The organism is Rhodanobacter sp. 7MK24, assembly GCF_014842995.1.
GTDB lineage: Bacteria > Pseudomonadota > Gammaproteobacteria > Xanthomonadales > Rhodanobacteraceae > Rhodanobacter_A.
The window spans coordinates 1-57,671 of sequence record NZ_JACYXL010000001.1; the positions used below are offsets into that span (position 1 = coordinate 1).

General features: G+C 65.9%; 46 protein-coding genes, 1 tRNA gene and 1 pseudogene (1 of these 48 running past the window's edge). 29 read left to right on the forward strand and 19 right to left on the reverse strand.

Annotation, left to right across the window (positions count from 1 at the left end):
- Positions 1-61 precede the first annotated feature (61 nt).
- Both IHE49_RS00005 and IHE49_RS00010 read left to right on the forward strand, forming a co-directional pair.
- Positions 62-1,158, forward strand: a protein-coding gene (locus IHE49_RS00005; protein WP_192153729.1) for an IS3 family transposase whose coding sequence is annotated in 2 segments (ribosomal slippage) — positions 62-323 and positions 323-1,158 — 1,098 coding nt in all. Because the reading frame shifts where the segments join, the coding sequence is not laid out codon by codon here.
- Positions 1,159-1,182: 24 nt separating this feature from the next.
- Positions 1,183-1,365 (forward strand): annotated as a pseudogene (locus IHE49_RS00010) (transposase); the annotation flags it as partial.
- Positions 1,366-1,972: 607 nt separating this feature from the next.
- Here the strand turns inward: IHE49_RS00010 and IHE49_RS00020 are convergent.
- The 10 genes from IHE49_RS00020 to pgmB form a co-directional block, all read right to left on the reverse strand.
- Entirely contained in the window at positions 1,973-2,191 is a 219-nt protein-coding gene (locus IHE49_RS00020) for a hypothetical protein (protein ID WP_192153733.1), read from the reverse strand.
- A gap of 66 nt (positions 2,192-2,257) precedes the next feature.
- Positions 2,258-2,569 carry a hypothetical protein gene (locus IHE49_RS00025; RefSeq protein ID WP_192153735.1) on the reverse strand — a complete coding sequence of 104 codons (312 nt, stop codon included), beginning with the start codon at positions 2,567-2,569 and terminating at the stop codon, positions 2,258-2,260.
- A gap of 819 nt (positions 2,570-3,388) precedes the next feature.
- Positions 3,389-4,795, reverse strand: a complete 1,407-nt coding sequence (locus tag IHE49_RS00030) for a sigma-54 dependent transcriptional regulator (RefSeq protein WP_192153737.1) — start codon at positions 4,793-4,795, stop codon at positions 3,389-3,391.
- 72 nt (positions 4,796-4,867) lie between these two features.
- Entirely contained in the window at positions 4,868-5,983 is a 1,116-nt protein-coding gene (locus IHE49_RS00035; protein ID WP_192153739.1) for an alpha/beta hydrolase fold domain-containing protein, read from the reverse strand.
- Positions 5,983-7,677, reverse strand: coding sequence for a trehalase family glycosidase (locus tag IHE49_RS00040; protein WP_192153741.1), 1,695 nt, complete (start codon positions 7,675-7,677; stop codon positions 5,983-5,985). Before IHE49_RS00040 ends, IHE49_RS00035 begins: the two co-directional genes overlap by 1 nt.
- Positions 7,678-7,791: 114 nt before the next feature.
- Complete coding sequence (locus IHE49_RS00045; RefSeq protein ID WP_192153743.1) at positions 7,792-9,609, reverse strand: tetratricopeptide repeat protein; 1,818 nt, start codon at positions 9,607-9,609, stop codon at positions 7,792-7,794.
- A 159-nt stretch (positions 9,610-9,768) separates the two neighbouring features.
- On the reverse strand, positions 9,769-12,003 hold the full coding sequence (locus IHE49_RS00050) for a glycoside hydrolase family 65 protein (RefSeq protein ID WP_192153744.1): 2,235 nt from the start codon (positions 12,001-12,003) through the stop codon (positions 9,769-9,771).
- A 23-nt stretch (positions 12,004-12,026) separates the two neighbouring features.
- On the reverse strand, positions 12,027-13,286 hold the full coding sequence (locus IHE49_RS00055; protein WP_225578085.1) for an MFS transporter: 1,260 nt from the start codon (positions 13,284-13,286) through the stop codon (positions 12,027-12,029).
- A 162-nt stretch (positions 13,287-13,448) separates the two neighbouring features.
- Positions 13,449-16,016, reverse strand: coding sequence for a TonB-dependent receptor (locus tag IHE49_RS00060; protein WP_192153746.1), 2,568 nt, complete (start codon positions 16,014-16,016; stop codon positions 13,449-13,451).
- Between the two features lie 15 nt (positions 16,017-16,031).
- Entirely contained in the window at positions 16,032-19,124 is a 3,093-nt protein-coding gene (gene pgmB, locus IHE49_RS00065) for a beta-phosphoglucomutase (RefSeq protein ID WP_343227511.1), read from the reverse strand.
- Positions 19,125-19,398: 274 nt separating this feature from the next.
- Between pgmB and IHE49_RS00070 the strand changes: the two genes are divergently transcribed.
- Positions 19,399-20,358, forward strand: coding sequence for a LacI family DNA-binding transcriptional regulator (locus IHE49_RS00070; RefSeq protein ID WP_192155333.1), 960 nt, complete (start codon positions 19,399-19,401; stop codon positions 20,356-20,358).
- A gap of 22 nt (positions 20,359-20,380) precedes the next feature.
- Here the strand turns inward: IHE49_RS00070 and IHE49_RS00075 are convergent, their stop codons facing one another.
- The gene (locus IHE49_RS00075; RefSeq protein WP_343227512.1) at positions 20,381-22,030 is read right to left on the reverse strand and encodes an ATP-binding protein; all 1,650 of its coding nucleotides are present in this window, start codon (positions 22,028-22,030) and stop codon (positions 20,381-20,383) included.
- 521 nt (positions 22,031-22,551) lie between these two features.
- On the opposite strand from IHE49_RS00075, the gene sucC reads away from it, so the two are divergent.
- Together sucC and sucD are read left to right on the forward strand one after the other, a co-directional pair.
- On the forward strand, positions 22,552-23,712 hold the full coding sequence (gene sucC, locus IHE49_RS00080) for an ADP-forming succinate--CoA ligase subunit beta (protein ID WP_192153752.1): 1,161 nt from the start codon (positions 22,552-22,554) through the stop codon (positions 23,710-23,712).
- Positions 23,713-23,726: 14 nt separating this feature from the next.
- The gene (gene sucD / locus IHE49_RS00085) at positions 23,727-24,602 is read left to right on the forward strand and encodes a succinate--CoA ligase subunit alpha (protein WP_192153754.1); all 876 of its coding nucleotides are present in this window, start codon (positions 23,727-23,729) and stop codon (positions 24,600-24,602) included.
- Between the two features lie 64 nt (positions 24,603-24,666).
- On the opposite strand, the gene IHE49_RS00090 is transcribed toward sucD, so the two are convergent.
- Positions 24,667-25,575 carry a LysR family transcriptional regulator ArgP gene (locus tag IHE49_RS00090; RefSeq protein WP_192153756.1) on the reverse strand — a complete coding sequence of 303 codons (909 nt, stop codon included), beginning with the start codon at positions 25,573-25,575 and terminating at the stop codon, positions 24,667-24,669.
- Positions 25,576-25,675: 100 nt separating this feature from the next.
- Between IHE49_RS00090 and IHE49_RS00095 the strand changes: the two genes are divergently transcribed.
- The gene (locus IHE49_RS00095) at positions 25,676-26,293 is read left to right on the forward strand and encodes a LysE/ArgO family amino acid transporter (RefSeq protein WP_192153758.1); all 618 of its coding nucleotides are present in this window, start codon (positions 25,676-25,678) and stop codon (positions 26,291-26,293) included.
- A gap of 118 nt (positions 26,294-26,411) precedes the next feature.
- Entirely contained in the window at positions 26,412-28,034 is a 1,623-nt protein-coding gene (locus IHE49_RS00100) for an NAD+ synthase (protein ID WP_192153760.1), read from the forward strand.
- A gap of 421 nt (positions 28,035-28,455) precedes the next feature.
- On the opposite strand, the gene IHE49_RS00105 is transcribed toward IHE49_RS00100, so the two are convergent.
- Positions 28,456-29,322 (reverse strand): outer membrane protein assembly factor BamD, encoded by an 867-nt coding sequence (locus IHE49_RS00105; protein WP_192153762.1) that lies wholly within the window; start codon positions 29,320-29,322, stop codon positions 28,456-28,458.
- Between the two features lie 90 nt (positions 29,323-29,412).
- On the opposite strand from IHE49_RS00105, the gene rluD reads away from it, so the two are divergent.
- From rluD to clpB, 3 genes are all read left to right on the forward strand, one after another.
- Positions 29,413-30,384 (forward strand): 23S rRNA pseudouridine(1911/1915/1917) synthase RluD, encoded by a 972-nt coding sequence (gene rluD / locus IHE49_RS00110; protein WP_192153764.1) that lies wholly within the window; start codon positions 29,413-29,415, stop codon positions 30,382-30,384.
- 4 nt (positions 30,385-30,388) lie between these two features.
- A complete protein-coding gene (pgeF, locus tag IHE49_RS00115) occupies positions 30,389-31,138 on the forward strand; it encodes a peptidoglycan editing factor PgeF (protein ID WP_192153766.1) in 750 nt (249 codons plus the stop codon).
- A gap of 187 nt (positions 31,139-31,325) precedes the next feature.
- A complete protein-coding gene (gene clpB / locus IHE49_RS00120; RefSeq protein WP_192153767.1) occupies positions 31,326-33,908 on the forward strand; it encodes an ATP-dependent chaperone ClpB in 2,583 nt (860 codons plus the stop codon).
- Between the two features lie 86 nt (positions 33,909-33,994).
- On the opposite strand, the gene ggt is transcribed toward clpB, so the two are convergent.
- A complete protein-coding gene (ggt, locus tag IHE49_RS00125) occupies positions 33,995-35,767 on the reverse strand; it encodes a gamma-glutamyltransferase (protein ID WP_192153769.1) in 1,773 nt (590 codons plus the stop codon).
- Positions 35,768-35,902: 135 nt separating this feature from the next.
- Positions 35,903-38,395, reverse strand: coding sequence for a TonB-dependent receptor (locus IHE49_RS00130; protein WP_192153771.1), 2,493 nt, complete (start codon positions 38,393-38,395; stop codon positions 35,903-35,905).
- 264 nt (positions 38,396-38,659) lie between these two features.
- Here IHE49_RS00130 and IHE49_RS00135 point away from each other — a divergent pair, with 264 nt between their 5' ends.
- The 19 genes from IHE49_RS00135 (at position 38,660) to IHE49_RS00225 (ending at position 54,243) form a co-directional block, all read left to right on the forward strand.
- Complete coding sequence (locus tag IHE49_RS00135) at positions 38,660-38,959, forward strand: zinc ribbon domain-containing protein (protein WP_192153773.1); 300 nt, start codon at positions 38,660-38,662, stop codon at positions 38,957-38,959.
- A gap of 71 nt (positions 38,960-39,030) precedes the next feature.
- The gene (locus IHE49_RS00140) at positions 39,031-39,555 is read left to right on the forward strand and encodes a DUF3011 domain-containing protein (protein ID WP_192153775.1); all 525 of its coding nucleotides are present in this window, start codon (positions 39,031-39,033) and stop codon (positions 39,553-39,555) included.
- 99 nt (positions 39,556-39,654) lie between these two features.
- A complete protein-coding gene (gene aspS / locus IHE49_RS00145) occupies positions 39,655-41,418 on the forward strand; it encodes an aspartate--tRNA ligase (RefSeq protein ID WP_192153777.1) in 1,764 nt (587 codons plus the stop codon).
- Between the two features lie 141 nt (positions 41,419-41,559).
- Positions 41,560-42,192 (forward strand): alpha/beta hydrolase, encoded by a 633-nt coding sequence (locus IHE49_RS00150; RefSeq protein ID WP_192153779.1) that lies wholly within the window; start codon positions 41,560-41,562, stop codon positions 42,190-42,192.
- 80 nt (positions 42,193-42,272) lie between these two features.
- Positions 42,273-43,001: a YebC/PmpR family DNA-binding transcriptional regulator gene (locus IHE49_RS00155; RefSeq protein ID WP_192153781.1), complete on the forward strand. Its 729-nt coding sequence runs from the start codon at positions 42,273-42,275 to the stop codon at positions 42,999-43,001.
- Positions 43,002-43,032: 31 nt separating this feature from the next.
- Complete coding sequence (ruvC, locus tag IHE49_RS00160) at positions 43,033-43,554, forward strand: crossover junction endodeoxyribonuclease RuvC (protein WP_192153783.1); 522 nt, start codon at positions 43,033-43,035, stop codon at positions 43,552-43,554.
- The gene (ruvA, locus tag IHE49_RS00165) at positions 43,551-44,144 is read left to right on the forward strand and encodes a Holliday junction branch migration protein RuvA (RefSeq protein ID WP_192153785.1); all 594 of its coding nucleotides are present in this window, start codon (positions 43,551-43,553) and stop codon (positions 44,142-44,144) included. Before ruvC ends, ruvA begins: the two co-directional genes overlap by 4 nt.
- A 26-nt stretch (positions 44,145-44,170) precedes the next feature.
- Positions 44,171-46,048 (forward strand): potassium transporter Kup, encoded by a 1,878-nt coding sequence (locus IHE49_RS00170; protein WP_192155335.1) that lies wholly within the window; start codon positions 44,171-44,173, stop codon positions 46,046-46,048.
- A 17-nt stretch (positions 46,049-46,065) separates the two neighbouring features.
- Positions 46,066-47,115: a Holliday junction branch migration DNA helicase RuvB gene (gene ruvB / locus IHE49_RS00175; protein WP_192153787.1), complete on the forward strand. Its 1,050-nt coding sequence runs from the start codon at positions 46,066-46,068 to the stop codon at positions 47,113-47,115.
- A complete protein-coding gene (gene ybgC / locus IHE49_RS00180) occupies positions 47,108-47,521 on the forward strand; it encodes a tol-pal system-associated acyl-CoA thioesterase (RefSeq protein WP_192153789.1) in 414 nt (137 codons plus the stop codon). The genes ruvB and ybgC overlap by 8 nt, the downstream gene beginning before the upstream one ends.
- A gap of 31 nt (positions 47,522-47,552) precedes the next feature.
- Positions 47,553-48,236 (forward strand): protein TolQ, encoded by a 684-nt coding sequence (tolQ, locus tag IHE49_RS00185; protein ID WP_192153791.1) that lies wholly within the window; start codon positions 47,553-47,555, stop codon positions 48,234-48,236.
- Positions 48,237-48,249: 13 nt separating this feature from the next.
- Complete coding sequence (tolR, locus tag IHE49_RS00190; RefSeq protein ID WP_192153793.1) at positions 48,250-48,711, forward strand: protein TolR; 462 nt, start codon at positions 48,250-48,252, stop codon at positions 48,709-48,711.
- Positions 48,698-49,636, forward strand: a complete 939-nt coding sequence (locus IHE49_RS00195) for a cell envelope integrity protein TolA (protein WP_192153795.1) — start codon at positions 48,698-48,700, stop codon at positions 49,634-49,636. The genes tolR and IHE49_RS00195 overlap by 14 nt, the downstream gene beginning before the upstream one ends.
- 8 nt (positions 49,637-49,644) lie before the next feature.
- Positions 49,645-50,970, forward strand: a complete 1,326-nt coding sequence (gene tolB / locus IHE49_RS00200) for a Tol-Pal system beta propeller repeat protein TolB (RefSeq protein WP_192153797.1) — start codon at positions 49,645-49,647, stop codon at positions 50,968-50,970.
- A 240-nt stretch (positions 50,971-51,210) separates the two neighbouring features.
- Complete coding sequence (gene pal, locus IHE49_RS00205) at positions 51,211-51,720, forward strand: peptidoglycan-associated lipoprotein Pal (protein ID WP_192153799.1); 510 nt, start codon at positions 51,211-51,213, stop codon at positions 51,718-51,720.
- A gap of 42 nt (positions 51,721-51,762) precedes the next feature.
- On the forward strand, positions 51,763-52,593 hold the full coding sequence (ybgF, locus tag IHE49_RS00210) for a tol-pal system protein YbgF (RefSeq protein ID WP_192153801.1): 831 nt from the start codon (positions 51,763-51,765) through the stop codon (positions 52,591-52,593).
- Positions 52,594-52,645: 52 nt separating this feature from the next.
- A complete protein-coding gene (queE, locus tag IHE49_RS00215; RefSeq protein WP_192155337.1) occupies positions 52,646-53,293 on the forward strand; it encodes a 7-carboxy-7-deazaguanine synthase QueE in 648 nt (215 codons plus the stop codon).
- A gap of 116 nt (positions 53,294-53,409) precedes the next feature.
- Positions 53,410-54,105 (forward strand): 7-cyano-7-deazaguanine synthase QueC, encoded by a 696-nt coding sequence (gene queC, locus IHE49_RS00220; protein ID WP_192153803.1) that lies wholly within the window; start codon positions 53,410-53,412, stop codon positions 54,103-54,105.
- A gap of 62 nt (positions 54,106-54,167) precedes the next feature.
- Positions 54,168-54,243 (forward strand) — tRNA-Lys (locus tag IHE49_RS00225).
- Between the two features lie 99 nt (positions 54,244-54,342).
- Here the strand turns inward: IHE49_RS00225 and IHE49_RS00230 are convergent.
- From IHE49_RS00230 to IHE49_RS00245, 4 genes are all read right to left on the reverse strand, one after another.
- The gene (locus IHE49_RS00230; protein ID WP_192153805.1) at positions 54,343-55,332 is read right to left on the reverse strand and encodes a YncE family protein; all 990 of its coding nucleotides are present in this window, start codon (positions 55,330-55,332) and stop codon (positions 54,343-54,345) included.
- Between the two features lie 70 nt (positions 55,333-55,402).
- Positions 55,403-56,122: a VTT domain-containing protein gene (locus tag IHE49_RS00235; RefSeq protein WP_192153807.1), complete on the reverse strand. Its 720-nt coding sequence runs from the start codon at positions 56,120-56,122 to the stop codon at positions 55,403-55,405.
- Positions 56,119-56,667: a nucleoside deaminase gene (locus IHE49_RS00240; protein WP_225578086.1), complete on the reverse strand. Its 549-nt coding sequence runs from the start codon at positions 56,665-56,667 to the stop codon at positions 56,119-56,121. Before IHE49_RS00240 ends, IHE49_RS00235 begins: the two co-directional genes overlap by 4 nt.
- Positions 56,668-56,687: 20 nt before the next feature.
- On the reverse strand, positions 56,688-57,671 hold the 3' portion of the coding sequence (locus tag IHE49_RS00245) for a glutamine--tRNA ligase/YqeY domain fusion protein (protein ID WP_192153811.1). 765 nt of this gene lie beyond the right edge of the window; the window shows 984 of its 1,749 coding nt (coding positions 766-1,749); its start codon lies beyond the right edge, outside the window; its stop codon occupies positions 56,688-56,690.

The window sequence follows — 57,671 nt, forward strand, 5'->3', positions numbered from 1 at the left end:
TGAAGCGTCCTCGTTGATTCGAGCCAGTCGGAAGTAGAGTTTCCCCACCAAGGAGCTCTGCATGAAGAAGTCGAAGTTCAGCGAGGAACAGATCGTCCGGATCCTCAAGGAGGTCGAGGCCGGCGCGAAGGTGGCTGAGACGTGTCGCAAGCACGGCATCAGCGAGCCGACGTACTACGTTTGGAAGAACAAGTACGCTGGCATGGAGGTGTCGCAGCTGCGCCATCTGAAGGACGTCGAGGGCGAGCTGGCCCGGCTCAAGCGCATGTACGCCGACCTGGCGTTGGAACACCACGCATTGAAGGACGTCCTGTCGCGAAAAGGCTGAGCCAGACGCGGCGGCTGGAGCTGAGTCTGGCGATGCAAACCGGTCATGGCCTGAGCGCCCGGCGTGCCGATCGCACGCTGGACCTGTCGCGCTCGGCGCGGCACTACGTCCCGCACCGGCGGGACGACTCGGCGCTGATCGAAGCGATCGAGGCTCACCTGAAGGACAATCCCGGGCACGGCTTCGGCCTGCTGTTCGATCAGGCACTGCAGCCGAGAGGGTTCGGCAAGACCCGCAGTTGGCGGATCTACGTGACCATGAAGCTCAACCTGCCGCGCCGGGGCAAGCGGCGCCTGCCGGACCGGATTCGTGAACCCTTGGCGATTCCCGATCAGGCCAACCACACCTGGTCGGCCGACTTCATGGCGGATGCGCTGTGGTCCGGGCGGCGCTTCCGTACCTTCAACGTCAACGACGATTTCAACCGCGAGTCGCTGCGGATCGAGATCGACACCAGCCTGCCGTCTCTGCGGGTGATCCGGGCGTTGGACGAGCTGGTGGAACTACGCGGGGCACCGCAACGCCTGCGCCTGGACAACGGCCCGGAGTTCATCAGCGCCGCGCTGCGGCAGTGGGCCCAGCGCCACGGCATCGAACTGCTGCACATCCAGCCGGGCAAGCCGACCCAGAACGCCTACATCGAACGCTTCAACCGGACGTATCGCACCGAAGTCCTGGATCGCTACGTCTTCACCAGCCTGCACGAGGTCCGCCGCATGACCGAGGACTGGCGCCACCGCTACAACCATCAACGTCCCCATCGCTCACTCGGCGGACTCTCGCCCGTCGCGTTTGCCATGGCATCATCAACTACCTCTATTTCCGGGTGACTCGGGAAAACGAGGACGCTTCANTTCAACCGGACGTATCGCACCGAAGTCCTGGATCGCTACGTCTTCACCAGCCTGCACGAGGTCCGCCGCATGACCGAGGACTGGCGCCACCGCTACAACCATCAACGTCCCCATCGCTCACTCGGCGGACTCTCGCCCGTCGCGTTTGCCATGGCATCATCAACTACCTCTATTTCCGGGTGACTCGGGAAAACGAGGACGCTTCAGAGCGACCAATGTCCCGTACGTTTTTCACGGCGCCTTGGATCTAAGTCGCCTTTGAGCCAGGCCTGTGTTGGCGCGACCCCAAGCTCGGCAGTCAGGGCCGACGGATCTATATCGTCGCCATAGACTGAGAAGTATGCGTAGCAGTTATTGGGTTCTGTCATTGAGCGCTAACGCTAGAGTTAAGCGGCGGCGAAGCCGTCCGCCTTGAACGAAATGTTAGGCATGCGAGGTGCATGCCCGACGAACTAGGTTGCTGAGCATTGCTGCCTTTTCGAGGACAGGACCAGCAACGACCCCGTCATAATCTAGAGCGCGCGTGATAGATGCCTCTGGGATGTCGTGGCCAGAGGCAACTGACGCGTGCATGTCTTGGAAGACGCGAAGCCACTTAGCTTGAACAACCTCGGTCCAGCCATCCGCGCGAGCCGCACCTGTGAGTGGCGCAGAAAGCGCGACCGTGAGCTGGTCGAGGAGTTGGCAGATGTGGTGGCGAGGACCTTCCATGTTTGCTGCCTAACGCTAGAGTTAAGCGGCGGCGAAGCCGTCCGCCTTGAACGAGTTGTTAGGCCAGCCGCGACCTAGCCTACCTAGGAACATTGGTGATCTCGTCTGGATACATTGCGGCAAGCCAGATTGTGTAGCCGTTGCTGGAGTCGGAACACTCGACCTCAAAGGCATCGGCATAGACTTCTAAGATAGTCCCTACGTCTCCTATGGCCGGCGCTCTTTGCCAGTCGGCTGCCACCTCCTTAAAGCGATCGTCACGGAGCGAGGTAACTCTGATGACGTCAAACTGCTTCATGCATGTGCTCTTGAGGCATAACGCTGGAGTTAAGCGGCGGCGAAGCCGTCCGCCTTGAACGAAATGTTAGGCCTCGGTGGGATGGGTCGCCGCGTCATCTGCGAGCTTCTTTGTAAGAGCATTTGCAGCTTCGAGTGCGGCATTTTCCAACGAACCACACATCTTGATGACCGCGGACTGGCTCGACCAGTCAGATATAGACCACTGCTCAGATTCTGGATAGATGTAGATCATGTGGCGAAACGCAGTGATGCTCGAACCAAGGTTGGAAATTGGTCCGGCTCCGACACAAACCGTTTTGCCGAGACTCCAATCCCTTGCGGCTGCATGAAATCCTTTTTTGCGGAGCCACTCGATTGCTTCTTCTCGGGTATGCATCGCTGATGCCATCGTTGAAAGGCCTAACGCTGGAGTTAAGCGGCGGCGAAGCCGTCCGCCTTGAACGAATTGTTATGCGGCACTACCAGAGCCGCCACCATGGCTTTTTGCTCGTAGGAACGGATGCTTTAGCTGGACTTTGAGGTGGTGCCACGACGTCTGTGATTTGGATACTTTTGGAGTATGTGGAGTCTCGCTGCTTCGTCTTTAGCAGGCCAGCGCTTTGAAGCGCATGGAGAACCGGAACAAGCTCGCCCAGCCCACAAACCTCGATCACGTTGTCTTTGAACTGCTGTTGGGTAGACCAAAGCAAATTGTGAAGTCGGTTCTCGGTGAGCTGACCTTTAAACTCGGCTCTGTCGATAGAGAGCGTCCCCGGATACGCGCCGTTAAAACCAGCATCTAACTTGCACCAGTAGTCGTGGTACCACCACTCGTCACCACGATGCGTCTCCCAACGCCCAGCCATGGCGTACCTCACATGTGTTTTGCCGCATAACGCTTAGTAGACCCCGGATCGGGGCATATGCACGCCATGCTCCATCGTCGATGTGGGCCCGTCAAGCGAATGAATGGCAGCAGTTTCAAGAACTTGCTCTACCTTCCTGCGTGTTGCCAGATGATCGCTTGCTTTGCGTATCACGCTAAACGGGGCTTTTGTGGTTTATCGCCTCGAAAAGATGGATACGCACGATATCTCGTTGGAGATGGCATCCCAGTGGTCTGCTTTTGGCGTGCAGGAGGAAGTTGCCTCCGATGGGGTGGCGAGGATGGTTCCTTGCCCGGGCCATGCCCTCGTGGGGCGTGCCGCGAGCAACCTCAGTCGATACCCAGCTTCTTCAGCTTGTAGCGCAGCGCCCGGAAGGTGATGCCGAGTTTCTTCGCGGCGGCGGTCTTGTTGTAGCGGGACTCTTCCAGCGCTTTCATGATCGCGCTGCGTTCCAGGTTGCTGATGTAGTCGTCCAGACCGCCGGCAGCGGCCGAGGATACGGGTGGCGTGGTCGCCGGAGCGGCAGCGCCGTTGCCGGACGGAGGTTGGACGGCAGCGGACTCAAGGCGCTGCAGGCGTTGCGGCAGCATCAGGTCGTCGGCAGCGATAGTGTCGCCGTCGCACATCGCGGTAGCGCGTTCGAGGATGTTCTCCAGCTCGCGCACGTTGCCGGGGAAGTCGTAGCTTTCCAGCGCCTGCTGCGCCTCAGCCAGCAGGCGGCGCGGGGCGCTGCCGTCCTTGCGGGCAAGGCCCTGCAGGATGTGGTTGGACAGCAGCGACACGTCGCCGCGGCGCTCGCGCAGCGGCGGCACGCGTAGTTCGATCACGTTGATGCGGTAGAACAGGTCCTGGCGGAACTGGCCCTGCTCGACCAGCGCGGCGAGGTTCTTGTGGGTGGCGGAGAGGATGCGCACGTCCACCGGCACTTCCTCGCGCGCGCCGATCGGGCGCACGGCCTTTTCCTGGATCGCGCGCAGCAGTTTCACCTGCATGTGCAACGGCAGCTCGGCCACCTCGTCGAGGAACAGCGTGCCGCCGTGCGCAGCCTGGAACAGGCCTTCCTTGTCGGTATGCGCGCCGGTGAAGCTGCCCTTCCTGTGTCCGAAGAACTCGCTTTCCATCAGCTCGGAGGGGATGGCGCCGCAGTTCACGGGGATGAACGGGCCGCTCGCGCGGGGGCCCTGTTCGTGGATGAGGCGGGCGACCAGCTCCTTGCCCACGCCGGATTCGCCGGCGATGTACACCGGCGCCTGGTTGCGCGCGAGCTTGGCGATGGTGGAGCGCACCTGCTGCATCGCCGACGAGTCGCCGACCAGCCGCTCGCCGGCACCGCCGGCCTTGGCGGCGGACTTGCCGCTGCGCTTTTCTTCGGCCAGCCGCAGCGCGGTGCGCACCAGCTGGCGCAGCATCTGGATGTCCACCGGCTTGGAGACGAAGTCGAACGCACCGGCCTTCAGCGCGTTCACCGCGGCATCCACATTGCCATAGGCGGTAATCATCGCCACCGGCATATCCGGGTGGTTGGCGCTGATGTGCTCCACGATCTCGTGTCCGGTGCCGTCGGGCAGGCGCATGTCGGTGAAGCAGAGGTCGTAGCTGCGTTCGCCCAGCGCTCGGCGCGCCTCGGTGACGGTGCCCACGGCGTCGACTTGCAGATCCATTCGACCCAGCGTGATGGTGAGCAGTTCGCGGATATCGCGCTCGTCGTCGATGACCAGGACGGTCTGTTGGCTCATGGTTGGTGCTGTCTTGGCGGGGAGTACCAGCGAGGATACTCGGGGCGCCGGCGGGGGCAAAGCTTGCCCCTTTCAGCGGGCCAGTCGCCGGTCGAAGAAGCCGACGATCGCGGCATAGGCCTGCTTCGACTCGGGCAATTGCGGGTCCGAGAAGAACGAGTGCCACATGCCGTCCCATACGCGCAGTTCGGCGGGTACGCCTGCCTGGTGCAGCAGTTCGCCGCTGTGCACGACCGAGCTCATCGCGAAGTCGCGCGTGCCGGTGATCAGCAGGGTGGGCGGGAACCTTGCCAGCAGCGCGGGCGACAGGCCGGGCTGCACCAGCGGATCGTCCGGGTCGGCTCCGCGGAAGTAGGGCAGCGTGGCGAGGCCGAGCGGAGGCGTGGTCGGCACGCCTTGTCCGTTGAGCATGGGCGCCACGTAGGACGAATCGCCGCCGAGGTCGACCAGCGCACCGCAGAACATGCCGATCGCGCCGGGCACCGGCAGCCTGTCGTGGATGAAGCGCGCCACCGCTTCGCCGGTGAGGATGCCGCCGGCCGAGCAGCCATAGATGCCGATTTCGCCCGGCTTGTGGGTTTTCAGCAGCTCGCGGTAGACGTTTTCCACGTCCACACTGGCGGCGGGGAAGACATGCTCCGGGCCCATCCGGTAGTCCACGCCGATCACCTCAATGCGGCCGAGACTGGCGACGGGAATCGATTCGACCAGCGCCCCGCTGTGCGCGCCCCACAGGAAAGCGCCGCCGTGCAGGTTGAGCAGCACGCGGCGGCGGTTCTCCGGCGATACGCCTTGGGCCGGCAGCACCACGTCGACGCCGACCCCGGCGATGGTGTCGCGCTTGAGCTTCACGGGATAGAGCTTTTCCATGAGCTCCGCCCGGCCGCGGTTCTGGCCGTCATAGAAGTCGCGGCTTGCGGCAATGGGGCCGCCGATCGGGGGTGCCTTGGCGCCGAAGGCGAGCATGCCCGGGAAGAATGCGCGCGCCTGCGGCGAGGCGAATGCAGAGTAAGGCACGCTGGCGGCCGGTGCGGTGACGGTGGCGTCGGCGCGTACGCCAGGTTTGGCGTCCTGCGCTATGGCGGGGGCGGCAAGCAGGGCGCCGCAGAGCGACAGCGCAGCAGCCAGCCGCGTGGGCAGCGCATGACGCGCGACCGTTCTCCATGTGCCGCTCGTGCCTGCGCGCATCACGTTCCGGGCCGCACTGCGGGCGAGGGTCGCGGCGTCGCGGCCGGTGGCGGTGCGGCTTGTCCGGCAGGGCCGTCGAGCAACTGGTGCAGCTTGAGATACACGCCATTCGTCCAGCCGAAGCCGACCACGTTCTGCGTGTAGCCGGCCGTGATTTTCACGTCGGCGTTGCCGCTCGCCATGTTGTATTTCTCGCGGATGGTGCGGTCATGGGCGAAGCCGTTGTCCACGGTGGCCATGAACTTCGCGCCGAGGCGCCGCGCGTCGGCGTCGAAGCCATAGTCCGCCAGCCCCTTGATGGCGAGCCAGTTGGTCGGCGCCCAGCCGAACGGCGCGTCCCATTGTGCGCCGGTGGCGCGCGTGCTCATGGCCAGGCCGCCGCGCTGCTCGAACAAGCCCAGCCTGCCACGCAGTGCCTGCGCTTGTGCGGGGGATGCGGCGCCGGCCCACAGCGGATAGAACATGCTGAGGTAGGGATCGCTGGAGGGCTTGCCGGCGACGAAGTCGTAGTCCATGTACCTGCCCTGCGTGGGTTGCCACAGGTATTTGTCCATCGCCGCCTTGCGTGCCGCGGCCGCTTGTTGCCAGCGCTCGGCGTCGGCGGTCTTGCCGAGAACGGCTGCGAAGTCGTGCAGGTCGCGTTCGTAGCGGTAGAGCAGGCTGTTCAACCCGACCGGAGCGTAGTGGTGGGTGGAGCCGGCGAACGGGCCGAAGTGGAAGTCGGTGTCGAAGCCCGATTCGCGCATGGCGCGGTCGCCGAGGTAGTAGTCGGCGGTGAGGCGATAGCCGCCGACCCATGCATCGGCGCAGGCCTTCGAAGCCGCGGTGTCGCAGCTCGCGGTTTTCAGCTGTTCCGCTTCGGCGTCGTCGGGGTGTTGCGGCGCCTTGACGAGATAGCCCGGATCTTCCGCGCGATGCGCCAGCAGCCAGCGGATCACGCCCTGGTAATAGCTGGCGTCATGCGCTTCCAGCACCGGGCCGTGGCCATAGTCGAAGTAACGCGACAGGCCGGTATCGCCTGCGCGGTGCCCGGTGCGCATCCACAGGTCGTGGTTGCGCACCGCCAGCGGATAGGCCTGCGCCAGCCAAGCACGCCTGTCGGCCTCGTCGCGGAAACTCGCGGGGTCGGCCAGCAGCGCCGCCATCATCGCGCCGAGGAAGGGCGGCTGCGAGCGGCTGAGGTAGTAGCTGCGATTGGCGTTGAGCACGCCGCCGTAGTGCTGCACCTCGAACAGTGCGTTGTCCACCATGTCGCGCGCCAGCGTTTCCTGGTGATCGGCAAGCAGGCCCAGCTCGATGAAGTAACTGTCCCAGCCGTACATCTCGTTGAAGAAGCCGCCGGGCACCACGTAGGGATGCGGCAGGTAGAGCAGACCCTGCACCGGCAGCGTGGCGGGATCGAACTCGCCGAGCTCGCGTATCGATTGCGGCAGCCGGCGTACTTCCACATGGCAGGTCTTCGCGATGCGCGGAAGCTCCTGCGGCATCGGCAACTGATGCGGCAGGTAGATCGCCAGCTGCGTATCGCCCGGCCCCTTGCCGAAGGCGGAACAGTCTTCAATCCGGCGTGTGAGCGTTGGCCACGCGTGATGGATGTAGGCCAGCGTTTTCGCGGCATCGGGCGTGGCCGCGGAGGCCAGTGGCGTGGACAGCAGCGCGGACAGCAGGATGGCGAGGCGTGTGCGGGATTTCATGGCGAAGTGTTCCCGGTGGAAGGGCGGGCGGTCATCGACAAGGCAGACTTGCCCTTGGCGAGGGCACACGGTCATGGTGCTGGCATGCGTGACCGTCGGCGGTACAAGAACGCTTCATGCCGACAATCCCGGTACAGCATCGAAAGCGACCGTCAGGCGCGCGCGGTCGCCGCGGAACGGCACGGTGCCGTGCCAGATGTAGGACGGAAAGAGCGCCAGCATGCCGGTCGCGGGACGCACCACGTGCTGCGCGTGCAACGGCGGCGCCGTGACGATGCCGGGCTCGCCGAAGGCGAGGCAGCCATCCGTCGTCTCCGCCTCGGCGATGCCGTCGGGCAGGTCGATGTAGCAGGCCGAGGAGATCCAGCCGCGTGGATGCACGTGATTGGCGTGGAAGCCCGCGCTGCGCAGTCGCACCGACCAGCTGCCGTTGAAGCGGTAGTTGTCGCGGTTGCGCCGGCGCAACGGGTCGTCGCCGTGGCCGATGTGTTCGAGATAGTCGCGGATCGGCGCGTCGAAGGTCGTGAACAGGGCGCGTATCGCCGGGTCGTCGTGGCGCGCGAGATCCTCGGTGGTCTCGGTGCCATGGCGCAGCGACTGGAACAGCAGCGGGTGGCCGTGCGGATCGTGCAGGCGCTCCAGGCTGCGCTTCAGGTCGGCGAGGAAGGCCGCGAGGTCCGGCCAGCCTTCCGGTGTCTGCAGACGGTAGCGCTTCACCAGTTGTGCGTAGTCGCAATATGCCTCGTGGCGTGCGTCGCCTAGCAGTCGCCACGCGGTGGTCTGCAGCGCGATCAGGTACTGGTCGTCGGGCGCGTCGGCGAGCAGGGCCTCGCAGTGGACCAGGGCCTGCTGCGCATCGCCGGTGCCGAGCAGGGCGGCGGCGAGCAGGTTGCGTGCGGCGGCAGTGGGCGAGCGCTGCAGCGCTCGCTCCGCCAGCGCGCGTGCGCCGGCCGGGTCGAACTCCAGTGCGGCCAGCCCTGCGCGTACCAGCAGGGCCGGCGAGGCCCGCGTGCGCGCGGCCGGTTCGGCGAGGCAGGCCCAGGCGCCGCGCGCGTCGCCCGCGCCTTGCAGGATCGCGGCCTTGGCGGCGAGCAGCGGCTCGTCGTGCGGGAAGCGGCGCATGGCCTCGTCGAGCGTCGCCGTGCTCTGCGCAAGGTCGCCGCTGCGCATCCACACCAGCCGCGCGAGATGGTCGTGCGCTTCGACCTGGCGCGGCTCCAGCCGCAGGCCTTCGCGCAGGGCCGTCTCGGCGCGTGCGAATTCGCCCAGTGCGATCAGGCTGCGTGCCAGCGTGAAGCAGGCGGAGGCGGTCGGCTGGCCGTGCGCCAGTGCGCGTGCAACGTGGCGTTCGGCCGCCGCATGCTGGCCGGACGCCGCGAGTGCGATGGCCAGGGCATGTGCGAGCGCCGGGTTGTCCGGCGCGGCTTCGGCGACGCCGCGATAGAACTGCACGGCCTCGTCTGCTCGCCCCAGTGCCGCCAGTGCCGCCACGTGCTGCGTGGCGACTTCGGCATCGACCAGCCCGGTGGCGCACAGCGGTGCGAGCAGGGCCAGCGCCTCGGCCGGGCGCTGGCGGTCGTTGCAGTGTCGCGCCAGCCTGAGCGCGGCCTGCGGCAGTTTCGTGGCTGCGCGACGCAGTAGCGGCTCGGCCTCGTCGTCGCGGCCGGTGTTGAGCAGCAGTTCGCCCAGCGTGGCGAGCGTGGGTGCCCAGTTTGGATCGAGCGTCAGCGCGCGGCGCAGCAGCGTCTCGGCGCCCTCCGCGTCACCGAAGCCGAGGCGCAGGCCGCCAAGCAGGCGCAGCGCTTCCGCGCTGTCCGGGTGTTCCGCGACGATGGCCTGCAGGCGGTCATGCGCGTTGCGCAAATCGCCAGTCTGCAGCAATGCGCCGATCTGTCGCATGGATTCGAGCAATGAAGGCGGCGTAGTGGACATAAGCTGTTTCCAGCCCATCACGCCGGGGCGCTTTTGGGCTCGTCATTCCAGCACAGGCCGGAATCCGGTAACCGCGGGGCACGGACCAGCCTTATCGCTGCTGGATTCCGGCCTGCGCCGGAATGACGGAATGGAGGCATGGGTTTCATCGGGAACTCTTCACAGCGCCTTTTGCACCAGTTTCGCCTTGCCTTCCGCATCGCGCTCGACGCTGATGTCGTAGCGCTTGCCGCGGAAGTCCACATCCTGGAGCGTGAGCGATTTCCACCCAGGCGGCAGCACCGGCGCGTAGGCAGGATCCAGCCCCTTGCCGTCAATGCGCAGGCCGGTGAGGCCGTAGACCAGGCTCTGGATGTAGCCGGCCGAGGTGGCGAGGATATAGCCGGCGTTGTTGGCCACGGTCTCGGTGCGCACGTTGAACGGCGGCTTGAGGAAGCCCAGAAGGTTGCGCTGCAGCCAGTCGCCGGCGGCCTTGCCGTCGCCCAGTTCCGCTTCGCCCACGGCCAGCATCACCATCATCATCTCGTTCGGATCGTCGCCGTGCGTCTTCAGTTCGTGCAACTGGAAGTCGAAGTCGTTGCGGCGCACGGCGTCGCTCATCGGCAGGTCGAGGTTGGGGTACATCAGCCACGCCAGCGAGGAACCCATCCAGGTGATCTTGTCGTGCGGCACCGACGGATCGAAGTCGTAGTGGCGCTGCGCGGCGTCGTCGAACGGTATGTACATCCGGTCTGCGATGCGCGACCACTGCGGGTCGGGCGTGGCACCCACCAGCTTCGACGCCTCGACGGCGATGCGCAGCGCCTTCTGTGCGGCAGCGTTGGTGAAGGCGTCGTTGGGCACGTCGTTGTAGGCCTCGTCGGGCGAAGTGACGTGCAGGATCTCGTAGCGGTCGCGTGCCTTGTCCCAGGTGACGCGGCTGGTCCAGAACTCGGCCACGCCCTGGATCACCGGCCAGCCGTACTGCTTCAGCCAGGCCTGGTCGCCGCTGGCGAGCCAGTACTGCCACTGTGCGATGGCGACGTCGGCGTTGACGTGGATCTCGCGGTACACGTCGTAGGCGAAGTGCGGCGTGTTGTCGATGCCGGTCTGCGGGTCGGCTTCCCATGGATACATCAACCCCTTGGCGCCGTATTGCCGCGCGCGTTCGCGTGCCGGCTGCATGGTGCGGTGGCGGAACATCACGATGGGCTTGGCGCGCTCGGGGTGCAGCAGGAGCAGTGCCGGGAACACCCACGAGTCGCTGTCCCAGAACGCGTGGCCGGCATAGTTGGGGGTCAGCGCGCAGGCACCCATCGGCCACGCCGTGCCGGCCGTGGTGTTGGACAGCAGGTAGTACAGGTCCGAATGCACCGCCTTCTGTACCTGCGGGTCGCCATCGACCACGATGTCGGATTGCCACAGCCCGTGCCATGCGTCGCGGTGGCGCGCGAGCAGTTTGTCGAAGCCGGCATCGCGCGCCTGCGTGGCGAGCGCGAGGTCGGCCCTGGCGTCGCCGCCCCAGCCTTCGCGCGAGAGGGCCACGTACTTGGTGAAGCTGTAGTGCTTGCCCTGTTCGACGTGCACCACAAGGTCGAGCGACAGCTTGTACGGCCCCCTCGACACCGTGGCGCTCTTCACCGCAATGCCGGGAGGCAACTCGAGCGCCGCCGCCTCGGCCATCGCGAGGCCCTGCTCGGCACGGCCGTCCAGCCACAGCGTGAGCGCCTTCGCATCGCCATCGTTCGACAGCACCTGCGTGTAGCCGGGGTACCACACCGCAGCGCGGTCGGGCGTGGGCACCGGCTTGTTGTCGAGGTTCTGCCCGCTGGCGATCACCGCAGCGATCATCTGGTCGCCGGTCATGCTGCCGATGGGAAACCGCGGCTGGTGTTCCGACCATAGCCGGATCGGGAAGCTGAGCTGCACGTCGCCGCTGAACGCCGGCGTGACGGTAAAGCGCACCGCGGCGAGATGCGGGTCGGCCTGGCTGACGAAACTCTGCACCTCCACGCCGGTGGACTTGTTCGCGTAGTCGAAGTCGTAGCGTGTGGTCAGCGTGGCGTCGTGCATGTCCAGCGTCTGCGCGTAGCCGGCGAAGATCTTCGCGTCCAGCCGCGTCGAATTGAGCCAGCCGCCGCCCGGGTTGTAATCGATCTCGTTCCAGCCGGGCACTGCGGCGGGACGGGCGATGTCACCCTTGCCGTAATCCATGAACGCGACCATGTAGCCGCGGTCGGGCTCCGTGCCGCGCGGCGAGGTCATCACCGAGAAATAGCCGTTCGCCAGGTAGCCAGGGAAATAGCTGCCGAAATCGTCGCTGGTGCCGGTGAGCAGGAAGCTGGGATCGGTAGCCGCCATCGCAGGGGCGGCGAACAGGGCCGCGAGGGCAAGGCAGGCGAGTCGGGTTTTCATGCGCGCTCCGGCGATGGTTGGTGTCATTCGGCCGCCAGACCGACGGTGACACGGGAGTTCGAGCGATCCGTTTCGCGCTTGAAGAAGAACAGCGCCAGCAGCACCAGGCTCATCGGCAGCAGCGAGAAATAGAACGCGGCGATGCCGTCGAAGCGGGCGAATACGATGGCGGTGATGCGCGAGCCGAGCGTGCCGCCCAGCGCGGAGAAGATCACGATCAGTCCGGTCATCGCCGCGTGCGCGGGTTTGGGCAGCGAGCTGAGTACCACCGAGTTGATGACCGGGTAGATCGGCGCCATCAGCAGCCCGACCAGCGGGAACAGCCACGCAGCAGCGGGTGCGTTACGCCAGCCGACCGTGGCGCCGGGTTCGACGTCGCGCGCCAGCGGCAGGCTCACCATCACGATGACCGCCATGCCGACCACGCAGAAGTTGAGCAAGGTGTACCAATGCATGCGCCGCAAGGCCTGGCCCGCGGCCAGCCGTCCCAGCGCGATGGTGCCGGGCAGGATGCTGGCCAGTTGGATGCTCATCGCGTTCGGCAGCTTGAGGATCTCGTTGTTGAAGGTGGGCAGCCAGGTGGAGAAGCTCTGTTCGATCAGTACGTAGAGGAAGGCCGAGATCAGGAACACGTAGACCAACGGTCGCGCGAACAATTGCAGCATTTCGACCAGCGAGCCTTTGATCGTGGTGGTGCGCGTGTTGCGCGCCGCCGACTCGTCCATGCGCGAACCGGCGAGCAGCACGATCACCAGCATGCACAGCGCGGCCAGCACCCAGTACACGCGCAACCACACAAGGTCGGCGGGTGCAGCGTGGTTGATGAAAGCGCTGAACAGCCAGTTGCCGGCGAGCACGCCGAGCATGAACGTGCCTTCGATAGTCGAGGTGAGGCGCCCATGCGCGGCGCGATCCGTGGTCAGCAGGCCGATCGACGAGTACACGCCGACCTTGGCCAGCGCGAACGAGATGCCCACGCAGGTGAACAGCACCTCGGTGGTGCGGAAGCCCGGCCACAGCGGCATCAGCGCGCAGGCGACGCCGAGCAGCGCCAGCGCCAGGATCATCGCGCGCCGGTAGCCGATCAGCGGCAGGAAGGAGGCCACGCCGAAGGAGACCACGGCGATGGTGAGGTCCTTGAACAGTTCGAGCAGGCTGGCTTCGGTCTTGCCCACGCCGAAGCTGGCGATGGATTGCAGGATCACCGTGCCCACGCTGTTGAGCAGGATCGCGAAGACCACATAGGTCAGCGCGAGTGCGGCGATCATGCGGTAACGGTTCATGCACACCTCGTGGTGGCGAGCTTCGCAGAAAAAGACGGCCCGGGTCGCCATCGCGCAATCCGGGCCGGAACGCGGGGAGAGCTGTTGTTGCGGGAGCTTCCGGACCCTGCCGTCGTTTCCGCGTGTGCGTCGCGGCGGCAGGGGGCGGCTTTCACGCTTGCATCAGAACTGGTACTTCACCTGGAAGGTGTACTGGTGGCCTTCCAGCGTGCGGGCCAGCAGCACGCCGGACGCGTCGGTGGCGTTGCCCGCGATGCGCGAGTTCGACTCGGTCAGGCCCAGCGTGTCGGTGACGTTGGAGCCGAGCAGGGTGAACACCCAGTGCTTGTCGTAGGTGTATTGCGCGCCGACATTGAAGTCGGTGTAGCTGCCCAGCTGCTGCAGCGCGAGCTGGTCCTGGGTGTGCGGGCCCACGTATTCCATCGTGGCCCACAGGCGCAGGTCGCCCTGCGGCATGCTGAAGTGCAGGGATGGCGTGATGCGCACCTGGAACTTGGGCTGACGCTGCAACTGCTTGCCCTCGTAGGTGCTGACGAACTCGCCGGTGGGGTTGTCCGACGTCGGCAGGCCGTAGAACACCGCGTCGCCTTCGAAGTGCGAATAGTGTCCCTGCATCCAGTCGCCCGAGGCGCTGATCGAGAACACCTGGTCCGGCGTGGTGGCCCGTACCGCGAAGTTCAGCCCCTTGGTGTCCGATCCGTAGGTGGAATAGCCGCCCAGCGGCACGCCCAGTATCGACGGCTGGTAGGACAGGCCGTTGAATTGGCGGTGGTAGAACGCCAGGTCGGCGCTGAGCAGATCGGACGAGTACTTGTAGCCCACCTCGAAGTTCTGGATGGTCAGCAGCGGCGGCGTGTTGCCGGTGGTGTTGCCGCGCATGTCGTCGAAGCTGTTGAAATGCGCACCCTTGTTGGCGCGGGCGTAGATGGCCATGTCGTCGCTGAGCTTGTAGGTGGCACCCAGCGTCCACGAGGTGTGGGTCTTGTCGTAGTCGGTGACCGAGTAGGAGCCGTTGCACATCGCCACAGCGTTGTCGTACAGCGTGTAGGCGTTGCCGTCGATATTGACGTTGGAGAGGTTGCACACGGTGTTGCGCGCGTTCTCGTTCTCCACGCGGGCCGACGCGTCGAAGATCCACTGGTCGAGCTTCCACGTATCGGACAGGTAGAACGCCTTGTTGTCGGATTCGCCGTTCTCGGTGATGTTGTAGCCGCCGTTGTAGATCAGGCCCTGGCTATTGGTGACGTAGTAGGTCTTGCCGCCTTGCTCGTAGCTCACCGCGATAGGCGTGGCGTTCGGCGTGTTGGTCATCAGCATCGGGTTGCCGAGCGACCAGCGGTCGTCGTCGGTGTAGTGCGCCAGGTACAGGCCGGCGGTCAGCGTATTGCCGTCGAACAGATCCCTGCTGACGCGGAAGTCGTTGATCACGCTGTGCAGATTCTTGTGGATGTGCCACAGGCCCTGGCTGATCACATCCAGATTGGGATTGGTGATCGTGCCGGTGCCGTTGGTGTAGCTGGCGTTGTACACGGCGCCGGTGGGAACGGTGTTGTCCGGGTAGGTGCCGGCGGTGTTTTCCCAGCTGCTCAGCGACTGCGGATTGGAGCCCGAGAACAGCGCGTTGGTATCCATGTTGCCGCCGTCGACGAGGAACTTGTCGCTGACCGTCCAGCCGTCGCCGAAGTCCCAGTCGAAGTTGACGCCGAAGAAGCCGAGCTGCGCGCCGCGTCCGTTGGCGAGGTTCACGCCGGTGCCGCCGCCCGGGTAGCTCTCCAGGTAGGTGTGCTGCATCGCGCTGCTGTAATACGTGCTGGTCAGCGGGTCGAAGCCGGGGTAGTCGGAGAAGATGCCCGAGCGATCCTGGATCAGCGGCACCGGGGTGATGAACTGGTTCTTGTCGTCGAGGCCACGCGTCCAGAACACCAGCGAGCCGTTGTCCCAGTCCTTGGTCAGCGTGGCCGTGAGCTGGCCGCCCTTGTCGGCGGCGTACTGCGGATCGCGTACGCCGTTGGAGTCGCGGTAGAAGCCGCCCACGCTGCCGTACCAGCCGTTCTTGCCGATCGGGAAGCCGTAGAAGCCGTCGATGCGGCGCAGGTCGCCCGTGCCGTAGGTGACGCCGATGTCGCCGGACGGCGTGTCGGTGCCCTGCTTGAGGATGTAGTTGGAGGTGAGGCCGATCTGACCGTCGCCGAAGACCACCGACGGGCCGCCCTGCAGCAGCTCCACATGGTCGACGGTGTCGTCGAGGCGGAACATCGAGCTCTGCTCGAAGAACGACAGCGACGGCATGCCGTAAAGCGGCGTGCCCATGATCTGGTTGGTGTAGAACGGCGCGTCGCCGCCGCCCGGAAAGCCGGCGATCTCGACGTTGGCGCCGGTTTCGCCGCCGGAGGATTCCGGCCACACGCCGGGCGAAAGCTTCAGCAGGTCGGCAGCGCTGCGCGGGTTGATCTGCTGGATCTGCGCATCGGTGGCGGTGGTGATCGAATAACTGGCGTCGATCTTGCGCACGCCGGCATTGCTGGCCGAGCCGGTGACGACGACCTGCTCCAGCGACTGCACGGATTTGCCGTTCTTCGCGTTGCTCTTGGCCTTCTGCGTAGCGTTGGTGGCGACGGTCGGCGCGCTGCTGGCGTTCTGGCCGTTGTCCTGGGCCTGTGCGGTGCCGGATGCCAGCGCAGCCGCGATCGCCGCGGACAACGTCAAGCTTGTAAGTATGCGAGCACTCATGTTCTGACTCCCCGTTCAGTTCGGATTGCAAAGTGAGACGGCGTCGGCGCGAAGCCGTGCCGGTGGGCCGCTTTTCGTTCTTATCCGGTCGATGTCGAACGCGGCGATGTTCGGCAACAACACGTCGGCCTCGGCCAGGGCATCCGCCCGACCGATGCCTACCGCCGCCATCCCCGCGGCGTGAATGCTGGCGATGCCCGCTGCGGCGTCTTCCACGCCTAGGCAGTCGGCCGGCGCCAGGCCGAGGCCGGCGGCAGCGGCGAGATAGATTTCCGGGTCGGGCTTCGAATGCGTGATGTGACTGGCATCGACCACGTAGTCGAACAGGTCGGCGATGCCCAGCCGCTCGATGAGTCGTGGCGCGTTGCGGCTGGCCGAGGCCAATGCGGTCTTCAGCCCCGCGTGGCGCACCGATTCCACCGCGGCGCGGGCGCCGGGGAGCAGGTTGTTCGGGTCGAGGTGCTCGATGAGTTCGGCGTAGCGGGCGTTCTTGCGTGCGGCAAGCTCGGCCTTTTCCGCATCGCCGTAGCGGCGCGGTGCGTGTTCCAGCAGGATCTCGAGCGAACCCATGCGGTCCACGCCCTTCATGCGCTCGGCGGTCGCTTCGTCGAGCGGCGCGTCGATCTCGGCGGCCAGTTGCTGCCACGCGGCGCGGTGCAGCACGGCGGTATCGGCGAGTACGCCGTCGAGGTCGAAGACCACGGCCTTCAGTTCGTGCGCTGGCGCAGCCGGGTGCGCCAGCTGCAGGGTTTCGCCCTTGCGCAGGCGCTGCGGCTCGCCACGATGCAGAAAGTCGAGCATGTCGCCGTCGAGCAGTGTGTAGCGCGCACCGGCGGCATCCACCTCCACGCGCAGTTGCGTATCGCGCCAGCGCAGCCCGAAGCGATAGCCGCGCCAGGGCTGCGGCAACTGCGGCGCCAGTGCGGGCTGGCCGTTGCGCACGCGCAAGCCGCCGAAGCCCCAGGTCAGCGCCAGCCAGCTGCCGGCCATCGCCGCCATGTGCAGCCCGTGGGCGGCGTTGCCGTGCAGGTCGTCCAGATCCACGCGCAGCGTGTCGAGGAAGTAGCGGTACGCCTGCGCCGCGCGTCCGGTCTCGGCGGCGAGCACCGCGAAGGTGGAGGCGGAGAGCGTGGAATCGTGGACGGTGACGCCTTCGTAGTAGTCGAAGTTGCGCCGCTTCGCGGCTGCGTCCACGTCTTCGCCGGCCAGCATCAAGGCGAGCAGGGTATCGGCCTGCTTGCATACCTGATGGCGGTAGATGGTCAGTGGGTGCCAGTGCAGCAGCAGTGGCCGCAGCGCCGGGTCGCCCATCTGTTCGGGCGGGAGCCGCGGTTTGTCGAGGAAGCCGTCGTCCTGCGGGAAGATGCCCAGTTCGGCGTCTTCCGCCAGATACATCGCGTCTGCGGCATGCCGCCACTGGGCGGCCTCGTCCGCGTCCAGATCGATGCGCTTCGCCAGTGCGGCGTGCTCGGCCGGATGGGTGGCGAGCAACCACTCGACGGTGGCCGCGGCGTCACGCAGGTGCCGCTGCGCCATGCGGTTGGTGTAGTGGTTGTTGTCGACCAGGGCGGAGTATTCGTCCGGCCCGGTGACCTCGTGGATGCAGAAGGCGCCGCCGCGGCGCGGGTTGTAGTGGCCGACTTGCAGCCAGACGCGCGCGGTCTCGCATAGCATTTCCGCGCCCAGATCGCGCAGAAAGGCTTCGTCGCCGCTGGCGTCCACGTACAGGCGGATCGCCCAGGCCACCGCCGCATTGATGTGGTATTGCGCGGAGCCGCCGGGAAAGTAGGCCGAACATTCGTCGCCGGCGATGGTGCGCCAGGGATACAGCGCGCCGCGTGCGTGGTTCAGCTCACGGGCGTGGATGCGGGCGCGATCCAGCGTGGCGTGGCGCCAGGCCAGCATGTGCCGCGCCAGTGCTGGCGCCGTCGTGGCCAGCACCGGCAGCATGAAGGCCTCGGCATCCCAGAAGCAGTGGCCTTCGTAGCCCTCGCCGGTGAGACCCTTGGCCGCGACGCTGCCTTGGTCGTTGCGGCTGCCGGACTGGAACAGCTGGAACAGATTGAAGCGCAGCGCCTGCGCCACTTCAGGGGCGCCGTCGATGGCGATATCGGATGCCTGCCACAGCGCGGCGAGTTGCCCTGCCTGGCCGGCCAACAGGGAGGGGAAGCCTGCGTGGCCGGCCGATTCCAGCGTGGCCTTTGCGCTGGTCAGCAGGACAGGATAGGAGCTTGCGTCGGCGGTGGGTTGCGACCAAGACCAGGCGGCGAACTTGTCCAGCACCACGTCGCTGCCGGGAGCGAGTTCGGCCGCCCAGACCTGCGCCACGCCGTGCGGCGTGCGTGCGGCGCCTTGAAACGCCAACGCGCCGTCGGCCGCAAGGCGATGGGTCTGCGCACAGACCACTCGGATGCCGCTGTGCGTGGTGCGCTGGCTCAGCCAGGCGACGTCGGCGTCGGCGTGGGCGTCATCCAGATGCAGGCCGCCGCTCAGGTGCGCGCCGATACGCGGGTCGTCGCCCTGGGTCACGGCGGTACGTACGGTATCGATGGCCGACTCCAGCGCGATGGGGCCGCGGTAGTCGATCGAGCGCACCCGGTAACGGATCGCCAGCAAGCCGGGGCGGTCCAGCGCCACTAACCGTTCCGAGCTGATTTCCAGTGTGCCGCCGCCCGGCGCGCGCCAACGCAGGGTCCGCCGGTAGCTGCCGTTGCGCAGATCGAGCCGGCGTTCCAGTGCCAGCCATTCGCCGTCGTCCAGCCGCACCGGGACATCGCCGAGCCGCAGCCGGATGCGGCTGGCGTCGGCCACCGGCACGCGCGTGTCGGTATTGCGGGCGTATCCGGTGAAGCGTTCGTGGTAGGCGATGGGCGAGCGTTCCCATACGCCAGCAAGGAAGCAGCCCTGGCTCGGGCTGTCGTCTTCCTCCAGCCCGCCACGCACGCCCAGCGATCCGTTGGCGAGGGCAAACAGGCTTTCGTCCTGGGCAAAGCCTGCACGATCGCGGCCATGACGCACGAGCTGCCAGGGATCGGCTGTGCCGGTGGCATGCGTCGCCGAGCCCGCATCGGCGGACAAAGCGGGCGTGGCCGCATCGTGTGTCTGCACGTGGTTCCCTCGCATGGTTGCATGCCGCGACGGCATCTGTCCGGGCGCAGCATACGAGTGAATGATATCGATATCAAGATATCGATATCATTCGTTGCGGAGCCGTCTCGGGTGGCTTGCGGGCTGGATGTCGGCGCATTGAACCCTTCGGCTTTGCGGGCCACACTAAGCCGTCGCCAAGGCCGGCCTCCCGCCGCCTGCACTCTTGCCCGAGGGCCGTTGCGTGAGCCACGCCAAGAAGAAGTCTCCCGCCGCGGCACAGCCCGGCTTGACCATGGCGGATCTGGCGAAGCTGGCGGGGGTTTCCAAGATCACCGTGTCGCGGGCGCTGGGTGACAGTCCGCTGGTGACAGCCGAAACCCGCGAGCGCATCCAGGCGCTGGCCCGCAAGCATGGCTACAAGCTCAACGTCAGCGCACGCAACCTGCGGCTGCGGCGCAGCCATACCGTGGCGGTGATCGTGGAGATGAAGCCTTCGTCCAGCCGCACCATGTGGGATCCCTACCCGCTGTCACTGCTGGGCGGCATTTCGCAGGAATTGACCTCGGCCGGCTACAGCGTGCTGCTGACCACCCGCCATGACGCGGCGAACGCCGCGGTGCAGGCGGCCGACGGGTTGATCCTGCTGGGCCAGGGCGAACACGAGGACGCGGTGAAGCTGTACGACCGCATGGGCTTGCCGATGGTGGTGTGGGGCGCCGAATCCGCGCAGGACAACCACATCGTGGTGGGCAGCGACAACCGGCACAGCGGCGTCAGCGTGGCCGAGCGCTTCCTGTCGATCGGGCGGCGCCATCCGGTGTTCATCGGCAACTCCGACCATCCCGAGATGGCGCAGCGCCTGCATGGCTTCGTCGACGAGCTGGCCGGTCACGGCATCAAGCCGCTGCTGCTGCGCCGGGTGGACTGGACGCTGGAATCGGGCGTCGAAGCGGTGCGATCGCTGGCCGCCCGCAAGGTGCATTTCGACTCGATCTTCGCCTGCAGCGACCTGTTGGCGATGGGTGCGATCCGCGCGCTGGTGGAGCTGGGGCTGTCGGTGCCGAACGACGTCTCGGTGGTGGGCTACGACGACACCCCGCATGGCGCCAGCTTCCTGCCGCCGCTGTCCAGCGTTCGGCAGAACTGGCAGGAGGGTGGCGTGCTGCTGGCGCGCAAGGTGCTTGCGCTGATCGACGGGCTTCCAGTGTCTTCGCAGGTGTTGCCCACCAGCCTGGTCGTGCGCGCAACCTGAGGTCGCGGACAGGCTCTGAGCTTCAGGTGCCCGTTGCCTCGCCCGCCATGCGGCCCATCTGCGCCGGCGTGAGCACCAGCCGGAAGCAGCTGCCGCCGCCCGCCACGCGCACGTATTCCAGCGAAGCCTGGTTCGCCTCGGCCATCTGCCGTGCCAGGTACAGGCCGAGGCCGGTGCCGTATTCGTGGGTGGTGTAGAACGGTTCGAAGATCTGCGTGGCCACCTTGGGCGCGATGCCGGGACCGCGGTCGGTGACTTCCAGGATGGGCTCGCCGTGCTCGCCGGTGCGCACGATCACGATCACGCGTGCCGGTTCCCCGGGCATGCGGCCATAGCGCAGTGCGTTCTGCACCAGGTTCCACGCCACTTGCTGCAGTTGCTGCGGATCGGCCAGCGCGGCCACCGCGGTGGGGCCGCCCACGACCACGCGCAGCGTGTCGTTGCCGATGTCGTTGCCCTGCTTGTACTCGTCCACGAAGCTCTGCGCCCAGCGCCCGAGATCCAGCGTTTCCGGGCGCGAGCGCTCGCGCCGCGACAGCTGCAGGATGTTCTCGATGATCTCGTTGAGCCGCACGCAGTGGTTGTTGATGATCTCGACCATGCGCTGGTCGGCGCTGTCCATGCTTTCCGACTCGGCCAGCAGCTGCGCCGAGTAGCGGATCGCCGCCAGCGGGTTGCGGATTTCGTGCGCGATCGAGGCAGACAGGCGGCCCAGCGAACTGAGCGTGAGCTCCTCGGCGCGGCGCGACACCAGCGAGGTGTCGTCGAGGAAGATCAGCACCAGCGAATCGTCGTTCGGTGCGAGGCGGGAGAACCGCGGCACCACTTCGGGCACGCCGTCGGCGAGCTGGGTGGCGGTTTCGTCCAGCTTGCCGGAGGTCATCCAGTGGTACAGGCGGCGCGACAGTTCCGGCGCGAGGCGGCCGAGATCGCGCTGTTCGGCGCTGGGGTTGCCCAGCAGCATCCATGCCGATTCGTTGATCTGGTGGATGCGGTTGGCGTCGTCCACCAGCAGTACGCCGGTTTTCATGCGGCGGATGATGAGTTCGTTGACCTGCGAGAGGTTGGCCAGGTCGGTGCTGCGTTGTTCGGCCAGGGCCTCGCTGGCGCGCAGTTGCCGGCTCAGCACGTGGCACAACGTGGTGATGGCGAAATAAGCCACGCCGAACAACGCCGATTCCAGCAGGCTGCTTTCGCCGCCACCACCGCCGCCGCCGTGCTGGATGAACAGGGCGCGGCCGAGCAGGCCCAGCGTGGCCAGTGCGGCGAAGAAGCTGGAAACCCGCAGCGACAGGATCAATGCGCCCACGCCAAGGTTCACCGCCAGCATCATCGCGATGCCGATGCGGGAGTAGTCGATCGCACTCAGCGCCAGCACCGCGGCGATGATGTCCACCACCAGCCAGATCGATACGGCCGCCTTCGCGTAAGGCACGCAGCGTCGGGTCAGCGCCAGCGCCGCCACCGCAAACAGCAGATAGGGCAGGGTCACCACGAGGGCGAAGCGCAGCGATTCCAGCGACAGGCCGTGAATCTGCGCGGGCGCGAACGCCAGTCCGATGTACACCAGCGCCTGCATCAACCGGAAGCCGTTGAAGAACAGCATCTCGTGGCGGATCGCCGCCGGAATGGGGCGTGGGGCGTTGAGCTGCGGCAGGGCGGGGTTGGACACGACGTTCGGCGCTCCGGGGCGGTCTGGACAGAGTATATGTTCCATACCTTCCGCGTGGCCCGCGCCGGGAGCTGTATGCAGGCAGGCCAAGCAAGAAAGGTGGGGCCATGATGGACTCGGCCATGAGCGGCGAGAAGTGGACGTCCGTCCACGACCGAGTGATGACGCCACCATGAGGGCAAACAGACCCGGCTTTTCGGGCAGCCCTGCCGTAGCCGCAAGACCTGCCCTGCCAGTCAGGAGGGCGTTGCGCCGCTCGCTGCCGCCCGGCGGCCACGGCAGGGTAATGAGGGCCACGCAGAGGCATGGAGCAGGCATCGCAGGATGAGCGGTTTGGCCCGCCCCTTTCCATTGGGGGCCGCTTCCGCGAAAATGGGCGGCCGTTTCGCGCCGTTCCTGTCCTCTCGGGCATGGCGCCGCGCATCGACATGCCGGCAGCGTCCGCGCCGCCCGACTCCCCCAGCCCGCGCCGCGCTCTTTCCGCGCGAGGCCGTGTTTCCCCGTTCGCTCGAGGCTTTCGAATGAATTTCCACGAATATCAGGCCAAAGAACTGTTCGCGCAGTACGGCATCAACGTACCGCCGGGCAAGGTCGCCAACTCTCCCGATGCCGCCGTCGACGCCGCCAAGGCGCTGGGCGGTACCCAATGGATGGTCAAGGCGCAGATCCACGCAGGCGGCCGCGGCAAGGCCGGCGGCGTGAAGTTCTGCCGCAGCCTGGACGACGTGCGCGCCGCCGCCAAGGGCATGCTGGGCACCAAGATGGAAACCTACCAGTCCGCCGGCCGCGCGCTGCCGGTGAACCTGGTGCTGGTCACCGACGCCACCGACATCGCCAAGGAGCTGTACCTGTCGATCCTGGTGGACCGCGACTCCAAGTCCGTCTCCTTCATCGCCTCCAAGCACGGCGGCGTGGACATCGAGCAGGTGGCCAAGGACACCCCCGAGGACATCCACACCATCGTGGTGGACTTCGTGGAAGGCCTGCAGCCCTACCAGTGCCGCCAGCTCGGCTTTGCGATGGACCTCAACGCCAAGCAGGTCGGCCAGCTGACCAAGATCATGCTGGGCCTGTACAAGCTGTTCAACGAGAAGGACCTCTCGCTGGTCGAGCTGAACCCGCTCGCCATCCTCGCCGACGGCAACCTCGCCGCGCTGGACGGCAAGGTGAACTCCGACGACAACGCCGAGTTCCGCCACGCCGACCTTGCCGCGATGCGCGACCTCACGCAGGAAGACGCCGCCGAGGCGGCCGCGGTGCAGAACAACCTCAACTACGTGACGATGGACGGCACCATCGGCTGCATGGTCAACGGCGCCGGCCTGGCGATGGCGACCATGGACGTGATCAAGCTGGCGGGCGGCGAGCCGGCCAACTTCCTCGATGTGGGCGGCGGCGCCACCAAGGAGCGCGTCACCGAGGCGTTCAAGCTGATCACCTCGTCCGACAAGGTCAAGGCCATCCTGGTCAACATCTTCGGCGGCATCGTCCGCTGCGACATGATTGCCGAGGGCATCATCGCCGCGGTGAAGGAAGTGGGCCTGAAGATTCCGGTGGTGGTGCGCCTGCAGGGCACCAACGTCGAGAAGGGCCGCGAACTGCTGGCCAACTCCGGCCTGGCGATCACGCCGGCCGACGATCTCAACGACGCGGCGCAGAAAGCCGTGGCCGCCGCGAAGTGAGGAGCAACTAAGTCATGTCCGTTCTCATCAACAAGAACACCAAGGTGCTGGTGCAGGGCTTCACCGGCCAGCAGGGCACCTTCCACGCGCAGCAGGCGATCGACTACGGCACCAAGGTCGTGGGCGGCGTCACCCCCGGCAAGGGCGGCAGCGAGCACATCGGCCTGCCGGTCTTCAATTCGGTGGACGAAGCCGTGCTGGAAACCGGCGCCGACGCCTCCGTCATCTTCGTGCCGCCGCCGTTCGCGGCCGATTCGATCCTCGAAGCGGTCGACGCCGGCATCAAGGTGATCGTGGCGATCACCGAAGGCATTCCGGTGCTGGACATGCTGCGCGTGAAGAACGTGCTGGCGCAGCATCCGGAAACCGTGCTGATCGGGCCGAACTGCCCCGGCGTGATCACCCCGGGCGAATGCAAGATCGGCATCATGCCGGGCCACATCCACCAGCCGGGCAAGGTCGGCATCGTGTCACGCTCCGGCACCCTGACCTATGAAGCCGTGTTCCAGACCACCAACGAAGGCCTGGGCCAGTCCACCTGCATCGGCATCGGCGGCGACCCGATCAACGGCCTCAGCTTCATCGACTGCCTCAAGCTGTTCCAAGACGATCCGCAGACCGAAGGCATCATCATGGTCGGCGAGATCGGCGGTTCGGCCGAGGAAGATGCCGCCGAGTTCATCGGCGAGTACGTCAAGAAGCCGGTGGTGTCGTTCATCGCCGGCGCTTCGGCCCCGGCGGGCAAGCGCATGGGCCATGCCGGTGCGATCATTTCCGGCGGCAAGGGCACGGCGGCGGCGAAGTTCGCGGCGCTGGAGAAGGCCGGCGTCACCACGGTGAAGTCGCCTGCCGACCTCGGCAAGACGCTCGCCAAGCTGATGAAGAAGTAAAACCGGGTCCATCCGGCCGGTACGGGAAGGGCCGCTTCGTGCGGCCCTTCCTTTTTTCTGGCGCCTACGAGGAAGCGCGCGCGTTGCGCAGGCCGTGACGGGCCGCATGCAGCAGCGCCTCGGTGACCTTGGCCAATGCGGTCGAGCGGATCGACCAGTGTTGCCAGTACAACGGCACGTCCAGCCACCGCCGGGGCGCGATTGGCTGCAGCGAGCCCAGGGCGAAGGGTTGTTCCAGCATGGCCTCCGGCGCCATCGCCCAGCCCAGGCCCAGCGCCGCGCCTTCCACGAAGGCAGTGGAGGAGGGCAGGTAATGCATGGGCGGGGCCAGCCGGGCATGGGTCACGCTGCGGATGAAGCGCCATTGCAGGGCGTCCTTGCGGTTGAACACCAGCATCGGCGCCGCGCCCAGCGATGCTGCATCCAGGCCTTTGGAGAAATGCTTCGCGACGAAAGCAGGCGAGGCAATCGGCAGGTAGCGCATCACCCCCAGCTTCTTCACCGTGCAGCCCTGCACGGGGCGGGCGTCCGCGGTGATCGCGCCGAGCACCGAGCCGTCGCGCAGCAGGTCGACGGAATGATCCTGGTCCTCCACCCGCACGTCGAACAGCAGCCCGTCGTGCTGGTGCGGTTCGACCAGGGCGCCGAGCGCCCAGGTGGCAAGGGAGTCTGCGTTCACGGCAATGGCTATCGTGACCGGCGCGGTGTGTGTCGCTTCGACGGCGAAGTCGCAGAGAATCTCTGCCTCCAGCAGGCGCATCTGCTGCACGCCGCGCAGCAGTCGCTCACCCGCCGGCGTGGCCCGGCTGGGCGATTGGCGCAACACCAGCACCTGACCCAGGCGATCTTCCAGCGCCTTGATGCGTTGCGAGACGGCCGACGGGGTCAACGCGAGCCGTCGCGCGGCGCCATCGAAGCTGCCTTCGTCCAGTACGGCGACGAAGGCGGCCAGTTGGGGGTTGAGCATTCGCATGGGCGCACCCAAAATTAGAAAATCTGAATTGACTTAAGCAAATATAGTTTTACTGATGCAGACGGCTATTCGAAAGTAGGCCTCCTTTCGTGAGGTCCGCATGCTCGCATCCGCTTATCTCGCCGGGCTCGGTACCGGGGCCGGCCTGATCGTCGCCATCGGTGCGCAGAATGCCTTCGTCTTGCGCCAGGGACTGCAGCGCCTGCATGTCGGTGCGGTGGTACTGGTCTGCGTGCTGGCCGACGTCGCGCTGATCGCCCTGGGCGTGGCCGGCATGGGGCTGGCGGTGAAGCAGCAGCCCGGGTTGCTGCAGGTCCTGCGTTTCGCGGGTGCTGCCTTTCTCGCCTCGTATGGCGTGTTGGCAGCGCGACGTGCCGGGCGCGGCGAAAGCGGCCTGCGTCCGGCCGATGCAACGGCGGGCGGGCAAGGCCGCACGGTGCTGGCCTGCCTGGGATTCACCCTGCTCAACCCACATGTTTATCTGGATACCGTGGTGCTGCTCGGCAGCTTGTCCACCCATTACCGGGGTGGCGTCCAGTGGTCGTTCGCAGCTGGGGCAGGTACGGCCAGCTTGCTGTGGTTCACGGCGCTGGGCTACGGGGCGCGGCTGCTGCTGCCGGTATTCCGCAGCCCGGTTGCCTGGCGCGTGTTCGACGTGCTCGTGGCGTTGCTGATGTGGGGGCTGGCTACCCTGTTGCTGTTGCGGCCAATGGCCTGAGGCCGGCAGGGCACGAAAAGCTGGCGAAGGAGCGTTTGGGGGAAGGCGGCCGCCCTCTTGTGTCGATGGCGATGCACTACCATTTCGTCCCCGATTCCATCCCCGAAGAGCTTGATCCATGGCTGTCCTGAGACTGGCGCTGGCCCAGCACGATTTCCCGGTCGGCGCGGTCGCGGCGAATGCCGCGAAGGTGGGCGACCTGATGGCGCAGGCCCGCGGCGGCGGCGCCGACCTCGTGGCGTTCCCCGAGCTGACCCTCTCGGGCTATCCGCCGGAAGACTTGCTGCTGCGCCCGAGTTTCCTCGCTGCCTGCCAGCAGGAGCTGGATGCGCTGGCCGCGGCGACGGACGACATGGCCGCGCTGGTGGGTTTCCCGCACAGCGAGGGCGAGGTGTACAACGCCGCCGCGCTGTTGCGCGAGGGCCGCATCACGCAGGTGGCGCACAAGCAGGCGCTGCCGAACTACGGCGTGTTCGATGACAAGCGCTACTTCCGTCCCGGTCATGCCAGCACGGTGGCCACGCTGGCTGGCGTGCGTGTCGGCCTGTTGATCTGCGAGGACGTGTGGCGGCCCGAGCCGGCTGCCGCGATGGCGCGTGCCGGCGCCGAGCTGATCGTGGTGATCAATGCCTCGCCCTGGGACGACGCCAAGCAGGCCGAGCGCGAGGCGGTGCTGGTCGAGCGCGCCAGGGAGACCGGCTGCGCGCTGGCCTACCTCAACCTGGTCGGCGGGCAGGACGAGGTTGTGTACGACGGCGGCTCATTGCTGGTGAACGGCGACGGTTCGGTCGCGGCGCGAGCGCCAGCCTTCGTCGATGCGCTGCTGTGGGCGGAATTCGACCCGGCGACACGCAGCCTGCAGGCCGAAAACTGGCCGGTCGCCACCGACGCCTCGGCCGAGGCCACGCTGTACGCCGCGCTGGTGCGAGGCATCCGTGACTACATCGACAAAAACGGTTTTCCCGGCGTGCTGCTGGGCCTGTCCGGTGGCATCGATTCGGCGTTGACGCTGGCGCTGGCGGTGGATGCGCTGGGAGCAGATCGCGTTGTCGCGGTGATGATGCCGACGCGCTATACCTCGCAACTGTCGCTGGACGGCGCGCGCGTGCAGGCTGAGCAGCTGGGGGTGGACTACCACGTCATCGGCATCGAGCCGATGACCGAAGCCTTCCTCGCTGCGCTGGCACCCGCCTTTGCCGGCAAGGCTGCCGACACTACCGAGGAAAACCTGCAGTCGCGCACGCGCGGCGTGACCTTGATGGCACTGTCCAACAAGCACGGCAAGTTGCTGCTCGCCACCGGCAACAAGAGCGAGATGGCGGTGGGCTACTGCACCCTGTATGGCGACATGTGCGGTGCCTATGCGCCGCTCAAGGATGTCTACAAGACGGCGGTGTATCGGCTCGCACGCTGGCGCAACGCCCAGGCTGGCGGCGAGGAGGCGATTCCGGTGGCGGTGATCGACAGGCCGCCCTCGGCCGAGCTGCGCGACAACCAGACCGACCAGGACTCGCTGCCGCCCTACGAGGTGCTTGACGCGATCCTGGAGCGCTTCATCGAGGGCGAGCAGTCACAGGCCGAGATCATCGCGGCCGGTTTCGCCGCCGACGTGGTGCATCGCGTGGTGCGGCTGGTGCTTGCCAACGAATTCAAGCGCCGCCAGTCCGCGCCGGGGCCGCGCGTCACTACCCGTGCGTTCGGCCGCGAAAGGCGATACCCGATCACCTCGGGCTGGCGGTGAAGCCTGCGCGGCATCCTAGTCGTTGCCGGTAGTTATAGATGCTGCCGACGATCATCAGGATGATCGACCGCAGCGAGACGAGCATGACCGACCGAGGGCTGATCCATCGGCCTTGCCTGGCGGACTGGTAGATCTCTTGTGGCGTTCGGCCAAAGCCCGGCCCCGGGTAGTAAAACGCTACCCATGCGCCCAGCAGCAAGCCGCAACCGCTGAAGGCCGATGCGGGCGGCCTTTCGGTCTAGAGGGTGGCCACGGCGGTCAGCAGCAGGATGCCGGTCCATATCCTGTGACCTTTGCGGCTGCCGGATCTGCTTTCCTGGCTCATGGCGATTCCGGCGCAGCGGCTCTCATGGAAATGGCGGAGCTTGCATAAAAAAACCGGCGATCGCTCGCCGGTTTCTGTTGTACTGACCTGTCGGCATCAATGGTGCCGCATGAAGGGAACCATCTTGCGCCACTTCGCCACTTCGTGCGGCCAGGTGGGATCCTTCAGGTAAGGGTGATCCGGGTAGTTGAGCGCCAGCACCTGGCGGGTCTGATCGGCCAGCTTGTCCTCTTTCAGCGCAAGGTAGCTGCGAGTGAGGATGGCCAGTGCATCACCGGTCTGCGGCGCCTGCTGGTAGTGCTCGATCACGTACTGCGCGCGATCCGCCGCACCGACATAGACGCGATTGAACAGGTAGAACTCGGCCACGTTGACCTCGTACTGCGCCAGCACGTTGCGCAGGTAGATCATGCGCTGGCGCGCATCGGCAGCATAGGCGCTGTTGGGAAAGCGGCGCGACAGCTCGGCAAAGTCGTCGAAGGACTGCAGGTTGTAGCCCTGGTCACGGCGCGACTGCGCCTGCTTGTCGCGGGAAACCTTGTCCATGAAGCCGGTAGTGCGGTCGAAATTGATCAATCCGCGCAAGTAATAGGCATAATCGATGTGCTTGTTCGACGAATCGGCCTTGATGAAGCGGTTGATCGTCGAGTACGCGTCTTCCCACTGGGCGTCCTTGTACTGCGCGTAGGTCAGCTCCAACTGGGCCTGTTCGTTGTAATCACCGGCGGGGAAGCGCGCGATCAGGCGTTGGTAGTCCTTGATGGCGGCGGAGTAGTCGGCATTCTCCAGCGAGACGTGTGCCTTCTTGTACAAGACGTCCACCGGCATGGTGTCGATGTTGTCGCGCTTGTGGTGGAACAGCGAGCAGGCGCTCATCGCCAGCGCCAGACCAAGCAAGGCGAGTGTCCTGAGGCAGAACCGGGTGGTCGTCGGCAGCTTGGGCGAGTCGATAATTGAACGCATGGAAAAGGATCGTATGTTGGATCGAAAGGGCATGATAGCTGAAACCGGAGCCGCCCCGCGGCCCGCGGTCCGCTACACGAGGGCTGTTGCATGACCGTGATAAGCCACGAGGCTAGGGTGCCGCTGGCATTGGCCGGACGCAGGTTCGACCAGGTGTTGGCCGAGTTGTTCCCTGACTACTCGCGTTCGCGCCTCACTGGCTGGATCAAGTCCGGTGCGGCCACCCTGGACGGCGCGATGGCGCCGCCCCGCCTGCTGCTGAAGGGCGGCGAACTGGTACAGCTGGAAGCCGAGCTGGAAACCGAGGTGGAGAGCGCGCCGGAAGACATCGCCCTGACCATCGTGCACGAGGACGAACACCTGCTGGTGCTCGACAAGCCCGCCGGCCTGGTAGTGCACCCCGGTGCCGGCAAAGCCTCCGGCACTCTGCTCAACGCTTTGCTGCACCACGACCCGAAGCTGGCCGAGTTGCCGCGCGCGGGCATCGTGCACCGGCTGGACAAGGACACCAGTGGCCTGATGGTGGTGGCGAAGACGCTGCCCACCATGACTGCGCTGGTGGAGAGGTTGTCCAACCACGACGTGCAACGCCAGTACGAAGCCGTGGTGCTGGGAAGCATGGTGTCCGGCGGCACCGTGGACGCGCCCATCGGCCGCAGCATGGGCGACCGCCTGCGGCAGGCCGTGCGCGAGGACGAAACCGGCAAGCATGCCGTGACCCACTACCGCCTGCGCGAACGCTTTCGCGCGCACAGCCTGCTCCAGTGCAACCTGGAAACCGGCCGCACCCACCAGATCCGCGTCCATCTCACGCATATCGGCCATCCGCTGGTGGGGGACCCGCTTTACGGTGGTGGTCTCAAGCTGCCGAAGCGCGCCATGCCGGAGCTGGTCACTGCGTTGCGCGGCTTCCGCCGGCAGGCCCTGCACGCCGAGCGGCTCGCGTTCGAACATCCGGCGACGGGGGAGGCGCTGTCTTTTGCCGCGCCACGCCCTGACGACATGAACGTCCTGATTGCGGCCTTGCGTGACGACCTTGCCGCCCACGGCCACGACGACTGATTGCATGATCGACCCCTGGCTCTTCCCCGATTGGCCTGCTCCCGTGCACGTGCACGCGGTCGTGAGTACGCGCGAAGGCCCGGGTGTTTCGGCGCCGCCGTTCGGTCGTTTCAACCTCGGCATGCGCAGCGGCGAGTCCACCGAGGTGGTCGGCAGCAACCGCGACGTGTTGCGGCAGGCACTGGGCCTGCCGAGCGCTCCGCGCTGGCTGCATCAGGTGCATGGCACCACCGTGGCTGAGCTGGGTCCGCTGCCCGGCGGACACGAGCCGCAGGCCGACGCCGCCGTGTCGCGCATTCCCGGCACCGCGCTCGCCATCCTTACCGCCGACTGCCTGCCGGTGTTGTTCTGCACCGACGATGGCAGCGCCATCGGCGCGGCACATGCAGGCTGGCGTGGCCTTGCTGCCGGCGTGCTGGAAGCCACCATCGAACAGATGCAGGCGTCGCCGGCGCGGCTGATGGCGTGGCTGGGGCCGTGCATAGCCGGGGCTTCCTACGAAGTGGGCGAGGAGGTGCGCGCCGCCTTCGTCGATCGTGCGCCCGGCGCGGCGACCTGCTTCGCGTCCACGCGACCGGGTCACTGGCATTGCGACCTTGCCGCGTTGGCACGGCAGCGACTGGCCGCCGCCGGCGTCGCACGCGTGCATGGCGGCGGTTTCGACACGTTCCAGGACGTGCGGTTCTATTCGTACCGCCGCGAAGGCGCGCGCAGTGGGCGTTTCGCCAGCCTGATCTGGCTGGCCGAAGGCTGAATGTCCGTACCCGCATGGCGCCATCGTCCCAATTGAACGTTGCACGTCTGGCGTCCGGGCGGATCCCCTCCGTCCGCTGAAACCTTGACGTTTTCCCCGCATGCCGGCTGCTTGAATCGCTGGCGGCCACCCGCATCTCAGCGGGCAGTGGCGGCCAGTCCGCCAAACCTTTCGTGGGGATCAACCGATGCGGATGGACAAACTCACCTCGCGTTTCCAGCAGGCGCTGGCCGACGCACAGTCGCTGGCCGTGGGGCGCGACAACAACATGCTGGAATCCGCGCACGTGATGGCGGCGCTGTTGAACCAGCAAGGCGGCTCGACCGCGCCGCTGCTCACGCATGCGGGCGTCAACGTGCCGGCGCTGCGCCAGCGCGTGAACGAGCTGCTCGACCGCCTGCCCAGGGTCAGCGGGCAGGAGGGCAACATCAATGTGGGCAACGACCTGTCGCGCCTGCTCAACCTCACCGACAAGCTGGCGCAGCAGCGCGGCGACCAGTTCATTGCCAGCGAGTTGTTCGTGCTGGCGGCGCTGGAGGACAAGGGCGAGCTGGGCTCGGCGCTGAAGGCGGCGGGTGCGACCAAGGCGAACCTCGAGGCCGCCATCGAGCAGGTGCGCGGCGGCGAGAAGGTGCAGAGCGAGAACGCCGAGGACCAGCGCCAGGCGCTGCAGAAGTACTGTATCGACCTCACCGAGCGCGCCGAGTCCGGCAAGCTCGATCCGGTGATCGGTCGCGACGAGGAGATCCGCCGCACCATCCAGGTGCTGCAGCGGCGCACCAAGAACAACCCGGTACTGATCGGCGAGCCCGGCGTGGGCAAGACCGCCATCGTGGAAGGCCTCGCCCAGCGCATCGTGAAAGGCGAGGTGCCGGAAGGCCTGCGCGATCGCCGTGTGCTCGCGCTGGACATGGGCGCGCTGATCGCTGGCGCGAAGTTCCGCGGCGAATTCGAGGAGCGCCTCAAGGCGGTACTCAACGACCTCGCCAAGAACGAAGGCCAGATCATCCTGTTCATCGACGAACTGCACACCATGGTCGGCGCCGGCAAGGGCGAAGGTGCGATGGATGCGGGCAACATGCTCAAGCCCGCGCTCGCGCGTGGCGAACTGCATTGCATCGGCGCCACCACGCTGGATGAATACCGCAAGTACATCGAGAAGGATGCGGCCCTCGAGCGCCGCTTTCAGAAGGTGTTCGTGGGCGAGCCCTCGGTGGAAGACACCATCGCGATCCTGCGAGGCCTCAAGGAGCGCTATGCCGTGCACCACGGCGTGGAGATCACCGACCCGGCCATCGTCGCCGCCGCCACGCTCAGCAACCGCTACATCCCTGACCGCCAGCTTCCCGACAAGGCCATCGATCTGATGGACGAGGCGGCCTCGCGCATCCGCATGGAGATCGACTCCAAGCCGGAGGAGCTGGATCGTCTCGAGCGCCGGTTGATCCAGCTGAAGATCCAGCGCGAGATGCTGAAGAAGGAAAAGGACGTCGAGTCGAAGCAACGCCTCGCCGACCTGGACGCCGACATCGCCAAGCTAGAACGTGAGTTCTCGGACCTCAACGAGGTGTGGAAATCCGAGAAAGCCGCGCTGCAGGGCGCGACCAAGATCAAGGAGCAGATCGAGCAGGCGCGCACGGAACTGGAAGCGGCTCAGCGCCGGCAGGACTACGCCAAGATGAGCGAGATCCAGTACGGCAGGCTGCCGGAGCTGGAGAAGCAGCTCGCCGTCGCGCAGGCTGCCGAGACGCAGGAATTCACCCTGGTCAAGGACAAGGTCACCGCCGAAGAGATCGCCGAGGTCGTGGCGCGCTGGACCGGCATCCCGGTGGCGAAGATGCTGGAAGGCGAGCGCGAGAAGCTGCTGCACATGGAGGACGACCTGCACCGGCGCGTGGTGGGTCAGGACGAGGCGGTACGCGCGGTGTCCGATGCCGTGCGTCGCGCACGTGCCGGACTGTCCGACCCCAACCGGCCCAGCGGTTCCTTCCTGTTCCTCGGGCCCACCGGCGTGGGCAAGACCGAGCTGTGCAAGGCGCTGGCCGAGTTCCTGTTCGACACCCAGGACGCGATGGTGCGCATCGACATGAGCGAATTCATGGAAAAGCATTCCGTGAGTCGCCTGATCGGCGCGCCCCCAGGCTACGTGGGCTATGAAGAGGGCGGCTATCTCACCGAGGCCGTGCGCCGCCGTCCGTACAGCGTGATCCTGCTCGACGAGGTGGAGAAGGCGCATCCGGACGTGTTCAACATCCTGCTGCAGGTGCTGGACGACGGCCGCCTCACCGACGGCCAGGGTCGCACGGTGGATTTTCGCAACACCGTGATCGTGATGACCTCCAACCTTGGATCGCAGCTGATCCAGGAGCAGGCCGGCGATTCGGAAGCGGATTACGTGCAGATGAAGGCCGCGGTGCTAGGCGTGGTACAGGCGCACTTCCGCCCCGAGTTCATCAACCGCCTCGACGAACTGGTGGTGTTCCGCCCGCTGGAGAAAAAACAGATCCGCCGCATCGCGCTGATCCAGCTGACCGCGTTGGAGAAGCGTCTCGCCGAACGCCAGCTGAAATTCGAGATCAGCGAGAAAGCACTGGATCTGCTCGGCAACGTGGGTTTCGACCCGGTATACGGCGCACGACCGCTGAAGCGTGCGATCCAGCAGCAACTGGAGAACCCGCTGGCCAAGGAGATCCTCGAAGGCCGTTACGCGCCAGGCAGCATCATTGCGGTGGACGTGGCCGGCGGCCACCTGGTGTTCCGCAAGGGTTGAGCGTGCCGGCGATCGTCGCATTGCCTTCATGAAACGAAACGGCCGACCCGAAACCATCGGGCCGGCCGTTTCGTCTGCGATTTCCGTCAATAGCCGGCGGCCAGCCCGGCAGGTCGACGGCGATCGTTGGCACCCTCGAGTGCACCGGTCTTCGGGTCGACCAGGATGGCCTCGTCGGCACCCCACGACTGCACTTGCCTGAACTTGTAGCCCATCGCCTCGAGCTGCTTCTGCGCTTCGGGCGCGAACAGGCCGGGCTCGATCATCACCGTGTCCGGCAGCCATTGCATGTGCATGCGCGGCGCGTCCACCGCCTGCTTGATGTTCATGCCGAACTCGGCCACGTTGAGGAAGCTCTGCAGCACGGTGGTGATGATGGTGGAGCCGCCGGGGCTTCCGATCACCATGTAGAGCTTCTTTTCCGGGCCACGCAGCACGATGCTGGGCGACATGGAGCTGAGCGGGCGCTTGCCGGGTTCGATCCGGTTGGCTTTGTCCTGAACCAGGCCAAAGGAGTTGGGCACGCCCGGCTTGGAGGTGAAGTCGTCCATCTCGTTGTTGAGGAAGAAGCCGGTGTCGCCGGCGATCTGGCCGTTACCGAACAGGTAGTTGATCGTGTATGTCACGGCTACCGCATTGCCGTGGCTGTCCACGACGGAGTAGTGGGTGGTGTTGGTGCCTTCCTCCGGCCCCAGGCTGCCCTTGACCTCGGAGGACGGCGTTGCCTTGCCGGGCAGGATGGTGTCGCGCAGGGCGGCCACGTGGTCGGGCGCAAGCAACTTCGCTATGGGGTTGTGCACGAAGGCAGGATCGCCGAGGTAGGTGTTGCGATCGGCGTAGGCGCGTCGTTCGGCTTCGATGATGGCATGTGCGCCGTTCACCGAGCCGTAGCCCCATTTGGCCAGCGGATACGGTTCCAGTATCTGCAGGATCTGGCAGATCGATACACCGCCGGAACTCGGTGGTGGCGCGGCGACATAGGTATAGCCGTGGTACGTGCAGGTGATCGGGGTTTCCCACTGCACCGTGTAGTCGGCGAAGTCCTGCAGCGACAGGAGGCCGCCATTGGCGTCGCTGCCGGCGACGACGTCCTGCGCGATGGGGCCCCGGTAGAAGGCGCCGGTGCCGTCCTTCGAGATCAGTTCCAGCGTTTTCGCCAGCTGCGGCTGGCGCAGGCGGTCGCCCGGTACGTAAGGCTTGCCCTGGTTGAGGAAGATCGCCGCAACGTTGGGGTGCTTGGCGAAATCCTTCACGCGCTGATTGAGGACGTTCACGTCACCCTGGTCCAGCTCGAAGCCATCGTTGGCCAGCTTGATCGCCGGCGCGATCACCTGACCTAGCGACATCGTTCCGTATTTCTTCAAGGCGGTATCGAGGCCCATCACCGTGCCGGGTACGCCCACGCCGAGATAGGTGCTGGTGCTCTTGCCATGGATCACGTTGCCCTTGGCGTCCTGGAACATGGTGGGTGTGGCCTTCAGCGGGGCCTTTTCGCGGAAATCGAGGAACACGTTCTGGCCGTTGGCCAGATGCACCAGCATGAAGCCGCCGCCGCCGATGTTGCCGCAGCAGGGGTTCACCACCGCCTGCGCGAAGCCGACCGCCACCGCAGCGTCCACGGCATTGCCGCCTTCCTTGAGGATTTCCACGCCAACGTCCGAGGCAAGGTGCTGGTCGGAGACCACCATGCCGTGCATCGCCGTCACCGGCCTGGCGTTGGCGAGCTCCGCCATCGTGGTGCCATGCGCGGTGGCGTCGAGTGCCTGCTGGGGAATCGGCGCCTGCTGCGATGCGGCTTGTGCCACGGGGACTGCCGCCAGCGCGGCGGCGAAGCCCCATAGGGGAACTGACTTGGTCATGTGGCGAACCTTATGGATGGCGCGGAATATCGCCGGGAGCGGTTTCGAGGGCGCGGAGGCGACGGTTCGAAGAGGCAAGGACGCCGGCCGCAAAAAAAACGGCGCAGCCGAAGCCGCGCCGTTTGGGGTGAGTCGTTACCAGCTGTAGCGCACCTTGCCGTACACGTAGGCACCGTTGTAGCCGAACGGCGAGAACGTCGAATAGGGCAGGGTGCCGTTGTTGCTCTGGCTGGCGATGTTCTTGTCCGGATAGGTGTCGGTGGCGTCGTCCACACCCAGGGTGAAGGTCCAGCTCTGCCAGCGATAGCTGCCGGACAGGTCCAGCACCCACTTCGGAGTGAAGGTCTGGTCCACCACACCCGTCGTTGGGTTGTAGCTGGCGATGTTGCTCACGTAGCTGGTGTAGCGGCCGTAGCGGGTCAACGTGCCGTTGAAGCTCCAGTTGCCGATGCCGTACTGCTCGCCGAGGATCAGCTTGCTGCGCGGCGTGGAGTTGGCGAGGTAGCCTTCGATGTCCTGGCGGTTGAGGCGCACGAAGTTGACGCCGAGGTTGTCGAGCACCGTTGGGTTGGGTTTGACGCTGGTCACCACGTTCTGGTTGTAGTTCGCGCTCAGCGTGGTGGTGAACGTGCCGATGTTGCCGAGATCCTTCACCCAGGTGCCCACGAAATCCACGCCGCGGGTGCGCGTGTCGCCGGCGTTGGTGAAGTAGTCGACGCTGCTGTAGTCGAGATTGGTGACGCCGTTGGCCGCGAGGTAATTGACGACGGTGGGCGACGTGGTGGAGATGGCGCCGGACAGCGCGATGCGGTTGTCGATGTAGATCTGGTACACGTCCATGCTGAGGTTCAGCGTGTCAGTGGGATTCCACACCGCGCCGAAGGTGTAGTTGCGCGACTTCTCCGGCTTCAATGCCTGGGCGCCGAGCAACTGGGCGATCTGGCTGGTCGCCGGCACCAGGCCGCTGTTGTAGATGCCGGGCGTCAGGCCTGCCGCGTTGCCTGCGGCGTAGTACAGCGAGGAGATCTGCGAGAAGTACTCCTGGCCCAGCGAAGGCGCGCGGAAGCCGGTGCCTGCGGTGCCGCGCAGGGCGAAGCTGTCGGTGAAGTCGTAGCGCAGCGAGATCGAACCCGAAGTCGTGTTGCCGAAGTCGGAGTAGTCCTCATGGCGCACCGCCAGCGAGGCACCGAGCTTGTCGGTGAGGTTGGTTTCGAAATCGAGGTACTCGGCCACGTCGTGGCGGGCGGCGTCCACCGCGTTGGCCGGCTGCCAGCCGGCGAAGCCCTGCGCGCCGCCGGAGACGCCCGAGGTGCCCACGTAGTACGAAGCCAGGTCGCCCGGCGCGATCTGGTAGGTCTGGCGCCGGTACTCGGTGCCGAATGCCATGGTCAGCGCATTCGGCAGCCAGCTGACGTTGAGATCCTTGGCGATGTCGATGTCGAACGACTGCTGCCCGGCCGTGAGGATGCCGTCGCGGAATACCGTGGGCGAATAGCCGAAGTCGTGGTAGTAGGCGAAATTCATGGTGTCCTGCGTCTCGTACGAGACGCGGTTGGCGCCCTCGTTGGCCGAGACGTCCCAGCGCCAGCCGTCCACCGTGCCGCGCAGGCCAGCCACGAACGACTGGTCGAAGGAATTGGAGTTCTCCAGCGGCAGGAAGCCGTCGGGGTAGTACGCCGCCATCAGCTTGCTCTTCGGCGACGGCGAGTTCAGGCCGTAGCGGAAGAACGCCGGCGAGATGCTGTCGCGGTTGCCGTAGTGGCCGAAGGCGTAGAACTCGACGTCCGGCGTGATGTCGTACTGCATGTTGACCATCACGTTGTTGCTGTGCACCCATGGGTCGCCCTGGCGGTAGTTCACGCCCAGTGCCTCCCATGCCGGCGAGCGATCGTCGGGGCCGGCGCGGTTGGTGTTGTCTTCGTTGCCGCTTTCCACGGTGAAGCGCATCCAGCCCTTGTCGTCGCCGAGCGGAATGCCGAAGTTGGCCGAGCCCAGCCACTGCCGGCCGTCGCCGGCCGAGTACTGGCCGCCGCTCACTTCCACGTCGCCGCCCTGGGCGCCTTTCTTGAGGATGATGTTGATCACGCCGGCAATGGCGTCGGAGCCGTATTGCGCGGAAGCGCCGTCGCGCAGCACTTCGATGTGGTCGATGGCCGAGACCGGAATGGTGTTGAGATCCACCGGCTGCGAGCCGCGGCCGATCACGCCGTTGTTGAGCAGCATGGCACCGGGATGCCAGCGTTTGCCGTTCACCAGCACCAGTACCTGGTCGGGCGACAGGCCACGCAGCTGTGCCGGGCGCTGGGTATCCGCGGTGTCGGCGGCGGACGGCCGCGGGAAATTCAGCGAAGGGATGATGCGCGCCAGCGCAGTGGGCAAGTCGGTGGTGCCGGTCTGCTGCAGCACTTGCGCGGACACGACGTCGATCGGCGTCAGCGCACTGCTTTCGGTGCGGTTCGCGGAACGCGTGCCGGTGACGATCACCGTCTCCAGCTTCTTGGCATTGGCGGCCGTGGTGCTGTTGTTGTTGTTGTCCTGGGCGGCGGCCGGTGTGCCGACGAGCGCGAGCAGCACGGCGGCAGCCAGCGCGCTGGGAAGCAGGATGCGATTCGAGTTGTTCTTGTTCATGGTGTCTCCCCGGAGTGATTGATGCATTGCAGCAACTGCAGGCTAACGTTGCGACTGTCATGCGTCAACAGCCGTATAGACGTCCAAATGAAACAAGTCGCCTTTCTGGAGGTGGTACGATTCTCCACATTTCCCTCCCTGCAGCCTGCTGGGTGACCCGGTCTGCTGTCCATGCGCCATCCGTCGCATTGAAAAGCGGAGCCCGGCACCGAATAATGGGATGCTGCCGGGTCGCTTGCCCGATCAGGCAGCCACGGAGTAATCATGCCCATCTACGAATTCGAATGCAGCCAGTGCGGTCACCGTTTCGACCGCCTGCAGAAACTGTCCGATGCCGATCCCGCCGACTGCCCCCAGTGCGGTGCGCCCAAGGTGCATCGTCGCGTGAGCGCACCCTCGTTCCGCCTGTCCGGCGGCGGTTGGTACGAGACCGACTTCAAGAAGGACGGCGACAAGAAGCGCAACCTCGCCGGCGATGGCGCCGCCGCCCCGCCAGCCGCCGCCACCCCAGCGGCAGCACCGGCCCCTGCCGCCCCTGCGCCAAGTTCCTCGTCCGGCGATTAGCCTGTGCGGAAGCGGCGCGAGGTATGCCGTTCCGGCCTTCCCGAGGCCGTCATTGCCAACGGAGACTAAGCATGCACAGCGCACTCAGGATCGCATCGGCCATGGCGGTGGCGCTGATGTCCGCGAGTTTCATGGCGGACGATGCAGAGGCGCAGCGATATGGTGGCGACGGCGGACCTCGGCCCGTCTATTGCGCCAGCAACGACACTCGCGGCACGCGTTGCCAGATGCCCTGGCGCGATTCGGTGCTGGTGCAGCAGTTGTCCAAGGCGCCGTGCGTCGAAGGGCAGACCTGGGGGCGCGACCCGTACAGCGTGTGGATCAAGGGCGGTTGTCGCGGCAACTTCGGCGATGCGCGTGCCTATGGTCGCCCCGGTTACGGGCCTGGCCCTGGCCAGGAAGTCTATTGCGCCAGCAACGACAACCGCGGCAACCGTTGCCAGGTGCCCTGGCGCTACTCGGTACTGTCGAGGCAGATGTCCGACGCCGGCTGCATCGAGGGGCGCACCTGGGGCAGCGACCCCTACAGCGTGTGGGTGAAGGGCGGCTGTCGCGGCCAGTTCCGCGATGCGCGGGACGTGCGGCCGCGCTGGTAACCGCGCGGACTGGCCGCTGCCGGCCTTCGGTAGCGGGATGCTAGAATTCCGGGTCTTTCTTCCTGTTCCCCAAGGGCTGCGGCCCGGAGTTCCAAGCGCATGCGCACGCATTACTGCGGCCTCATCGACGAGTCGCTGATCGGCCAGACCGTCACCTTGTGCGGCTGGGTCAACAAGATCCGCCTGCAGGCCCATGTGGCTTTCGTCGATCTGCGCGACCACGAGGGTCTGGCGCAGGTGGTGGTGGAGCGCGAGAACGCCGACGCGTTCGCCGTCGCCGGCGAGCTGGGCAACGAGTACTGCGTGCGCGTCACCGGCACGCTGCGCAAACGCCTGTCGGTGAACGACAAGCTGCGTACCGGCACGGTGGAAGTGCTGGCCGATACGGTGGAGGTGCTCAACGCCGCGAAGGACCTGCCGTTCGCGCTGCACGAGAACCCCAACGAAGACCTGCGGATGACCTACCGCTACCTCGACCTGCGCCGTCCCGAGATGCAGGCGATGATGCGCAAGCGCATCAAGCTGGTGCAGGCGCTGCGTCGCTATCTCGACGCGCGCGGCTTCCAGGACATCGAGACGCCCATCCTCACCAAGGCCACCCCGGAAGGCGCGCGCGACTACCTGGTGCCCAGCCGCGTGCATCCGGGCCAGTTCTATGCGCTGCCGCAGTCGCCGCAACTGTTCAAGCAGATCCTGATGATGGCGGGCTTCGACCGCTACTACCAGATCGCCCGCTGTTTCCGCGACGAGGACCTGCGCGCCGATCGCCAGCCGGAATTCACCCAGCTCGACCTCGAGTTCGCCTTCGTCGAGGAAAAGGACGTGCAGGATTTCGTGGAGGAACTGATCCGCCACGTGTTCAAGGAAGTGCAGGGCGTCGAGCTGGACGCGAGCTTCCCGCGCATGACGTGGGCGGAGGCGATGCGCCGCTTCGGTTCCGACAAGCCCGACCTGCGCATCACGCTGGAACTGGTGGACGTGGCCGAGGCACTGAAGCACATCGAGTTCAAGGTGTTCGCCGAGCCCGCCAACGACGCGGCCGGCCGCGTGGCCGCGCTGCGCGTGCCGGGCGGTGCGGCGCTGTCGCGCAAGGAGATCGACGGCCTTGCCGAATACGTCGCCAAGTACGGCGCCAAGGGCCTGGCGTGGATCAAGGTGGACGACCTCGCCAAGGGCCGCGAAGGCATCAATTCGCCGGTGGTGAAGTTCCTCGACGACGCAGCGCTGGATGCCGTGCTCAAGGCCACGGGCGCCGAGTCCGGCGACATCGTGTTCGTGGGCGCGGGCAAGTGGAAGGCCGTCACCGATTTCATGGGCGCGCTGCGCCTCAAGGTCGGCAAGGACCGCGGCCTGGTCGACGAGGGCTGGCGCCCACTGTGGGTCACCGACTTCCCGATGTTCGAGTACGACGAGGAGGAGCAGCGCTACGTGGCCCTGCATCACCCGTTCACCGCGCCGAAGATCGACGACATCGCCGATCTCAAGAGCCATGCCGCCACCGCGGTGAGCCGCGGCTATGACATGGTGCTCAACGGCAACGAGATCGGCGGCGGTTCGATCCGCATCCATCGCCCGGAGATGCAGAGCGCGGTGTTCGAGCTGCTCGGCATCGGCGCGGACGAGGCCGAGATGAAGTTCGGCTTCCTGCTCAAGGCGCTGAAGTTCGGCGCGCCGCCGCATGGCGGCCTGGCCTTCGGCATCGATCGCATCGCGGCGCTGATGGCCGGCACCGAATCGATCCGCGACGTGATCGCCTTCCCCAAGACCACCAGCGCGCAATGCCTGATGACCGACGCGCCGTCGGTGGTGAGCGAGGCGCAGCTGAAGGAACTCAGCGTGGCGGTGGCGATCGAGAAGGCCTGACCTTCCATTCCCCTTTCCTCCTGCAGGGATGAGGTGGCCAGAATGACTGGATGAGGGGAAGCTTGCGTTGAGCAAGATTGGGCTCCTCATCTCAGTCCTCTCCCCGACGGGGAGAGCGAGCAACGGCGAAGCGCGGAACTGATGACCCAACACGTGATCCTGTTGCACGGCCTGTGGATGCGCGGCTTCGCGCTGGGCATGCTGCATCGCCGGCTGATCGCCGACGGCTATCGCGTGCATCGCTTCGACTACCTGAGCGTGGCTTCGTCGCAGGAACGCATCCTCGCGCGGCTGCAGGCGCGGATGGCCGACTATGCTCCCGATACGGTGCATCTGGTGGGGCACAGCCTGGGTGGCCTGCTGGCCTTGCGTGCCTGCCTCGATGCCACGGCGTTGCCGTCGGGTCGCGTCGTCTGCCTCGGTTCGCCGCTCATGGGCAGCGCGGCGGCACGCGCCTTCGCAGCGTGGGGGCGTGGTGGCGAGGTGCTGCTGGGGCACAACCGCGACTTGTTGGAGCAGGGCTTCGAACGCTGGAATGGTCCGCGCGAAGTCGGCTTGATTGCCGGCCGCCTGCCGCTGGGGCTCGGCGCGATGCTGGGCCAGCTGGACGGCGAGCACGATGGCACCGTGGCGGTGGAGGAAACGCGCCTGCCCGGTCTGGCCGACCATCGCGTGGTCGAGGCCAACCACACCGGCCTGCTGTTCTCGCAGGAAGTGGCGCGGCAGGTGGACGCCTTCCTGCGGCATGGCCGTTTTGACGCCCCCCAGGCCTGATTCCGGCGCACTGGCGGCGATCTGCCCGTATTGCGGTAAAATCGTCCGCTTGTCTCTCTTGAGCACGTCCGGGAACCGCCATGGGTAGAGGTCCGTCCATCGAAGGCCGCAAGAACGCCGAAGACGCCAAGCGCGCCAAGGTGTTCACCAAGCTGATTCGCGAGATCACCGTCGCCACGCGCGCCGGCGTGGCTGATCCGGCGAGCAATCCGCGTCTGCGGGCGGCGGTGGACAAGGCGCTGGCGGCCAACATGCCCAAGGACACCATCGAGCGCGCGATCAAGCGCGGCTCGGGCGCCGACGGCGCCGGCGAGGAAATGCGCTACGAGGGCTACGGCCCCGGCGGCATCGCGCTGATCGTCGATTGCTTCACCGACAACCCGGTGCGTACCGTGGCCGACGTGCGCCACGCGCTGACCAAGTATGGCGGCAACCTCGGCACCTCCGGCTCGGTGGCCTTCCAGTTCACCCGCTGCGGCGAGCTGGTGTTCGTCACCGGCGGCGATGCGGCGAAGGAGGAGAAGGTGCTGGAAGCGGCCCTGGACGCCGGTGCCGACGACGTGGTGAACGAGAACGGCGAAAGCACGGTGCTCTGCGCACCGGAAAACTTCGAAACGGTGCAGCAGGCGCTGGCCGCGGCTGGCCTGGAGTCCGAGCACGCCGGCGTGAGCATGCGCCCCAACAACCGCACTGCGGTGAGCGGCGAAGCGCTGGAGGCGCTGCACACGCTGCTGGAGAAGCTCGACGCGCTGGACGACGTGAGCGAGGTCTACCACAACGCCCTGTTGCCCGCCGAGTCCGGCGAGTAAGCACTCACCCGCCTTCGCATCCATCACCCTGATGACCCGCATCATCGGCATCGACCCGGGCAGCCAGCGGACCGGCGTGGGCATCGTCGATGTCGATGCGCAGGGCAAGCTGGTGCACGTGTTTCACGGCGCACTCGCGGTGGCTGGCGAGGCGAGTTTCCCGCTGCGCCTGAAACGCATTTTTGACGAGCTGAATGACATCATCGCCGCCCATCGCCCGGACGAGTGCGGCATCGAGCGCGTGTTCATGGCGCGCAATGCCGACTCTGCCCTGAAACTGGGGCAGGCGAGAGGCGCCGCGATCTGCGCGGTGGTGAGCCAGGGGATCGCGGTGCACGAGTACGCAGCGACGGAAGTGAAGCAGGCCGTGGTCGGCAGCGGCCGCGGCGACAAGGCCCAGGTGCAGCACATGATCGGCGTCCTGCTCGGGCTGAAAGGGCCGATCCAGGCCGACGCCGCCGATGCGCTGGCGGTGGCGGTGGCGCATGCGCACACCCGTTCCAGCCTGCAGCGCGTGGGCATCCCGCGCACGGCATGGAGACGTCGCCGATGATCGGTCGCCTGCGCGGCATCCTCGTGTCGAAGCAGCCGCCATGGTTGCTGGTGGAAGTGGGCGGGGTCGGCTACGAGCTGGAAGCGCCGATGTCCACCGTCTATGACCTGCCGGGCCTGGGCAAGGAAGTGACCTTGCTCACCCATTACGCGCAGAAAGAAGACAGCGTGTCGCTGTACGGCTTCCTCACCGACGCCGAGCGCGCGCTGTTCCGCAATTTGCAGAAGGTCTCGGGCATCGGCGCGAAGATCGCGTTGGCGGTGCTGTCCGGCGTCTCGACCAGCGACTTCGCGCGGCTGGTGCAGGCCGGCGACGTGGTGGCGCTGACCAAGATCCCCGGCATCGGCAAGAAGACCGCCGAGCGCATCATCGTGGAGCTGCGCGATCGCTTGGATGGCATGGCGGTGAGCCTGTCCGGCGCTTCGCCGGCCAGCGCACCGCTCGACGCGGTCGGCGAGGCCACGGTGGCGCTGCAGCAGTTGGGTTACAAGCCTGCCGAAGTGACGCGGCTGGTGCAGAAGGTTGCCGCCGACGGCGACGATGCCGAAACCATCATCCGCAAGGCGCTGCGCGCCGCGCTGGGGAGTTGATCGTGGGTTACGACGTACATCAAGGCATGGGCGATGCCGAAACCAAGAAGCGCCTCGCGGCGCTCGCGCTGGGCGCGATCGGCGTCGTCTATGGCGACATCGGCACGAGTCCGCTGTACACGCTGCAGAGCACGCTCAGCATGGACGGGCTGAGACCCACGCAGGAAAGCATCTTCGGCGTGCTGTCGCTGATCTTCTGGGCGCAGATCATCGTGGTGTCGCTCAAGTACGTGGTGTTCATCATGCGCGCCGACAACAAGGGCGAGGGCGGCATCATGGCCCTGATGGCGCTGGCGCTGCGCAGCGTGCGCGAGCAGCCGAGGCTGCGCTGGGGGCTTGCGATTCTCGGCATTTTCGGCGCGTCGCTGTTCTACGGTGACGGCGTGATCACGCCGGCGATTTCTGTACTGGGCGCGGTGGAAGGCGTGAAGGTGGCGGCGCCCGGGCTGGGTCATTGGGTGGTGCCGTTGACGGTGGTCGTGCTGCTGGTGCTGTTCTGGCTGCAGCGACGCGGCACCGACCACGTAGGGCGACTGTTCGGGCCGGTGATGGTGGTGTGGTTCGTGGTGATTGCCCTGCTGGGCGTCAACATGATCCTGCGCAATCCGCATGTCCTGTGGGCGCTCGATCCGATGTATGGCGTACGCTTCTTCCACACGCACGGGAGCAAGGCGTTCATCTCGTTGGGCGGCGTGGTGCTGGCGCTGACCGGAGCGGAGGCGCTGTATGCCGACATGGGGCATTTCGGCAAGCGGCCCATCCGGATGGCCTGGTTCAGCTTCGTGCTGCCAGCGCTGATCCTGAATTATTTCGGCCAGGGCGCATTGCTGCTGGACCAGCCGGGAGCCATCGACAGTCCGTTCTTCAAGATGGTGCCGTCCATGATGCTGTACCCGGTGATCGGCCTGGCCACCGCGGCTGCGGTGATCGCTTCGCAAGCGGTGATCTCGGGTGCATTCTCGATGACGCGCGAGGCGATGTCGCTGGGGTATTCCATGCGCATGCCGGTAGTGCACACCTCGCGCGAGATGTCCGGCCAGATCTTCGTGCCGTGGGTCAACAGCTTCCTGCTGGTGATGGTGCTGTTCGCGGTGCTGCATTTCGGCAGCTCCGACTCGCTTAGTGCGGCTTATGGCATCGCGGTGACCGGCACGATGAGCATCACGACCCTCCTGGCGCTGTTCGTGGCACGCCATCAGTGGGGCTGGAAACTGCCGCTGGTGGTGGTGGTGGGCGCCTGCTTCCTGGCCATCGACCTGGCGTTCTTCTCCGCCAACGCGATCAAGATCGAGGCCGGTGGCTGGTTTCCGCTGGTGCTGGGCGTGGCCGTGTTCATCGTGATGACCACGTGGCGCCGCGGCCGCGAGCTGGTGGTGCGCGAGATCAAGCAGGGCGGTCTGGCGCTGGCTCCGTTCATCGAGGCCATGCGCAAGCATTCGCCGCTGCGCGTGCCGGGTACGGCGGTGTTCCTCACTGCCAACCAGAACGCGGTGCCACATGCACTGTTGCACAACCTCAAGCACAACAAGGTGCTGCACGAGCGCAATGTGCTGCTGACGGTGGAAGTGCTGGAGTCGCCAGTGGCCGACGCCGATGAGCGCATCCACATCGATGCGCTGGGTGACGAGTTCTACGGTATCGCGTTGCGCTTCGGCTTCGCCGAGGATCCGAATGTGCCGGTATCGCTGTCGCAATGCTCGCGTGCGGGCGCCTCATTCGACATGATGGACACCACCTTCTTCCTGTCGCGCGAGAACATCGTGGCCGACAAGCGGCGCCCTGGTATGGCGCTCTGGCGCGACAAGCTGTTCGCCTTCATGTTCCGCAACGCCCTGCCGGCGACCGCATATTTCAAGATTCCGGGCAATCGGTTGATCGAACTGGGCGCTCAGGTCGAAATCTGATCGGCCATAATGCCGGCATGACCGACCATCGCATCATTACCCCCGTCTCCCAGCTCGACGACGAGGCGCTGGAGGCGACGATCCGTCCGCGCCGCTTCGCCGAGTACCTCGGCCAGCAGGCGGTGCGCGAGCAGTTGGAGATCTACATCGAGGCGGCTCGCAGACGCGGTGGCGCGTTGGATCACGTGCTGATCTTCGGGCCGCCCGGCCTGGGCAAGACCACGCTCAGCCACGTCATCGCCAACGAACTCGGGGTGAGCCTGCGCTCCACCTCAGGCCCCGTGCTGGAACGCGCTGGCGACCTCGCCGCCCTGCTCACCAACCTGCAGCCTAACGACGTGCTGTTCGTGGACGAGATCCACCGGTTGTCGCCCGCGGTCGAAGAGGTGCTCTACCCGGCGATGGAGGACTTCCAGATCGACATCATGATCGGCGAGGGGCCGGCTGCGCGCTCGATCAAGCTGGACCTGCCCCAATTCACCCTGATCGGTGCCACCACGCGGGCCGGGATGCTTACGGCCCCTTTGCGCGACCGTTTCGGCATCGTGCAGCGGCTGGAGTTCTATACCGTCGACGAGCTCACCGCGATCGTGCGCCGCGCCGCGAAGATCCTGGGCATCGCCTGCGAGATCGACGGTGCGCAGGAGATCGCCCGTCGCTCGCGCGGCACGCCGCGCATCGCCAACCGCCTGCTGCGCCGGGTGCGCGACTACGCCGAGGTGCGTGCGGACGGCCAGATCACCCTGGCCGCCGCGCAGGCCGCGCTGGATATGCTGAAGATCGACCCCGACGGCCTCGACGAACTGGACCGCCGCATGCTCGGCACCATCATCGAGAGCTTCGAGGGCGGTCCGGTGGGCGTGGAATCGCTGGCCGCCGCGCTCAGCGAGGACCGTGGCACGCTGGAGGACGTGGTCGAGCCCTACCTGATCCAGCAGGGCTACCTGGTGCGCACCGCGCGCGGCCGCATGGCCAGCGCGCGCGCTTGGCGCCACCTTGGCCTGGCGCCACCGCCGCGTCAGTCGCAGGCCGCAGATCTGTTCGCCGGGGATGGCCTCGATGGCTGAGCGCGAACCCTTCCGCTGGCCGGTGCGGGTGTACTGGGAAGACACCGATGCCGGTGGCGTGGTCTACCACGCCAGCTATCTGCGCTTCCTGGAGCGCGCCCGCAGCGAATGGCTGCGCGCGCTGGGCATCAGCCAGATGGCCTACAAGGAAAGCACCGGGCTGGCCTTCCTGGTGCGCGAGATGCAGCTGGATTTCCTGCGCGCCGCCCTGCTGGACGATGAACTGTCGGTGACGGTGGCTGTCAAGGAACGGCGCGCAGCCAGTATCCTTTTCACCCAGACGATAGATCGTGCTGACGGTGCCTGCCTGGTTCGCGCCGGGGTGCGCGTGGCCTGCGTGGATACGCGGCGCATGCGCGCCGTAGCCATGCCTGCCGATCTGTTCCCCGAATCATCCCCTCTCTGACAACCTTGCCGACGCGGAGTGCCCCAAGCCAATGAACGGCGGACTCAATGTTCTCGACCTGATCATCCATTCCAGTCTGCCGGTACAGGGCGTGCTGGTGATCCTGATGATCTTCTCCTTCCTGTCGTGGGTCATCATCATCCGCAAGCTGGGCCAGACCAAGGCGGCGCTGGAGAACGCGGAGAATTTCGAGGAGCGCTTCTGGTCCGGCGGCGACCTGGCACAGCTGTTCCGCGAAGTGAGCAGTCGCGGTGCGGAAGGCGGCCTGGAGACCATCTTCGAATCGGGCTTCCGCGAATTCGCCCGCCAGCGACAGCGCAGGACCCACGACACGCGCGGCGTGATCGAGGGCACCGAGCGCGCGATGCAGGTAGCCAGCACCCGCGAAATCGGTGCACTTGAGCGCAGCCTGGAGTTCCTCGCCAACGTCGGCTCGATCAGTCCCTACGTGGGTCTGTTCGGCACGGTGTGGGGCATCATGGGCGCGTTCCAGGGCCTGGGCGACATGAAGGACGTCACCATCGCCGTGGTCGCGCCGCACATCTCCGAGGCGCTGATCGCCACCGCGATGGGCCTGTTTGCGGCGATCCCGGCGCAATGGATGTACAACCGCTTCGCCACCAAGGTGGAGCGCATCGCCTCGCGCTACGACGTCTTCCAGGAAGAGTTCTCCTCCGTGTTGCAGCGGCAGATCCAGGCCGACGACGCGGCTTGAGTGGAGCGTTGACATGCGAAATGCGCGGCGCCACAAGCGCTACAAGCTGAAATCCGAGATCAACGTCGTTCCCTATATCGACGTGATGCTGGTGCTGCTCATCATTTTCATGGTGACCACGCCCATGCTGAACTCCAACGTGGACGTGAACCTGCCGCAGGCCAATGCCAAGGCGCTGCAGGGCAAGAAGGATTCGTTGGTGGTGCAGGTGGCGAAGGACGGCACGCTGGCCCTCATCATAGGCAATGGCAAACCCCAGCCGGTGGACGAGGCCGACCTGCAGACCAAGGTCAAGGCGTTCCTGGATGCCAACCAGCAGCTCACCGTGCTGGTGGCAGGCGACACCAGCGGCAACTACGGCGGCGTGTACAAGGTGCTGGCGGACCTGCAGCAGGCCGGCGTGGACAAGGTTGGCCTGATGAGCACGCCCGGCGACGGTTCCAGCCAGGGTCAGGGGTCCCATGGACGACCGTAAGGGCATCCCGCGGGCAGTAGTGCTGTCCGCGCTGCTGCATCTGGGCATCGTCGCGTTTCTGTTCCTCGCGGTACTGCCCTGCACCAGCTACGAAAACTTCATCAACACGCTGGGCCTGCCCGCGTGGATGAACCCGATCACCTGTTCACCTCCCTTGCAGCTGAAAGGGCCGGTGATCGAGGCCACTCTGATCGGGCCCACCGGCAGTCCGCCCCCGAAATCGGTCAAGGTCAAGCCGGTTCCCAACACCGTGCCGCCGCCGCCTTCGGTGCCGCCACCGCCCCCTCCGCCGGTGACGCAGCCCAAGATTGCGCCGTTGCCGCCCCCGCCGGAGCACCCCGACGTGAAGGACCAGGAGCGCGTGGTCGAGCAGGGCGTGCAGCAGGCCGAGGAGAAACAAGTCCAGGAAGAGAAGCAGCGCCAGCGCCAGGCGGAGCTGGACGCGCAGGCCGCCAAGCAGAAGGAAGATCTGAAGAAATTCGACCAGATGCTCGCCCAGGTGGACGCGGCCTCGGCGCAGACCAAGAAACTGGACAGCAAGGCGAAGCAGGCCAAGCAGCAACTCGACGACCTCAAGAACGCCCAGGACAATGGCCAGCCCGACCTGCCCAATGCCGCGCAGCGGCAAACCGGCAACAATGCGCAGAACAGCGACCTTACCAGCGAGTACATAGCCGCCATTCAGAATGCGGTCACGCCCAACTGGAGGCGCCCAGATAACATGCCGAGTGCCCCATGTAAGGTGCATATCGTGCAGATGGTCGGTGGAGAAGTGGTCAGCGCGACAGCCGATCCCAGTTGCCCGTATGACGAAGTAGGCCGGCGCTCAGTGGAAAATGCGATCCTGACCACCCACACCTTGCCGTACAAGGGTTTCGAGAGCCTGTTCAGCCGAAACCTGACTTTCACATTCACGCCGCAATGAAGAACCTCATGCGCAAACCGAATCCGTTGTATTCCTTCGTCCTGTTGCTCGTGACGGTGCTGTTTGCCAACACAGCGGTAGCCCAGACCTCCGGCCTCGACATCCAGATCGTCGGCGGCGTGAAGACCGCCACCCCGATCGCCGTGGTGCCGTTCGCGCAGCCCGGCGTGGCGCCCTTGCCCACCGACGTGGCCGACGTGATTCGTGCCGATCTCAACCGCTGCGGCAAGTTCCGTGCGCTGGCCAAGAGCGACATCGTCGAGTTCCCAGCCAAAGGCGCCGACATCAACTACGGCACCTGGCGCCTGCTCAAGCAGGACTACATCACGGTCGGCCATATCAGCGACGCCGGCAACGGCATGGTGCGGGTCGATTACGAGCTGTGGGACGTGAACCGGCAGCAGAACCTGCTGGCAGGGTATTTCGCGGCCCCGGCAGGCGACCTGCGTGGTGTGGCCCATCAGATCGCCGACGCCATCTACCAGAAGATCACCGGTGTGCGCGGCGCGTTCTGGACCCGTATCGCCTACATCACCCAGACCGGCCTGGGCGACAACACCAACTATGCACTGGTGGTGGCCGATTCGGATGGTTACAACCCGCAGGTCGTGGCGCGTTCGCGCGAGTCGCTGATGTCGCCGGCATGGTCGCCGGACGGCAAGAAGATCGCCTACGTCTCCTTCGAGAGCGGCAATTCGCAAATCTACGTGCAGGACCTCACCACCGGTGCCCGCCAGTTGGTGGAGTCCCACAAGAAGGGTATCAATGGCGCGCCGGCATGGTCGCCGGATGGTCGCAGGTTGGCGGTGGCGCTGTCCTTCACCGGCCACCTCGAGTTGTACGTGCTCGATGTGGCGTCGCACCAGGAAACCCAGTTGACCCATGGCATGTCGATCAACACCGAGTCGGTGTGGGCGCCGGATGGCCAGTCCCTCTATTTCACTTCCGACCGCTCGGGCCGCCCCCAGATCTACCAGATACCGGCGAGCGGCGGCACGCCCCAGCGCATCAGTTTCCAGGGTACGTACAACTCCAACTCCGACATCAGCTACGACGGCAAGGAACTTGCCATGGTGCAGGGCAACGGGAACGTGTATCGTATTGCAATCATGGATCTGGGCTTGGGCGGGCAGGTGCGTTACCTCTCGCCGGGCCCGCTGGATTTCGGCCCCAGTTGGGCGCCGAACGCCAGCATGTTGCTGTACGGTGCAACTGAAGGCCCGCGCGGCGTGCTGTATGCCACTTCGTCGGATGGCATGGTGCGTCAGCGCCTCGCGCTCGCCAATGGCAGCGTGAGCGATCCTTCCTGGGGACCGTATCGGCAACAGCAATGAATTCGTGCCGCCGCATTCGCGTGAGGCGGTCGATGCCGGGGACGGCCCGCGAGGGTCGCGCCCGGCGTGTTTTGCGGTCGGGGCGTTGTCGTGCCAAGGCCAGCCACTGATGGCGAGCATCACACGCCGTTGATCTTGCAATAACAAAAATCAATAACAGCCGGACCACCGGCGAATTTCGTCCCGTAACCCGTCCGTCACTGCATGTCGGATCTCACACACGTTTGAAGGAACGTCACCATGAATAAGACCGTTCGCGTCGCCCTGGTCGCCCTGCTCTGCGTTGGCGCGGCCGCCTGTTCCAAGAAGCAGCAGGTCAAGCCGCAGGGCCCGACCAGCGAGCCCGTTACCCAGACCCAGCCGGCTGACACCAGCGGCAAGTACCAGCTCGGCGACCTGGAGAAGGATGCCTGCCTGCGTCAGCGCGTCGTGTACTTCGATTTCGACAAGGACGAGATCAAGCCGGAGTTCCAGCAGATCATGGCTTGCCATGCCAAGTACCTGCAGGATCGCCCGATGGCGCAGATGCGCCTCGAAGGCAACACCGACGAGCGCGGTTCGAAGGAATACAACCTGGGCCTCGGCGAGCGTCGTGCGAACGCCGTGTCCAGCGCGCTGCAGGCCAACGGCGGTTCCGCCAGCCAGGTCAGCGTGATCTCGTACGGCAAGGAAAAGCCGGTGTGCCGCGAGCACAACGAGGACTGCTGGAGCAAGAACCGTCGCGTCGAGATCGTCTACACGGCCGAGTAATCGATGCAACGACTGGTCAGCAAATTTGCAGCCAGAATCGGCATGGCGGGCGCAATCGCGTCCGCCATGCTTTTCGTGCTGCCGGCATCCGCACAGGACTCGCGCCTGAGCCTCGCCGATCGCGTTTCGCTGCTTGAGCAGCAGGCGCAGAACAAGAACCAGAGCGGCGCCGAACTGGTCAACCAGTTGCAGCAGATGCAATCGCAGCTGCGCGACATGCAGGGCCAGATCGAGGAATTGCAGCACCAGCTGCAGCAGCTTCAGGACAAGAGCAAGGATCAGTACACCGATCTCGACTCCCGCATGGGACGTCTCGAGGCCGGCAATCAGACACAGGGCGGGGGCGCACCAGGCTCGTCCAGCAGCAGCGCACCGGCTGCGGCCGCCACAGGCTCGGCCACTGCAGGCGCAGCTGCTCCGGCAACCAGCGCGGCCGCTCCGGCGCAAGCTGGCGACAGCGGCAAGCCGCCGCTTTCCGCCGCGGACAATGCGGCAGCACAGGCTGCCTACGATGCCGCTTTCAAGACCCTGCGCAGCGGCGATTACGTGGGCGCCTCGCGCCAGTTCCGCACCTTCATCGAGAAGTACCCGAATCACTCGCTCACCCCCAATGCCTTCTACTGGCTGGGCGAGTCGTACTACGTCACCACCAACTACGACGTGGCTCTGCAGGCCTTCCAGCACCTGCTGAGCCAGTTCCCGCAGAGCGAGAAGGCGCCCGACGCAATGCTCAAGGTCGGCTACTGCCAGTACGAGTTGAAGCAGGTGCCTGCGGCCAAGTCCACGCTTGAAGCGTTGGTCAGCAAGTATCCCGGCTCCAAGGCCGCCAATCTGGCGAAGGAGCGGCTGAGCCGCATCCAGCAGGCTGGCTGAGGTTGCGGCCGTGGTCGATGCAGACAGCAGCGTGGTGATCGCCGCGCCTTCGATGGCCGCCGAGCGGTTGCGCATCACCGAGATCTTCCACTCGATCCAGGGCGAAGCCGACGCGATCGGTTGGCGCACCGTGTTCGTGCGCTTGACCGGTTGCCCGCTGCGCTGCACTTGGTGCGATACCACTTACTCGTTTTACGGCGGTGAATGGCGGGCCATCGACGAGATCCTTGCCGAGGTCGCCAGCCATGGCGCGCGGCATGTCTGCGTTACCGGTGGCGAGCCACTGGCGCAGAAGCGTTGCCTGATCTTGCTGCAGCGCCTGTGCGATGCGGGTTACGAGGTTTCGCTGGAAACCTCCGGCGCACTGGATGTCTCCACGGTCGATCCGCGCGTGCGCAAAGTGGTGGATTTGAAGGCGCCGGACTCCGGCGAAAGCGCACGCAACCTGTGGTCGAATCTGGATCACTTGTTGCCGCACGACCAGATCAAGATCGTGATCGCCAGCCGGGCCGACTACGAATGGGCGCGCGATGTGGTGGCCGAACACGCCATTGAGCAGCGCTGCATGGTGCTGTTCTCGCCGGTATGGGGGAACGTCGAGCCACGCGAGCTGGCTGAATGGATCATCGACGACAAATTGCCGGTGCGCTTCCAGTTGCAGTTGCACAAACTGTTGTGGAACGACGCAAAGGGAAAGTGAGAGTCGACGAGCGCGTTCGACCCACGGCCGCGCTCAAGGAAAATCCGCGCTGTGGCCTGTCTTGCCGCAAGCGTTTCTCCGGCCGGTGACCGGCCGTTCTGTAGTGGACGAAACCCATGACTGAAACTTCAACCCGCAAGGCCGTCGTGCTCGTTTCCGGCGGCATGGATTCGGCTGTCACTGTGGCCATCGCTCGCGAGCAGGGCTATCAGGTGCATGCGCTCAGTGTTGCCTATGGCCAGCGCCACAGTTCCGAACTGGAAGCTTCCGAGCGCGTGTCGCACTTGCTGGGTGCGGTCGAGCACAAGACCGTGCAGGTAGATCTGCGCAGCATCGGTGGCTCGGCGCTCACCGCCGACATCGACGTGCCGCTGGACGACGACGCGCACGACGGCGACGGCCATATCCCAGCCACCTACGTGCCTGCGCGCAACACCATCATGCTGTCGATCGCATTGGGCTGGGCCGAGGTGCTGGGCTCCACCGACATCTGGTGCGGCGTCAATGCGGTGGATTATTCGGGGTACCCGGACTGTCGTCCGGCCTTCATCGAGGCATTCGAGACACTGGCGAACGTGGCCACTAAGGCAGGTGTTGAAGGTGCGGGCTTCCGCATCCATGCACCGCTGATGCGCATGAGCAAGGCCGACATCGCGCGCGAAGGCCGGCGCCTCGGCGTGGATTTCTCCACCACCGTGAGCTGCTACCAGGCCGACACCGAAGGCCGCGCCTGTGGCCATTGCGACGCCTGCCGCCTGCGTGCGCAGGGTTTCCGCGAGGCTGGGTTGCCTGACCCTACGCGTTACGTCTGAGGCGCTTTTTGCTTGTGCGCATGCAGCGCAATCCCTAAAATCGCCAATCCGCTTGTCATGACGGGTCGTTAGCTCAGTTGGTAGAGCACTGGACTTTTAATCCATTGGTCCCGGGTTCGAGTCCCGGACGACCCACCAAGCCTCAGTAGAGCGCCCGTCGTCGGGCGCTCTTTTTTTTGAAGGCACGGCCGTGAACGGTCGCCGATTTGATTCCTGCGATCGGGAGTGACCGCGGCCTCAATGCGAACCGACCACCAGTGCGGTGAAATCCTTCACCGGAGCGTGGCGCGGGGCAGGGGCCGCGGCGACCAGCCAGATGCGATGGGTGGCCTGGTCCAGCGCCATGGTGCGGGCGCCGGCTTGGGTGGGCACGTTGGCCACCACGCTGTAGTGGTTGGCGTCGTCCTCGTGCACGATGGTCAGGGTGCCATCGTGGTTGGAGCTGTAGGCCAACCGGGTGGCCGGGTCGAAGCGGGCGGCGTCCGGGCCGTCGCCGATGGCCGCGGTGGCGACCTGGTGGCCATCGTCGGCGTCGGTGATGACCATGAGCTTGTTGTCGCAGACCGAGAACAGGCGGCGGGATTGTGCGTCGATGGCCAGGCCGCTGGGCGAGTCGCAGGGCGCGAGCTTCCACACGGCGTCGACCTTGTTCGCCTTGGTGTCGACGCGTGCCAGCTCGTTCTTGTCCTCGATGTTGACGAACACGTGGCCGCGACCGTCGCTTACCGCGAACTCGGGCCTGCCGGGGAGGGCAATGTTGGCAACGGCCTTGTCGCTGGCGGTGTCGATCACGCTGGCGTTGCCGCTATGGCCGTTCATGGTCAGCACGTGGCCGGTCGCGGGATCGAACACGATGCCGTCCGGACCCTTGCCGCCAACCGGGATGTCGTGCAGCGTCTTGAGTGTGTCGAGATCGATCACGTGCACGCTGTTGGCGGTGCCATCGGTCACATAGCCGTGCCGCGACTTCTGCACCAGCGCGATGCCGTGGATGTGCTGCATGCCGGGGATTTCGCCAGCCAGCTTGCCGTCGCGCGTATCCACCACCATCACGCGGTTGCCGCGCGCGATCAGCAGGTGATGTGCGACCGGATCGATGGTGAGGTAGTCCCAGCCGCCATCGCCACCCAGCGGGTAACGTTGCAGGACGGTGGCATCCGGCGTGGCGGCATAGGCGGTGGCAGTGGCGCTGGCGGCTAGGAACAGCAGCAGTGCGGGGGATTTCATGGCGGGCTCCGGCGGGTTGGACGACTGCGTTCAAGCATGCCGCCGGGGGATTAGCAAACGCTGTGGGCGCTCAGTCCGGCTTGTCTGCCGGCGCCCGGCGCCGATGCCTAGTCAGGCGGCCAATCAGCAGCGGCAGCAGCGCCAGCGCGGCGAGAGCGCCCATCGGCAGCAGCACGGATGGGTGCAGCAACAGGCCGATGTCGAGTGCGCCATCGTGGTCCAGCGCTTCGCCGAGGCCTGCGCCGATCGAACTCTCGAACACCAGCGACACGGTGCCGCCCAGCCAGCTCGCACCGAGGAACAGCCATAGCGGGCAGCGGAGCCACGCCAGGCCTACGGTGACCGCGCCGAAAGGCATCACCGGAACGAAGCGCAGGAACAGCGTGTAGCTCACCGGGTGGCGCTCGAAACCGTGGTGCAGTTTCGCGACGATGGCCGGCGGATGCTTGCTGCCTGTGCCAAAGGCGTAGCGGCTGGCCAGGTACAGGATCAGCGTGCCCAGCGTGAGGCCGGTGGACGAGCAAAGGGTGCCGTCCACCACGCCGAACGCGTAGCCGCCGGCAAGGATGATGAAGATGGTGCCAGGGATGCCGGTGGCCATGCCCAAGGTGAGCAGTCCGACATAGGTCAGCCGGCTGAGCCAGGGATGCTCGGCGATGTGCATGCGTATCTGTTGCTGGTGCGCGACCAGATGTTGCGGGCTGAAGCGATCCAGCATGCCGGAGGCATACAGCGTGATGCCGGCGAGCAGCAGCAGGATCAGCGGCAACGCGGCGCGCAGGCGTTTCAATACGATGCGCCGCGTGCGCCATAGGTGGCAAGGACATCGCGCGCTTCGTCACGCCGGATGTCGCAGCGCACGCTGATACCGCGGCGCTCCAGTTCGCCCATCCAGTCGGCGGGTAGCGGGCCTTCGTCGAACTCGGTGAGCTCTTCCACGTCTTCGGCGCGTGCGCCGATCAACAGTTCGTCGACACCGGCCCACACCGTGGCGCCGAAGCACTGGCAGCAGGGCTGTGCGCTGCTGGCCAGCGTGTAGCGGCCCCCGTTGGCGTTGATGCGAAAACTGGCGAGACGCTGTTGCGCACTCATGTAGGCCATCATCTCGGCGTGCGCCACCGAGCAGGTCTGCGGCACCACGCGGTTCACACCCGCCGACACCACGCGTCCCTCCGCGTCGAACACCGCGGCGCCGAATGGGCCGCCTTCGCCGTGATCGATGTTGCGACGGGCCAGCGCGATGGCGAGTCCCACGCGTGCCTCATCGGTGACGTAGCGGTTCGCCCCATCCACCACTTCGTTGATCCACGGCGGAAGCGTAAGGTGGATTTGCATGGGCAGAAGCATCGCAGGCCTCACTTCGCCCACGTATCGCGCAGGGTCACCACGCGGTTGAACACTGGCGCATCGGCACGATGCTCCATGCGATCCGCCACGAAGTAGCCGAGGCGCTCGAACTGGTAGCGCTGCTCGGCATCAGCCTGGGCAGCGGCGGGTTCGAGCCAGCCATGCACCACGCGCTTGGCTTCGGGGTTGACGTGCGAGGTCCATGGCTGACCATCGTCTTCGGCGTCCGGCGCGGCCACGTTGAACAGGCGGTCGTACACACGAAGCTCGGCGGCCACCGCGTGCGTTGCGCTCACCCAATGGATGGTGCCCTTCACCTTGCGGTCGGCGCCGGGGAGGCCGGCGCGCGATTCGGGATCGAGCGTGCAACGCAGCTCCGCGATGTTGCCCGCGGCGTCCTTCACCACCTCTTCGCATTTCACGATGCCCACGCCGCGCAGGCGCACTTCGCCACCGGGCACCAGGCGCTTCCAGCCCTTGGGAGGCACTTCGGCGAAGTCCTCGCGTTCGATCCACAGCTCGCGTGCGAACGGTACTTCGCGCGTGCCGAAGCTCTCGTCCTTGGGATGGTTCGAGAACATCAATGTTTCCGCGTGGCCTTCCGGCAGGTTGGTGATGACGAGCCTGAGCGGATCGAGCACGCCCATGCGGCGCGGTGCGCTGGCGTCGAGGTCCTCGCGGATGCAGTTCTCGAGAATGGCGTAGTCGATCACGCTGTTCTGCTTGGAGATGCCCACGCGCTCGATCAGCAGGCGCAGGCCGGCTGGCGTGAAGCCGCGGCGGCGCATGCCTCGCAGGGTATTCATGCGCGGGTCGTCCCAGCCGTCGACGAAGCCTTCCGCGACGAGCTGCGCGAGCTTGCGCTTGCTGGTGATGCAGTAGCTGAGGTTGAGGCGCGAGAATTCGATCTGGCGCGGCTTGGCCGGCCTGGCCTCCAGCCCGGCGGCGACCACTGACTGCCACAGCTCGGGATGATTCGAGAGGTCGACCTT

Excerpts from the sequence above, each read along its gene's own strand:
- IHE49_RS00055 (WP_225578085.1), bottom strand. The coding sequence starts at position 13,286 with ATGAACCGTTACCGCATGATCGCCGCACTCGCGCTGACCTATGTGGTC.
- tolQ (WP_192153791.1), top strand. The coding sequence starts at position 47,553 with ATGAACGGCGGACTCAATGTTCTCGACCTGATCATCCATTCCAGTCTG.
- IHE49_RS00105 (WP_192153762.1), bottom strand. The coding sequence starts at position 29,322 with ATGCGTTCAATTATCGACTCGCCCAAGCTGCCGACGACCACCCGGTTC.
- IHE49_RS00095 (WP_192153758.1), top strand. The coding sequence starts at position 25,676 with ATGCTCGCATCCGCTTATCTCGCCGGGCTCGGTACCGGGGCCGGCCTG.
- IHE49_RS00155 (WP_192153781.1), top strand. The coding sequence starts at position 42,273 with ATGGGTAGAGGTCCGTCCATCGAAGGCCGCAAGAACGCCGAAGACGCC.
- IHE49_RS00090 (WP_192153756.1), bottom strand. The coding sequence starts at position 25,575 with ATGCGAATGCTCAACCCCCAACTGGCCGCCTTCGTCGCCGTACTGGAC.
- IHE49_RS00170 (WP_192155335.1), top strand. The coding sequence starts at position 44,171 with ATGGGCGATGCCGAAACCAAGAAGCGCCTCGCGGCGCTCGCGCTGGGC.
- IHE49_RS00020 (WP_192153733.1), bottom strand. The coding sequence starts at position 2,191 with ATGAAGCAGTTTGACGTCATCAGAGTTACCTCGCTCCGTGACGATCGC.
- IHE49_RS00060 (WP_192153746.1), bottom strand. The coding sequence starts at position 16,016 with ATGAGTGCTCGCATACTTACAAGCTTGACGTTGTCCGCGGCGATCGCG.
- IHE49_RS00240 (WP_225578086.1), bottom strand. The coding sequence starts at position 56,667 with ATGCAAATCCACCTTACGCTTCCGCCGTGGATCAACGAAGTGGTGGAT.
- pgeF (WP_192153766.1), top strand. The coding sequence starts at position 30,389 with ATGATCGACCCCTGGCTCTTCCCCGATTGGCCTGCTCCCGTGCACGTG.
- IHE49_RS00140 (WP_192153775.1), top strand. The coding sequence starts at position 39,031 with ATGCACAGCGCACTCAGGATCGCATCGGCCATGGCGGTGGCGCTGATG.
- sucD (WP_192153754.1), top strand. The coding sequence starts at position 23,727 with ATGTCCGTTCTCATCAACAAGAACACCAAGGTGCTGGTGCAGGGCTTC.
- aspS (WP_192153777.1), top strand. The coding sequence starts at position 39,655 with ATGCGCACGCATTACTGCGGCCTCATCGACGAGTCGCTGATCGGCCAG.
- ruvC (WP_192153783.1), top strand. The coding sequence starts at position 43,033 with ATGACCCGCATCATCGGCATCGACCCGGGCAGCCAGCGGACCGGCGTG.
- IHE49_RS00045 (WP_192153743.1), bottom strand. The coding sequence starts at position 9,609 with ATGTCCACTACGCCGCCTTCATTGCTCGAATCCATGCGACAGATCGGC.
- tolB (WP_192153797.1), top strand. The coding sequence starts at position 49,645 with ATGCGCAAACCGAATCCGTTGTATTCCTTCGTCCTGTTGCTCGTGACG.
- IHE49_RS00130 (WP_192153771.1), bottom strand. The coding sequence starts at position 38,395 with ATGAACAAGAACAACTCGAATCGCATCCTGCTTCCCAGCGCGCTGGCT.
- IHE49_RS00135 (WP_192153773.1), top strand. The coding sequence starts at position 38,660 with ATGCCCATCTACGAATTCGAATGCAGCCAGTGCGGTCACCGTTTCGAC.
- pal (WP_192153799.1), top strand. The coding sequence starts at position 51,211 with ATGAATAAGACCGTTCGCGTCGCCCTGGTCGCCCTGCTCTGCGTTGGC.
- ggt (WP_192153769.1), bottom strand. The coding sequence starts at position 35,767 with ATGACCAAGTCAGTTCCCCTATGGGGCTTCGCCGCCGCGCTGGCGGCA.
- tolR (WP_192153793.1), top strand. The coding sequence starts at position 48,250 with ATGCGAAATGCGCGGCGCCACAAGCGCTACAAGCTGAAATCCGAGATC.
- IHE49_RS00035 (WP_192153739.1), bottom strand. The coding sequence starts at position 5,983 with ATGCGCGCAGGCACGAGCGGCACATGGAGAACGGTCGCGCGTCATGCG.
- queE (WP_192155337.1), top strand. The coding sequence starts at position 52,646 with ATGGCCGCCGAGCGGTTGCGCATCACCGAGATCTTCCACTCGATCCAG.
- IHE49_RS00100 (WP_192153760.1), top strand. The coding sequence starts at position 26,412 with ATGGCTGTCCTGAGACTGGCGCTGGCCCAGCACGATTTCCCGGTCGGC.
- IHE49_RS00030 (WP_192153737.1), bottom strand. The coding sequence starts at position 4,795 with ATGAGCCAACAGACCGTCCTGGTCATCGACGACGAGCGCGATATCCGC.
- IHE49_RS00040 (WP_192153741.1), bottom strand. The coding sequence starts at position 7,677 with ATGAAATCCCGCACACGCCTCGCCATCCTGCTGTCCGCGCTGCTGTCC.
- ruvA (WP_192153785.1), top strand. The coding sequence starts at position 43,551 with ATGATCGGTCGCCTGCGCGGCATCCTCGTGTCGAAGCAGCCGCCATGG.
- IHE49_RS00150 (WP_192153779.1), top strand. The coding sequence starts at position 41,560 with ATGACCCAACACGTGATCCTGTTGCACGGCCTGTGGATGCGCGGCTTC.
- IHE49_RS00230 (WP_192153805.1), bottom strand. The coding sequence starts at position 55,332 with ATGAAATCCCCCGCACTGCTGCTGTTCCTAGCCGCCAGCGCCACTGCC.
- ruvB (WP_192153787.1), top strand. The coding sequence starts at position 46,066 with ATGACCGACCATCGCATCATTACCCCCGTCTCCCAGCTCGACGACGAG.
- IHE49_RS00025 (WP_192153735.1), bottom strand. The coding sequence starts at position 2,569 with ATGCATACCCGAGAAGAAGCAATCGAGTGGCTCCGCAAAAAAGGATTT.
- clpB (WP_192153767.1), top strand. The coding sequence starts at position 31,326 with ATGCGGATGGACAAACTCACCTCGCGTTTCCAGCAGGCGCTGGCCGAC.
- ybgC (WP_192153789.1), top strand. The coding sequence starts at position 47,108 with ATGGCTGAGCGCGAACCCTTCCGCTGGCCGGTGCGGGTGTACTGGGAA.
- rluD (WP_192153764.1), top strand. The coding sequence starts at position 29,413 with ATGACCGTGATAAGCCACGAGGCTAGGGTGCCGCTGGCATTGGCCGGA.
- IHE49_RS00070 (WP_192155333.1), top strand. The coding sequence starts at position 19,399 with ATGGCGGATCTGGCGAAGCTGGCGGGGGTTTCCAAGATCACCGTGTCG.
- queC (WP_192153803.1), top strand. The coding sequence starts at position 53,410 with ATGACTGAAACTTCAACCCGCAAGGCCGTCGTGCTCGTTTCCGGCGGC.
- IHE49_RS00195 (WP_192153795.1), top strand. The coding sequence starts at position 48,698 with ATGGACGACCGTAAGGGCATCCCGCGGGCAGTAGTGCTGTCCGCGCTG.
- sucC (WP_192153752.1), top strand. The coding sequence starts at position 22,552 with ATGAATTTCCACGAATATCAGGCCAAAGAACTGTTCGCGCAGTACGGC.
- ybgF (WP_192153801.1), top strand. The coding sequence starts at position 51,763 with ATGGCGGGCGCAATCGCGTCCGCCATGCTTTTCGTGCTGCCGGCATCC.
- IHE49_RS00050 (WP_192153744.1), bottom strand. The coding sequence starts at position 12,003 with ATGAAAACCCGACTCGCCTGCCTTGCCCTCGCGGCCCTGTTCGCCGCC.